This window comes from Phycobacter azelaicus, assembly GCF_014884385.1.
Taxonomy (GTDB): Bacteria; Pseudomonadota; Alphaproteobacteria; order Rhodobacterales; family Rhodobacteraceae; genus Phycobacter; species Phycobacter azelaicus.
The window spans coordinates 3,654,702-3,710,821 of the sequence record NZ_WKFH01000003.1 but is presented as its reverse complement, the minus strand read 5'-3'; the positions used below and the strand labels follow the sequence as shown (position 1 = coordinate 3,710,821).

Annotated in this window: 58 protein-coding genes (2 of these 58 cut by a window edge); 48 read left to right on the top strand and 10 right to left on the bottom strand. The window is 60.6% G+C overall.

Features of this window, described 5'->3' with window-relative positions; all coding sequences use genetic code 11:
- The 28 genes from INS80_RS18845 to INS80_RS18710 all read left to right on the top strand — a co-directional run.
- Positions 1–1,033, top strand: partial view of an AMP-binding protein gene (locus INS80_RS18845; RefSeq protein WP_192967349.1) — the 3' portion only. It extends 503 nt beyond the left edge of the window; 1,033 of the gene's 1,536 nt are visible here — the last part of the coding sequence; the start codon falls outside the window, past its left edge; the stop codon is at positions 1,031–1,033.
- Positions 1,030–2,634, top strand: coding sequence for a carboxyl transferase domain-containing protein (locus tag INS80_RS18840; protein WP_192967089.1), 1,605 nt, complete (start codon positions 1,030–1,032; stop codon positions 2,632–2,634). The genes INS80_RS18845 and INS80_RS18840 overlap by 4 nt, the downstream gene beginning before the upstream one ends.
- Before the next feature lie 9 nt (positions 2,635–2,643).
- Positions 2,644–4,584: an acetyl-CoA carboxylase biotin carboxylase subunit gene (locus INS80_RS18835; RefSeq protein ID WP_192967088.1), complete on the top strand. Its 1,941-nt coding sequence runs from the start codon at positions 2,644–2,646 to the stop codon at positions 4,582–4,584.
- Positions 4,585–4,668: 84 nt separating this feature from the next.
- Positions 4,669–5,529, top strand: coding sequence for a hydroxymethylglutaryl-CoA lyase (locus INS80_RS18830; protein WP_192967087.1), 861 nt, complete (start codon positions 4,669–4,671; stop codon positions 5,527–5,529).
- Between the two features lie 25 nt (positions 5,530–5,554).
- Positions 5,555–6,337 carry a crotonase/enoyl-CoA hydratase family protein gene (locus tag INS80_RS18825; RefSeq protein WP_192967086.1) on the top strand — a complete coding sequence of 261 codons (783 nt, stop codon included), beginning with the start codon at positions 5,555–5,557 and terminating at the stop codon, positions 6,335–6,337.
- A gap of 342 nt (positions 6,338–6,679) precedes the next feature.
- Positions 6,680–7,045, top strand: coding sequence for an NADH-quinone oxidoreductase subunit A (locus INS80_RS18820; RefSeq protein ID WP_192967085.1), 366 nt, complete (start codon positions 6,680–6,682; stop codon positions 7,043–7,045).
- Entirely contained in the window at positions 7,036–7,569 is a 534-nt protein-coding gene (locus INS80_RS18815; RefSeq protein WP_082996117.1) for a NuoB/complex I 20 kDa subunit family protein, read from the top strand. Before INS80_RS18820 ends, INS80_RS18815 begins: the two co-directional genes overlap by 10 nt.
- A 24-nt stretch (positions 7,570–7,593) precedes the next feature.
- Positions 7,594–8,199 carry an NADH-quinone oxidoreductase subunit C gene (locus tag INS80_RS18810; RefSeq protein ID WP_192967084.1) on the top strand — a complete coding sequence of 202 codons (606 nt, stop codon included), beginning with the start codon at positions 7,594–7,596 and terminating at the stop codon, positions 8,197–8,199.
- Positions 8,199–9,413, top strand: a complete 1,215-nt coding sequence (locus INS80_RS18805; protein WP_192967083.1) for an NADH-quinone oxidoreductase subunit D — start codon at positions 8,199–8,201, stop codon at positions 9,411–9,413. The genes INS80_RS18810 and INS80_RS18805 overlap by 1 nt, the downstream gene beginning before the upstream one ends.
- On the top strand, positions 9,413–10,588 hold the full coding sequence (locus INS80_RS18800; protein ID WP_192967082.1) for an NADH-quinone oxidoreductase subunit E: 1,176 nt from the start codon (positions 9,413–9,415) through the stop codon (positions 10,586–10,588). The genes INS80_RS18805 and INS80_RS18800 overlap by 1 nt, the downstream gene beginning before the upstream one ends.
- Before the next feature lie 52 nt (positions 10,589–10,640).
- Positions 10,641–10,868 carry a DUF5337 domain-containing protein gene (locus INS80_RS18795; RefSeq protein ID WP_192967081.1) on the top strand — a complete coding sequence of 76 codons (228 nt, stop codon included), beginning with the start codon at positions 10,641–10,643 and terminating at the stop codon, positions 10,866–10,868.
- A gap of 6 nt (positions 10,869–10,874) precedes the next feature.
- Complete coding sequence (nuoF, locus tag INS80_RS18790; RefSeq protein WP_192967080.1) at positions 10,875–12,173, top strand: NADH-quinone oxidoreductase subunit NuoF; 1,299 nt, start codon at positions 10,875–10,877, stop codon at positions 12,171–12,173.
- A 115-nt stretch (positions 12,174–12,288) separates the two neighbouring features.
- Positions 12,289–13,005, top strand: a complete 717-nt coding sequence (locus tag INS80_RS18785; RefSeq protein WP_192967079.1) for a class I SAM-dependent methyltransferase — start codon at positions 12,289–12,291, stop codon at positions 13,003–13,005.
- Positions 13,002–13,355: a hypothetical protein gene (locus INS80_RS18780; protein WP_192967078.1), complete on the top strand. Its 354-nt coding sequence runs from the start codon at positions 13,002–13,004 to the stop codon at positions 13,353–13,355. Before INS80_RS18785 ends, INS80_RS18780 begins: the two co-directional genes overlap by 4 nt.
- A 101-nt stretch (positions 13,356–13,456) precedes the next feature.
- Positions 13,457–13,867 (top strand): DUF5333 domain-containing protein, encoded by a 411-nt coding sequence (locus tag INS80_RS18775; protein ID WP_192967077.1) that lies wholly within the window; start codon positions 13,457–13,459, stop codon positions 13,865–13,867.
- A gap of 3 nt (positions 13,868–13,870) precedes the next feature.
- A complete protein-coding gene (gene nuoG / locus INS80_RS18770) occupies positions 13,871–15,886 on the top strand; it encodes an NADH-quinone oxidoreductase subunit NuoG (RefSeq protein WP_192967076.1) in 2,016 nt (671 codons plus the stop codon).
- Entirely contained in the window at positions 15,883–16,263 is a 381-nt protein-coding gene (locus tag INS80_RS18765) for a YNQ4 family lipoprotein (protein ID WP_192967075.1), read from the top strand. The genes nuoG and INS80_RS18765 overlap by 4 nt, the downstream gene beginning before the upstream one ends.
- A 6-nt stretch (positions 16,264–16,269) precedes the next feature.
- Complete coding sequence (gene nuoH / locus INS80_RS18760) at positions 16,270–17,307, top strand: NADH-quinone oxidoreductase subunit NuoH (RefSeq protein ID WP_192967074.1); 1,038 nt, start codon at positions 16,270–16,272, stop codon at positions 17,305–17,307.
- A gap of 2 nt (positions 17,308–17,309) precedes the next feature.
- Positions 17,310–17,804: an NADH-quinone oxidoreductase subunit NuoI gene (gene nuoI, locus INS80_RS18755; protein ID WP_192967073.1), complete on the top strand. Its 495-nt coding sequence runs from the start codon at positions 17,310–17,312 to the stop codon at positions 17,802–17,804.
- Positions 17,805–17,811: 7 nt separating this feature from the next.
- Positions 17,812–18,234: a carboxymuconolactone decarboxylase family protein gene (locus INS80_RS18750; RefSeq protein ID WP_192967072.1), complete on the top strand. Its 423-nt coding sequence runs from the start codon at positions 17,812–17,814 to the stop codon at positions 18,232–18,234.
- Positions 18,231–18,833, top strand: coding sequence for an NADH-quinone oxidoreductase subunit J (locus INS80_RS18745; protein ID WP_192967071.1), 603 nt, complete (start codon positions 18,231–18,233; stop codon positions 18,831–18,833). Before INS80_RS18750 ends, INS80_RS18745 begins: the two co-directional genes overlap by 4 nt.
- Positions 18,834–18,837: 4 nt before the next feature.
- Positions 18,838–19,143, top strand: a complete 306-nt coding sequence (gene nuoK, locus INS80_RS18740) for an NADH-quinone oxidoreductase subunit NuoK (protein ID WP_005624625.1) — start codon at positions 18,838–18,840, stop codon at positions 19,141–19,143.
- A 6-nt stretch (positions 19,144–19,149) separates the two neighbouring features.
- On the top strand, positions 19,150–21,222 hold the full coding sequence (gene nuoL / locus INS80_RS18735; RefSeq protein ID WP_192967070.1) for an NADH-quinone oxidoreductase subunit L: 2,073 nt from the start codon (positions 19,150–19,152) through the stop codon (positions 21,220–21,222).
- Positions 21,222–22,769: an NADH-quinone oxidoreductase subunit M gene (locus INS80_RS18730; RefSeq protein WP_192967069.1), complete on the top strand. Its 1,548-nt coding sequence runs from the start codon at positions 21,222–21,224 to the stop codon at positions 22,767–22,769. The genes nuoL and INS80_RS18730 overlap by 1 nt, the downstream gene beginning before the upstream one ends.
- A gap of 14 nt (positions 22,770–22,783) precedes the next feature.
- Positions 22,784–24,223: an NADH-quinone oxidoreductase subunit NuoN gene (gene nuoN / locus INS80_RS18725; protein ID WP_192967068.1), complete on the top strand. Its 1,440-nt coding sequence runs from the start codon at positions 22,784–22,786 to the stop codon at positions 24,221–24,223.
- A 76-nt stretch (positions 24,224–24,299) separates the two neighbouring features.
- Complete coding sequence (locus INS80_RS18720) at positions 24,300–25,046, top strand: biotin--[acetyl-CoA-carboxylase] ligase (protein ID WP_192967067.1); 747 nt, start codon at positions 24,300–24,302, stop codon at positions 25,044–25,046.
- 14 nt (positions 25,047–25,060) lie between these two features.
- A complete protein-coding gene (locus INS80_RS18715; RefSeq protein WP_192967066.1) occupies positions 25,061–25,849 on the top strand; it encodes a type III pantothenate kinase in 789 nt (262 codons plus the stop codon).
- Entirely contained in the window at positions 25,839–27,506 is a 1,668-nt protein-coding gene (locus INS80_RS18710; RefSeq protein ID WP_192967065.1) for a ribonuclease J, read from the top strand. The genes INS80_RS18715 and INS80_RS18710 overlap by 11 nt, the downstream gene beginning before the upstream one ends.
- 83 nt (positions 27,507–27,589) lie before the next feature.
- Here the strand turns inward: INS80_RS18710 and INS80_RS18705 are convergent, their stop codons facing one another.
- From INS80_RS18705 to INS80_RS18685, 5 genes are all read right to left on the bottom strand, one after another.
- Positions 27,590–27,763, bottom strand: a complete 174-nt coding sequence (locus tag INS80_RS18705; protein WP_192967064.1) for an RSP_7527 family protein — start codon at positions 27,761–27,763, stop codon at positions 27,590–27,592.
- Positions 27,764–27,966: 203 nt separating this feature from the next.
- Positions 27,967–29,436 (bottom strand): DEAD/DEAH box helicase, encoded by a 1,470-nt coding sequence (locus tag INS80_RS18700; protein ID WP_192967063.1) that lies wholly within the window; start codon positions 29,434–29,436, stop codon positions 27,967–27,969.
- Positions 29,437–29,639: 203 nt separating this feature from the next.
- The gene (locus INS80_RS18695; protein ID WP_192967062.1) at positions 29,640–30,599 is read right to left on the bottom strand and encodes a glycosyltransferase family 2 protein; all 960 of its coding nucleotides are present in this window, start codon (positions 30,597–30,599) and stop codon (positions 29,640–29,642) included.
- Positions 30,596–31,342, bottom strand: coding sequence for a hypothetical protein (locus INS80_RS18690; RefSeq protein ID WP_192967061.1), 747 nt, complete (start codon positions 31,340–31,342; stop codon positions 30,596–30,598). The genes INS80_RS18695 and INS80_RS18690 overlap by 4 nt, the downstream gene beginning before the upstream one ends.
- A 39-nt stretch (positions 31,343–31,381) precedes the next feature.
- Positions 31,382–32,989 carry a peptide chain release factor 3 gene (locus INS80_RS18685; protein WP_192967060.1) on the bottom strand — a complete coding sequence of 536 codons (1,608 nt, stop codon included), beginning with the start codon at positions 32,987–32,989 and terminating at the stop codon, positions 31,382–31,384.
- Positions 32,990–33,181: 192 nt separating this feature from the next.
- Between INS80_RS18685 and INS80_RS18680 the strand changes: the two genes are divergently transcribed.
- Both INS80_RS18680 and INS80_RS18675 read left to right on the top strand, forming a co-directional pair.
- Positions 33,182–33,532 carry a BrnA antitoxin family protein gene (locus INS80_RS18680; RefSeq protein WP_192967059.1) on the top strand — a complete coding sequence of 117 codons (351 nt, stop codon included), beginning with the start codon at positions 33,182–33,184 and terminating at the stop codon, positions 33,530–33,532.
- A 153-nt stretch (positions 33,533–33,685) separates the two neighbouring features.
- On the top strand, positions 33,686–34,993 hold the full coding sequence (locus INS80_RS18675; RefSeq protein WP_192967058.1) for a hypothetical protein: 1,308 nt from the start codon (positions 33,686–33,688) through the stop codon (positions 34,991–34,993).
- A 96-nt stretch (positions 34,994–35,089) separates the two neighbouring features.
- On the opposite strand, the gene INS80_RS18670 is transcribed toward INS80_RS18675, so the two are convergent.
- Entirely contained in the window at positions 35,090–36,100 is a 1,011-nt protein-coding gene (locus tag INS80_RS18670) for a Hint domain-containing protein (RefSeq protein ID WP_369411436.1), read from the bottom strand.
- A gap of 164 nt (positions 36,101–36,264) precedes the next feature.
- Between INS80_RS18670 and INS80_RS18665 the strand changes: the two genes are divergently transcribed.
- From INS80_RS18665 to INS80_RS18640, 6 genes are all read left to right on the top strand, one after another.
- The gene (locus tag INS80_RS18665; RefSeq protein WP_192967056.1) at positions 36,265–37,044 is read left to right on the top strand and encodes an SDR family oxidoreductase; all 780 of its coding nucleotides are present in this window, start codon (positions 36,265–36,267) and stop codon (positions 37,042–37,044) included.
- A gap of 4 nt (positions 37,045–37,048) precedes the next feature.
- A complete protein-coding gene (locus tag INS80_RS18660; protein WP_192967055.1) occupies positions 37,049–38,167 on the top strand; it encodes a DNA alkylation repair protein in 1,119 nt (372 codons plus the stop codon).
- Positions 38,168–38,264: 97 nt separating this feature from the next.
- Entirely contained in the window at positions 38,265–39,314 is a 1,050-nt protein-coding gene (locus INS80_RS18655; protein ID WP_192967054.1) for a methyltransferase domain-containing protein, read from the top strand.
- A gap of 89 nt (positions 39,315–39,403) precedes the next feature.
- Positions 39,404–40,507, top strand: a complete 1,104-nt coding sequence (locus INS80_RS18650; RefSeq protein ID WP_192967053.1) for an ABC transporter ATP-binding protein — start codon at positions 39,404–39,406, stop codon at positions 40,505–40,507.
- 109 nt (positions 40,508–40,616) lie between these two features.
- Positions 40,617–41,243 carry a VPLPA-CTERM sorting domain-containing protein gene (locus INS80_RS18645; RefSeq protein ID WP_192967052.1) on the top strand — a complete coding sequence of 209 codons (627 nt, stop codon included), beginning with the start codon at positions 40,617–40,619 and terminating at the stop codon, positions 41,241–41,243.
- Positions 41,244–41,525: 282 nt separating this feature from the next.
- Positions 41,526–42,068 (top strand): hypothetical protein, encoded by a 543-nt coding sequence (locus INS80_RS18640; RefSeq protein ID WP_192967051.1) that lies wholly within the window; start codon positions 41,526–41,528, stop codon positions 42,066–42,068.
- A gap of 46 nt (positions 42,069–42,114) precedes the next feature.
- Here the strand turns inward: INS80_RS18640 and INS80_RS18635 are convergent, their stop codons facing one another.
- Both INS80_RS18635 and INS80_RS18630 read right to left on the bottom strand, forming a co-directional pair.
- Positions 42,115–42,990 carry an aldo/keto reductase gene (locus INS80_RS18635; RefSeq protein ID WP_226892672.1) on the bottom strand — a complete coding sequence of 292 codons (876 nt, stop codon included), beginning with the start codon at positions 42,988–42,990 and terminating at the stop codon, positions 42,115–42,117.
- Positions 42,991–43,017: 27 nt separating this feature from the next.
- Positions 43,018–43,413 (bottom strand): (R)-mandelonitrile lyase, encoded by a 396-nt coding sequence (locus INS80_RS18630; protein WP_192967050.1) that lies wholly within the window; start codon positions 43,411–43,413, stop codon positions 43,018–43,020.
- Positions 43,414–43,526: 113 nt separating this feature from the next.
- On the opposite strand from INS80_RS18630, the gene INS80_RS18625 reads away from it, so the two are divergent.
- On the top strand, positions 43,527–44,423 hold the full coding sequence (locus INS80_RS18625) for a LysR family transcriptional regulator (protein WP_192967049.1): 897 nt from the start codon (positions 43,527–43,529) through the stop codon (positions 44,421–44,423).
- A 47-nt stretch (positions 44,424–44,470) separates the two neighbouring features.
- Here the strand turns inward: INS80_RS18625 and INS80_RS18620 are convergent, their stop codons facing one another.
- Positions 44,471–45,148 carry a helix-turn-helix transcriptional regulator gene (locus INS80_RS18620; RefSeq protein WP_192967048.1) on the bottom strand — a complete coding sequence of 226 codons (678 nt, stop codon included), beginning with the start codon at positions 45,146–45,148 and terminating at the stop codon, positions 44,471–44,473.
- Between the two features lie 33 nt (positions 45,149–45,181).
- Positions 45,182–45,517, bottom strand: a complete 336-nt coding sequence (locus INS80_RS18615) for a hypothetical protein (protein ID WP_192967047.1) — start codon at positions 45,515–45,517, stop codon at positions 45,182–45,184.
- Positions 45,518–45,740: 223 nt separating this feature from the next.
- Between INS80_RS18615 and tatA the strand changes: the two genes are divergently transcribed.
- From tatA to INS80_RS18560, 11 genes are all read left to right on the top strand, one after another.
- Positions 45,741–45,956, top strand: a complete 216-nt coding sequence (gene tatA / locus INS80_RS18610) for a twin-arginine translocase TatA/TatE family subunit (protein WP_192967046.1) — start codon at positions 45,741–45,743, stop codon at positions 45,954–45,956.
- Between the two features lie 6 nt (positions 45,957–45,962).
- A complete protein-coding gene (tatB, locus tag INS80_RS18605) occupies positions 45,963–46,448 on the top strand; it encodes a Sec-independent protein translocase protein TatB (protein ID WP_192967045.1) in 486 nt (161 codons plus the stop codon).
- Positions 46,445–47,368, top strand: a complete 924-nt coding sequence (gene tatC, locus INS80_RS18600) for a twin-arginine translocase subunit TatC (protein WP_192967044.1) — start codon at positions 46,445–46,447, stop codon at positions 47,366–47,368. Before tatB ends, tatC begins: the two co-directional genes overlap by 4 nt.
- Positions 47,369–47,544: 176 nt before the next feature.
- On the top strand, positions 47,545–48,693 hold the full coding sequence (locus INS80_RS18595) for an MHYT domain-containing protein (protein ID WP_192967043.1): 1,149 nt from the start codon (positions 47,545–47,547) through the stop codon (positions 48,691–48,693).
- A 301-nt stretch (positions 48,694–48,994) separates the two neighbouring features.
- Positions 48,995–49,849 (top strand): FAD binding domain-containing protein, encoded by an 855-nt coding sequence (locus tag INS80_RS18590; RefSeq protein WP_192967042.1) that lies wholly within the window; start codon positions 48,995–48,997, stop codon positions 49,847–49,849.
- A gap of 11 nt (positions 49,850–49,860) precedes the next feature.
- The gene (locus tag INS80_RS18585; protein WP_192967041.1) at positions 49,861–50,352 is read left to right on the top strand and encodes a (2Fe-2S)-binding protein; all 492 of its coding nucleotides are present in this window, start codon (positions 49,861–49,863) and stop codon (positions 50,350–50,352) included.
- Positions 50,349–52,763 carry an aerobic carbon-monoxide dehydrogenase large subunit gene (locus INS80_RS18580; protein ID WP_192967040.1) on the top strand — a complete coding sequence of 805 codons (2,415 nt, stop codon included), beginning with the start codon at positions 50,349–50,351 and terminating at the stop codon, positions 52,761–52,763. The genes INS80_RS18585 and INS80_RS18580 overlap by 4 nt, the downstream gene beginning before the upstream one ends.
- A gap of 109 nt (positions 52,764–52,872) precedes the next feature.
- Positions 52,873–53,739, top strand: coding sequence for an AAA family ATPase (locus INS80_RS18575; protein ID WP_192967039.1), 867 nt, complete (start codon positions 52,873–52,875; stop codon positions 53,737–53,739).
- On the top strand, positions 53,736–54,923 hold the full coding sequence (locus INS80_RS18570; RefSeq protein ID WP_192967038.1) for a vWA domain-containing protein: 1,188 nt from the start codon (positions 53,736–53,738) through the stop codon (positions 54,921–54,923). Before INS80_RS18575 ends, INS80_RS18570 begins: the two co-directional genes overlap by 4 nt.
- A gap of 8 nt (positions 54,924–54,931) precedes the next feature.
- Positions 54,932–55,786 (top strand): XdhC family protein, encoded by an 855-nt coding sequence (locus INS80_RS18565; protein WP_192967037.1) that lies wholly within the window; start codon positions 54,932–54,934, stop codon positions 55,784–55,786.
- 116 nt (positions 55,787–55,902) lie between these two features.
- Positions 55,903–56,120, top strand: the 5' end (the start) of a protein-coding gene (locus tag INS80_RS18560) for an SRPBCC family protein (protein WP_192967036.1). 235 nt of this gene lie beyond the right edge of the window; the window shows 218 of its 453 coding nt (coding positions 1–218); the start codon lies at positions 55,903–55,905; its stop codon lies off the right edge, out of view.

Here is a 56,120-nt window from a genome sequence, read left to right as displayed (position 1 = left end):
CTCCGGCACCACCGGCAGCCCAAAGGGGGCGCTCCACGCACACCGGGTGCTGACCGGGCACCTGCCGGGCGTGGCCATTAGCCACGATCATCTGGGCCAGCTGGGGGATTGCCTCTGGACCCCGGCGGACTGGGCCTGGATCGGTGGTTTGTTCGATGTCTTGATGCCCGGTCTTGCGCTGGGCGTTCCGGTCGTCGCGGCGCGGCTCGACAAATTCACGCCCGAGGCCTGCGCCGACCTGATCGCGCGCGGCGGTGTGCGCAATATCTTCTTCCCGCCCACCGCGCTCAGGATGCTCAAGGCCGCTGGCAAGGCGGTGCCGGGTCTGCGCTCGGTCGCTTCGGGCGGTGAACCCTTAGGGGCCGAGATGCTCGCCTGGGGGCAGGAGGCCTTTGGCCTCACGATCAACGAATTCTACGGGCAGACCGAATGCAACATGGTCGCCTCCTCCTGCGGGGTGGATTTTCCACCGCGTCCGGGCTGCATCGGCAAGGCGGTGCCGGGGCATGAGGTTGCCGTGATCGACGCGAAAGGCAATCCCACCGATCAGGAGGGCGATGTTGCGGTGCGCCGTGGCTCTGCCTCGATGATGCTGGAATACTGGAACCGCCCGAAGGAAACGGCGGAGAAGTTCCACGGCGACTGGCTGGTGACCGGCGATCGCGGCATCTGGGAGGGCGATTACTTGCGCTTTGTAGGCCGTGAGGATGATGTCATTACTTCCTCTGGCTATCGCATCGGCCCGGCCGAGATCGAGGACTGCCTGCTGACCCATCCAAGCGTTGCCACGGTCGGCGTCGTCGGCAAGCCCGACCCGATGCGCACCGAGATCGTCAAGGCCTATGTGGTGCTGAAAGAAGGCGCTGCGGCCACCGAGAAAGAGTTGCAGGACTACGTCAAGGACCGCCTTGCCCACTATTCCTACCCCCGCGAAATCGAATTTCTGGACGCCCTGCCGATGACCGTCACCGGCAAGGTGATCCGCAAAGAGTTGAAGGCCCGTGCGGCCGCTGAACAGGAGTCTTCCGTATGAAACTTCAATCCAAGGCAATGCCTTCTTCCGAAGGCTTCAAACAGAACCGAGCGGCGCATCTCGAAGCGCTGGCGCAGATCGATGCGGCGGCAGAGGCGGCGCGCATGGGTGGCGGCGAGCAATCTCGTGCCCGCCACGAAAGCCGGGGCAAGATGCTGCCACGCCGCCGGGTTGCGAACCTTCTGGATCCGGGCTCTCCATTTCTGGAAATCGGCGCGACGGCTGCCCACAATATGTATGACGGTGCAGCCCCCGCAGCAGGCGTGATTGCAGGCATTGGCCGGGTGCATGGGCAAGAGGTCATGGTGGTCTGCAACGACGCCACCGTGAAGGGCGGCACCTATTACCCGATGACGGTCAAGAAACACCTGCGCGCGCAGGAGATTGCCGAGGAAAACCGCCTGCCGTGTATCTACCTGGTGGACTCTGGCGGCGCCAACCTGCCCAACCAGGACGAGGTCTTCCCGGACCGCGACCACTTTGGCCGCATCTTCTACAATCAGGCGCGCATGTCGGCCAAAGGCATCCCGCAGATCGCCGTGGTGATGGGCTCCTGTACCGCAGGCGGCGCCTATGTGCCCGCGATGTCGGATGTGACCATCATCGTCAAGGAGCAGGGCACCATCTTCCTCGCGGGCCCGCCGCTGGTGAAGGCGGCAACCGGTGAGGTGGTCAGCGCCGAAGACCTGGGCGGCGGCGATGTGCACACGCGCCTTTCTGGCGTGGCCGATTATCTGGCCGAGGATGACGCCCATGCGCTGGCGCTGGCGCGCCGCGCGGTGCAGTCGCTCAACATCACCAAACCCCTCACCGTGAACTGGGCCTCCCCTGAGGAACCCGCCTATGACCCCGAGGAAATCCTGGGCGTAGTGCCGGGCGATCTGCGCACGCCCTATGACATCCGAGAGGTGATCGCGCGGCTGGTCGACGGCTCGCGCTTTGACGAATTCAAGCCGCGCTTTGGTGAGACTTTGGTCACGGGCTTTGCCCATGTGAAGGGCTGCCCGGTGGGGATCATCGCCAACAATGGTGTGCTGTTCTCAGAGGCAGCACAGAAAGGCGCACATTTCGTTGAACTGTGCTCCCAGCGCAAGATCCCGCTGGTCTTCCTGCAGAACATCACCGGCTTCATGGTGGGCCGCAAGTATGAGAACGAAGGCATCGCCCGCCATGGCGCCAAGATGGTGACGGCGGTGGCGACGACCAATGTGCCCAAGGTGACCATGCTTGTGGGCGGCTCTTTCGGGGCCGGAAACTACGGCATGTCGGGGCGCGCCTATCAGCCGCGTTTCCTCTGGACCTGGCCGAACAGCCGCATTTCCGTGATGGGCGGTGAGCAGGCAGCGGGGGTTCTCGCGACCGTGAAACGCGACGCCATCGAACGGCAGGGCGGCAGTTGGAGCGCCGAGGAAGAGGCCGAATTCAAGCGCCCCACCATCGAGATGTTCGAGGAGCAGAGTCACCCGCTCTATGCCTCGGCGCGGCTTTGGGACGATGGCATCATCGATCCTCGCAAATCCCGCGAGGTGCTGGCCCTGTCGCTGAGCGCCGCTTTGAATGCCCCGATTGAAGACACGCGCTTTGGCGTGTTCCGGATGTGAGGACGAACCATGTTTGACAAAATTCTGATCGCAAACCGGGGCGAGATCGCCTGCCGCGTTATGGAAACCGCCCGCGCCATGGGCGTGAAAACCGTCGCCATCTATTCGGATGCTGACCGCGCATCGAAACATGTGGCCATGGCGGATGAGGCCTGCCACATCGGCACCGGCTCTGCCCCCGCCGACAGCTACCTTCTGGGGGATGAGATCATAGCCATCGCCAAGGCGACTGGCGCTCAGGCGATCCACCCCGGCTATGGCTTTCTGTCGGAAAACCCCGAGTTCGTGGACGCGGTCGAGGCGGCTGGCCTTGTGTTTATCGGCCCTTCGGCGGATGCGATCCGCAAGATGGGACTAAAGGACGCGGCCAAGGCGCTGATGGAGGAGGCGGGCGTGCCCGTCGTCCCCGGCTATCACGGCAAGAACCAGGATCCCGAGCACCTGTCCGGTGCCGCTGACACCATCGGCTACCCTGTCCTGATCAAGGCGGTTGCAGGCGGTGGCGGCAAGGGCATGCGCCTTGTGGAGCAGCCCGAGGACTTCATGGAAGCGCTCAAAAGCGCCCAAGGTGAAGCCACCACGGCCTTTGGCAACCCGGATGTGCTGATCGAGAAATACATTCAGCAGCCCCGCCATATCGAAGTGCAGGTCTTTGGAGATGGCACCACAGCGGTGCATCTCTTTGAACGGGACTGTTCGCTCCAGCGTCGTCACCAGAAGGTCATAGAAGAGGCGCCCGCGCCCGGCATGACCGCCGAAATGCGCGAGGCCATGGGCCGTGCCGGTGTGCGCGCAGCCGAGGCGATTGGCTATAAAGGGGCCGGTACGGTGGAGTTCATCGTCGATGGCTCGAATGGTCTGCGCCCGGACGGGTTCTGGTTCATGGAGATGAACACCCGTCTGCAGGTGGAACATCCTGTGACGGAGCTGATCACCGGCGTCGATCTGGTGGAATGGCAGCTGCGCGTCGCATCGGGTGAAAGCCTGCCGAAACAGCAGGACGAGCTGACCATCACCGGCCATGCCTTTGAGGCGCGGCTGTATGCCGAAGACGTGCCAAAGGGGTTCTTGCCCGCAACCGGCACGCTGACGCATCTGCAATTCCCCGATAGCTGCCGCGCCGACAGCGGCGTGCGGGCAGGGGATACCATCAGCCCCTGGTATGATCCGATGATCTCCAAGGTGATTGTGCATGGCCCCACCCGCGCGGTCGCCCTGTCGCGCCTGTCGCAGGCCCTTGCGGAAACCGAGGTGGGCGGCACGGTCACGAACCTTGCCTTCCTTGGCGCCTTGGCCGCACATGAAGGCTTTGCCGCGGGGGATGTGGACACCGGCCTGATTGCGCGGGATTTGGATCGGCTGGTGCAGGCGCCCATGGTCAAGCCCGAGCACAAGGCCGCCGCCGGAATGCAGGCGCTGGGCCTGATCAACACCGCTTGGGACACCGGCTTTACCCTGTGGTCCGACCTGCACCGCTCGGTTCATCTCAGCCTTCAGGGCGAAGAGTTCGAGGCCATGGTCGAGGTGGACGGGCCGGATCGTCAGGTCTGGACCATTGGCGAGGAACAGGTGATTGCAAACCGGATTGGCGGTGCTTGGGTCCTTGGTGGCGACCGGCTGCCGCCGATGGCGCAGGCGGAAAATACGATCACCGTCTTTGATGGCTACGGGATCCAGTTCGAGGTGATCGATCCGCTGGATCGCGCATCGGCTGCCGGGGGCGACATGAATGTGATCGAGGCGCCGATGCCGGGTCTGGTCAAGGCTGTCTTTGCCGAGGCAGGCCAAGAGGTGAAGGAGGGCGATCGTCTTGCCATTCTGGAAGCCATGAAGATGGAGCATTCGCTCTTGGCGGCGCGCGATGGCACCGTGGCCGAGGTTCTGGCCGCCGCGGGCGATCAGGTCGAGGCGGGCGCCGCGCTGGTGCGTCTGGACGCAGCGGAAGACTGATCTTCAGTAGAAAAGCAGATGCGCTGGCGGCAGGCTGTCGCCAGGGCAAGCAACGAAGGCCGGATCGCCAAGGGAGGGCACGCCATGACGCAACGCGTTGAGATTTTCGAGATGGGTCCGCGCGACGGGCTGCAGAATGAAAAGCGGGCCATTCCGGTGGCGGAAAAGATCGCGCTGGTGGATTGCCTGTCGCGCGCTGGCTTCCGGCGGATCGAGGTGGCGAGCTTTGTCTCGCCCAAATGGGTGCCGCAGATGGCGGGCAGTGGTGAGGTTCTGGCCGGTATCAAACGTGCTCCCGGCGTTTCTTATGCCGCACTGACCCCAAATATGCGCGGCTACGAGGATGCGGTCGCGGCAAAGGCGGATGAAATCGCGGTTTTTGCGGCGGCCTCCGAAGGGTTCTCCAAGGCCAATATCAACGCGACAATTGCCGAAAGCATTGAGCGTTTCCTGCCCATCCTGGAGGCGGCGAAGAAGATCGACCTGCCCGTACGGGGTTATGTCTCTTGCGTGACCGATTGCCCCTACGATGGCGCTACCCCGCCGGAAAAGGTGGCAGAAGTGGCAGAGCGGCTGTTTGAACTTGGCTGCTATGAGATCTCTCTGGGGGATACCATCGGGCAGGGCACGCCGGAGACGATCACGAAAATGCTGGAAGCGGTGAAGGCCCGCGTACCGATCGAGAAACTGGCTGGGCATTATCATGACACCGCGGGGAGGGCGATCGCCAACATCGATGCTTCGCTCGCGCAGGGCGTGCGGGTCTTCGATGCCGCCGTAGGCGGGCTTGGCGGCTGCCCCTATGCGCCGGGCGCGGCTGGGAATGTGGCAACCGAGACGGTGCATGCGCATCTGACGGCGCTTGGATATGACACGGGGCTCGATGCACGGGTTCTGGATGAGGCTGCCGAACTTGCCCGCGCCATGCGTGGCGTTGCGGCGTGACGGGAAGAAGAAAGAGAGCAAGACCATGTTCAACACGATCAAGCTGGAAACGGACGAGCGCGGGGTTGCCACACTCACCCTCAACCGCCCGGACAAACACAACGCCATGTCCGGCGAAATGCTCTTGGAGCTGAAACAGGCGGCGCAGGATCTTGGCGAAGATGAAAGCGTGCGTGTGGTGGTTCTGACGGGATCGGGCAAGAGTTTCTGCGCGGGCGGGGACCTTGGCTGGATGCAGGCGCAAATGACGGCGGATGCCGCGACCCGTGCAAAAGAGGCGCGGGTTCTGGCCGACGTGCTGATGCTGCTCAATACGCTGCCAAAGCCCCTGATCGGGGCGATCCAGGGCAATGCCTTTGGCGGCGGCGTTGGTATGGCCTCGGTCTGCGATGTGGCGGTTGGTGTCGATAGCCTAAAGATGGGCCTGACCGAGACCAAACTGGGGCTGATCCCGGCCACAATCGGTCCCTATGTCATTGCCCGCATGGGCGAAGCACGCGCACGCCGGGTTTTCATGTCGGCGCGGCTTTTTGGTGCGGCCGAAGCGGTCGACCTCGGCCTTCTGGCGAGAATCGTTCCGTCGGATCAATTGGCCGAAGCGGTGGAAGCGGAAGTGCTTCCTTACATGGCCTGCGCGCCGGGGGCTGTTGCTGCCGCCAAGAAACTGACTCGGGATCTGGGGCCGCGCCTGGATGAGTCCACTATCGATCATACCATCAAAGCGCTGGTAGACCGCTGGGAGGGCGCCGAAGCCCCCGAGGGGATTGCGGCGTTCTTCGAAAAGCGCAAGCCCAGCTGGCAGCGGTAGTCGGCGCCCTGCCGACCGCCCCAGAGGCCATCAGATAGGGGCTTTCCAAGGGGTTTTGCGAAGGTTTGTCGATAGACCAAAAATTCTGACTGTTTCTATCAGGCGCGCCCCAAATCTGGGCGCGCTTGCCGTTTGATAAACATAGATAAATTCGCATGTGATGTTGGGTGGATGCGGGTGTTATTTGGGCTAAATGATGTCATCGGGTCGCGCTGTTAAAGTAAGGGTAATCCAAACCAAATGCCTGTGTTGACGGTGGGGGGGCAGGGGAGTAGACACGGCCCAAGTCAACACGCCAATTGACGGCGCGCGAGAACCCGCGCGCGCGGAAAGGAGCCACTCGTGGAAGAGATGTTGCGGGAATACCTCCCGATCCTGGTGTTTCTGGCCGTCGCCATCGGCCTTGGAATTGTCCTTATTCTGGCGGCCGTTGTGCTCGCCGTGCGCAATCCCGACCCGGAAAAAGTAAGTGCTTACGAATGTGGTTTCAACGCGTTCGACGACGCCCGTATGAAATTCGACGTGCGATTTTACCTGGTGTCGATTCTGTTCATCATTTTCGATCTGGAAATCGCCTTCCTGTTCCCGTGGGCCGTGGGCTTTGCGGATCTGAGCGATACGGCCTTCTGGTCAATGATGGTGTTCCTGGGCGTGCTGACCGCCGGCTTTGCCTATGAATGGAAGAAGGGGGCCCTGGAATGGGAGTGATGACCGGAGCCAACACCGCTGGTGTCGACAAGGAAGTCGTCACCCAGGCCCTGAATGCCGAGCTGCAGGACAAAGGTTTCCTGCTGACCTCGGCTGAGGATATCATCAATTGGGCGCGCACCGGCTCGCTGCACTGGATGACCTTTGGTCTGGCGTGCTGCGCGGTTGAGATGATGCACACCTCGATGCCCCGCTATGACGCCGAACGCTTTGGCATCGCGCCGCGCGCCTCTCCGCGCCAGTCGGACGTGATGATTGTGGCCGGAACGCTCACCAACAAGATGGCGCCCGCGTTGCGCAAGGTCTACGATCAGATGCCCGAGCCGCGTTACGTGATCTCAATGGGCTCCTGCGCCAATGGCGGTGGCTACTACCACTACAGCTATTCGGTTGTGCGCGGCTGTGACCGTATCGTTCCGGTGGATGTCTATGTGCCGGGCTGCCCGCCGACGGCAGAGGCGCTGCTTTACGGTCTGATGCAGCTGCAACGCAAGATCCGCCGCACCGGCACCCTGGTCCGCTGATCGGCTTTGGTTGGAGATTTGATGATGACTGAAGCACTGAACGAACTCGGATCCCAGATCGCGGCCAAGCGTCCGGATTGCGTCATCGCATGGGATGTGACCCATGATGAGTTGAACGTCGACGTGGCGCCCGCCAATATCGCGGGCCTGGTCGAGTTTCTGCGCACTGATGCGACCTGCAAGTTTTCCACCCTCGTGGACATCACGGCAGTCGACTACCCCGAGCGGGCCAAGCGGTTCGACGTGGTCTACCACTTCCTGTCGATGTACCAGAACCAGCGCATCCGCCTGCGGGTGTCTGTGCGCGAGGATGAAATGGTACCCTCGATTGTCGATGTGCACCCCTCGGCCAACTGGTTCGAGCGTGAGGTCTTCGACATGTTCGGGATCCTCTTCACCGGCCACCCGGACCTGCGCCGCATCCTGACCGACTATGGTTTCCGCGGCCACCCGCTGCGCAAGGACTTCCCGACCACCGGCTATACCGAGGTGCGTTATGACGAGGCGCAAAAGCGCGTGGTCTATGAACCGGTAAGCCTGGTGCAGGAATACCGCCAGTTTGACTTCATGTCCCCGTGGGAGGGTGCCGAATACATCCTGCCCGGCGATGAAAAAGAGGGGGCGAAATGATGGACGGCTCCAAAGGTTTCGATGACGCCCTGACGGGCGAGCAGAAGATCCGCAACTTCAACATCAACTTCGGCCCGCAGCACCCTGCGGCGCACGGCGTGCTGCGTCTGGTGCTCGAACTCGACGGTGAGATCGTCGAGCGCTGCGATCCGCACATCGGCCTCCTGCATCGCGGCACCGAAAAGCTGATGGAAAGCCGCACCTACCTGCAGAACCTGCCCTATTTCGACCGCCTCGACTATGTGGCGCCGATGAACCAGGAACATGCATGGTGTCTCGCGATTGAAAAGCTTTGCGGTGTTGAAGTGCCCCGCCGGGCCTCGCTGATCCGGGTTCTGTACTCGGAAATCGGCCGTATTCTGAACCACCTCTTGAACGTCACCACGCAGGCGATGGACGTTGGCGCGCTGACCCCGCCGCTGTGGGGCTTTGAAGAGCGCGAGAAGCTGATGATCTTCTACGAGCGCGCCTGTGGTGCCCGCCTTCACGCGGCCTACTTCCGCCCCGGCGGCGTGCATCAGGATCTGCCCGACGAGCTGATCGACGATATTGAGGAATGGGCAATCGAATTCCCCAAGGTCCTTGAGGATATCGACGGGTTGCTCACGGAAAACCGCATCTTCAAGCAGCGTAACTGCGACATTGGCGTGGTGAGCGAGCAGGAAATTCAGGACTACGGATTCTCCGGCGTGATGGTGCGCGGATCGGGCCTCGCCTGGGATCTGCGTCGCGCGCAGCCCTATGAGTGCTATGACGAATTCGACTTCCAGATCCCGGTCGGCAAGAACGGCGACTGCTATGACCGCTACCTCGTCCGCATGGAAGAGATGCGCCAGTCGCTGTCGATCATCCGTCAGGCTATCCACAAGCTGCGCGAAGCCACCGGCGACGTGCTGGCCCGTGGCAAGCTGACTCCGCCGAAACGGGGCGACATGAAAACCTCGATGGAAAGCCTGATCCACCACTTCAAGCTTTACACCGAGGGTTTCCACGTGCCCGAAGGCGAAGTCTATGCCGCCGTCGAGGCGCCCAAGGGCGAATTCGGCGTCTACCTTGTGGCGGACGGGAGCAACAAACCCTACCGCGCCAAGCTGCGCGCGCCGGGCTATCTGCACCTGCAAGCCATGGACCATGTGGCCAAGGGTCACCAACTTGCCGACGTGGCTGCCATTATCGGCACCATGGACGTCGTATTTGGAGAGATTGACCGCTAATGCTCCGTCGTCTGCATTCCGAACAACCCGAAAGCTTTGCCTTCACGCCCGACAACCAGAAATGGGCCGAAGCGCAAGTGACCAAATACCCCGAGGGGCGTCAGGCCTCTGCCGTGATCCCGCTTTTGTGGCGCGCACAGGAACAGGAAGGCTGGGTCAGCAAGCCCGCGATCGAATATATCGCGGACATGCTGGGCATGGCCTATATCCGCGTGCTCGAGGTTGCCTCCTTCTACTTTATGTTCCAGCTGCAGCCCACGGGCTCGGTCGCGCATGTGCAGATCTGTGGGACCACCTCCTGCATGATCTGCGGCGCCGAGGACCTGATCGCGGTCTGCAAGGAAAAGATCGCGCCCAAGCCCTTTACCCTGTCGGCGGATGGCAAGTTCACCTGGGAAGAGGTGGAATGCCTCGGCTCCTGCACGAACGCGCCTATGGCGCAGATCGGCAAGGACTATTTCGAAGACCTGACCACCGAAAGCTTCACCAAGATCCTGGATGATCTGGCGGCAGGCAAACCGGTTGTGCCGGGTCCGCAGAATGGTCGCTACGCGGCTGAGCCGAAATCGGGCCTGACCTCGCTCACCGAATACGACAGCGGCAAGACGCAGTATAACGCGTCGGTGCAGCTGGCGGTGGATCTGGGCGACAGCGTCAAGCGCATTCAGGGCGATGAGGTTCCGATCCTGACACCTTGGATTGGCAAGGACGGTGTGGTTGCAGGCCGCGCCGCCGAAGGCCAGCCGCCAAAGGCGCCCGAGGCTGCGAAACCAGCCGCCAAACAAGCGGCGGAGGCGAAACCTGCGCCGAAAAAGGCTCCGGTCAAAAAGGTCGCCGCGCCTGAACCTGCTTCGCCCGAAGGGGCAGCCGCCAAGGCAACGGAAGAGGCCGCACCCGAGACGCTGACAGAGGCGCGCGGTGGCAAGCCGGATGATCTGAAGCTCTTGAAAGGCGTTGGCCCCAAGCTCGAGCAGACCCTGAACGAGCTGGGCTTCTTCCACTTTGACCAGATCGCCAAATGGACCGAGGCCGAAGTCGCATGGGTCGACAGCCGCCTGAAGTTCAAGGGCCGCATCGAACGCGACGGCTGGATCGTCCAGGCGGCGCAGTTGGCCTCCGGGGAAGAGACCGAATTCGCCAAGAAGGCCAAAGACGACGGCCGCTACGAAGATTAACCCGTCTTCCGCCCCATGATCACCGGGGCGGGGGATCAGACATTGGGACCCAATGAGCACGGATAAGGACAAAGCGATTGCCGCCAAGGGACGCCATATCTCCCTTGTGATTGCCGGAACCATGCTGGCCTGGCTTGCTTTGACCCTGTTCATTGGTCCGGCGATCGGATTGCCGGGCCGCTATGCTCTTCTGTTCGATTTCCTCGCACTGGCGGGGATGATCTATGCAGGGGTCAACATCGTTCAACTCTGGCGCATGCGCCAGGACAACCAAAGGTAGGCAGACATGCTGAAGGACCAGGACCGGATCTTTACCAACCTGTACGGGATGCATGAGCGGACGCTCAAAGGCGCTCAGGCGCGCGGCCACTGGGATGGCACCGCCGGTCTGATCGAAAAGGGGCGGGACTGGATCATCCAGACCATGAAGGACTCCGGTCTGCGTGGCCGGGGCGGTGCGGGCTTTCCCACCGGTCTGAAATGGTCCTTCATGCCCAAGGAAAGCGACGGTCGCCCGGCCTATCTGGTGATCAATGCGGATGAATCCGAGCCCGGCACCTGTAAAGACCGCGAAATCATGCGTCACGATCCGCACACGCTGATCGAAGGCGCGCTGATCGCCTCCTTCGCGATGAATGCACACACCTGCTACATCTACCTGCGCGGCGAATACATCCGCGAGCGCGAGGCCCTGCAGGCGGCCATCGACGAGTGCTATGACAAGGGCCTTCTGGGCAAGAACGCAGCTGGTTCCGGTTGGGACTTTGACGTCTTCCTGCACCACGGTGCCGGCGCCTATATCTGTGGTGAAGAAACCGCGCTGATCGAGAGCCTTGAGGGCAAGAAGGGCATGCCCCGCATGAAGCCGCCGTTCCCGGCGGGTGCGGGTCTTTATGGCTGCCCGACCACGGTGAACAACGTTGAATCCATCGCCGTTGTGCCCACCATCCTGCGCCGCGGCGCAGAGTGGTTCGCAGGCTTTGGTCGTCCCAACAACGCGGGCACCAAGCTGTTCGCGATCTCCGGCCATGTGAACAACCCCTGCGTCGTCGAAGAGGCGATGTCGATCTCTTTCGAGGAACTGATCGAAAAGCACTGCGGTGGCATTCGCGGCGGCTGGGACAACCTCCTGGCGGTGATCCCCGGCGGATCTTCGGTGCCCTGTGTGCGCGGTGAAAACATGCGCGATGCGATCATGGATTTCGACTACCTGCGCGGCGAGCTGGGCTCGGGCCTTGGCACGGCGGCGGTGATCGTCATGGACAAGCAGACCGACATCATCAAGGCGATCTGGCGTCTGTCCAAGTTCTACAAACACGAAAGCTGCGGCCAGTGCACCCCCTGCCGCGAAGGCACCGGCTGGATGATGCGTGTCATGGATCGTTTGGTGAAAGGCGAGGCCGAGCTGGAAGAGATCGACATGCTGTGGGATGTGACCAAACAGGTCGAAGGCCACACCATCTGTGCCCTTGGTGATGCGGCGGCTTGGCCGATCCAAGGCCTGATCCGCAACTTCCGCGAAGAGATCGAAGACCGCATCAAGGCGCAGAAATCGGGCCGTATGGGCGCGATGGCGGCTGAGTAACAAAAACCGTCAGGCGAAGAACCATCTCAATGACCTATTCCCCTAATATCGCAGACAGACAAGGCCGAGCCTCTTGTGCCCGCTGCTTGGCTGCGTCCATGCGGGAGGGCACGTCATGAAACGGTTCCGGTTCGAAGACGGCGGGGACATCGTAGAGGATATCCGCCACAAGTACGGCTTCGATGGTGATCTCGTCGAAATCTATGCGACCAATCCGGGGCCGACGGTGCACAAATGGCATCACTATCTGCCGCTCTATGATCGTTACTTCAGCCGTTTTCGGGGCAGCGCGGTTCGGTTTCTGGAGGTTGGCGTCAACAAGGGTGGAAGTCTGCAGGTCTGGCGCAAATATCTGGGCGAGGATGCCGTCATCTTCGGCATCGACATCCGCGAGAGCTGTGCCGAACTGGACGGTCAGGCGGGACGAGTACGTATCGGAAGCCAGGATGATCCCGATTTTCTGGACAGTGTGGTGGCCGAAATGGGCGGTGTGGATGTGGTGCTTGATGATGGGAGCCATCAGATGCCCCATGTGCGAAAAACCTTTGAACACCTGTTTCCCAAGCTTGCGGAAGGTGGGATCTACATGGTCGAGGACCTGCATACAGCCTACCTGCGCCGGTTTGGCGGCGGCCTTACCCGAAACAGCAACTTCTTTGCCTTTGTTCGCGAGCTGACGGATGATCTGCACCACTGGTACCACCGTGGTGAACCCAAATATCCGGATCTGAGCGCCGAACTGGGCGGCATTCACGTGCATGATTCTATTGCCGTATTCGAGAAGCAAAAGGTGCATAAACCGGTTCATTCATGGGTGGGGGACGCGCGATGAGTATTTCGCTGAAAACCATTTCTGTCTTGGCGCTTTCCGGAGCACTTCTTGGCGGCTGCGGCAGCTCTTTTAAGGACCGTACCTTGTATGATGGGGTTGCCTTCAAAACCAAAGCCAAAGCGGTGGACAAGAAAGTATCACTCGCGGCCTTCCGGGTTGAGGTCGCCAAGGCGTCCCAGTCCTATGAAGGTGCTCGCCTGGCAGCTCATCACGCGGGCGTAACCTATTGCCTTACAGACGCCGGTTATGGAACCTCACAAATCGTTTGGGACGTGGACCCCTACGATCCCGAGGCAGAGCTGCGACTGGACGGGGATACCGCCATCTTCCACGGGACGTGTCAATCGTGAGCAATGCTGTGGCATATCCCGGCGCCGTGTGTGGCTTGACGTTATTGAATAGCGGGCAATCCCGCGCGTCTGATTGGCCTTTCCATCGGAAGGAAACTGCCATGAAACGTGTCGTAATGTGTCTGATGTCCGCCGCCGCGCTTGCGGTTGCCCCCGTGGCCGCCTTTGCAAAACCGCCTCTGCGTAGTGTTGCGGAAATCGAAGAGCCGTTGTTCGCTGTTGCGGTCGCCAAAGAGGTTAGTGATCACTGCGACAGCCTAACCGCTCGGTTCTGGAAGGGCGTCGGTGAGCTGCGCCGCCTGCGCACGCGCGCCAATGAGCTTGGCTATTCGGACAGCGAGATCCGCGCCTACATCGGCTCGGGCACGGAAAAGGCCCGGATGCGGGCAAAGGGAGAGGCGCTTTTTGCAAGCAGCGGCGTCTCATACGACAAACCGGAAACATTCTGTGCGTTCGGTCGCGCGGAAATCAAGAAAAACAGCGCGATCGGCGTTTTACTGAGGGCGAAATAGACCATGTCTGACCTCCGCAAGATCAACATTGACGGAACCGAGATCGAGGTGGATGGGGCCATGACCCTGATCCAGGCCTGTGAAGTGGCTGGCGTGGAAATCCCGCGTTTCTGCTATCACGAGCGCCTGTCCATCGCCGGCAACTGCCGCATGTGCCTGGTCGAAGTGGTTGGCGGCCCGCCGAAACCGGCGGCGTCCTGCGCGATGCAGGTGCGCGATCTGCGCCCTGGGCCTGAAGGTCAGGCACCGGTGGTCAAGACCAACTCGCCCATGGTGAAAAAGGCCCGCGAGGGCGTGATGGAGTTCCTCCTGATCAACCACCCGCTGGATTGCCCGATCTGTGACCAGGGCGGTGAGTGCGATCTGCAGGATCAGGCCATGGCCTATGGCGTTGATTTCAGCCGATTCCGCGAAGCCAAGCGTGCCGTGGACGATCTGGATCTTGGCCCGCTTGTTGGCACCGCAATGACCCGCTGTATCAGCTGTACCCGCTGCGTACGCTTCACCACCGAGGTGGCAGGGATCACCCAGATGGGTCAGACCGGCCGCGGTGAAGACGCAGAGATCACCAGCTACTTGAATGAGACGCTGGATTCGAACCTGCAGGGCAACATCATTGATCTTTGCCCGGTGGGGGCGCTGACCTCCAAGCCCTATGCCTTTACCGCGCGCCCGTGGGAGCTGACCAAGACTGAAACCATCGACGTGATGGACGCGCTTGGTTCCAACATCCGGGTGGACACCAAGGGCCGCGAAGTGATGCGCATCCTGCCGCGCAACCATGACGGCGTGAATGAAGAGTGGATCTCGGACAAGACCCGTTTCGTATGGGACGGTCTGCGCCGCCAGCGTCTGGACCGCCCCTATGTGCGAGTCGACGGTAAACTGAAGCCTGCCACCTGGCCTGAGGCCTTGGCGGCAGCCGCAGGCGCAATGAAGGGCAAGAAGGTTGCCGGGCTGGTCGGCGACCTGGTGCCGGTTGAAGCGGCCTTTGCTCTGAAACAGTTGATCGAGGGGCAGGGCGGCGCCGTGGAATGCCGCACGGACAATGCCCGCCTCGCCATTGCCAACCGCTCTGCCTATGTGGGCACCGCCGCAATCGAGGACATTGATGCGGCCGGGGCGATCCTGCTCGTGGGCACGAACCCGCGTGACGAGGCGCCGGTGCTGAATGCCCGCATTCGCAAAGCTTGGATCAATGGCGCCAACATTGGCCTGATCGGCGCGGCTGTCGACCTGACCTACGATTACGAGCACATCGGTACGGACCGCGCGGCTTTGGATGCGGCCGTGAAGAACGCTCATGACATTGCAGACAAAGCCCCTGTGATCATCGTTGGCCAGGGCGCACTGCGTGAGGCGGATGGTCTGGCTGTTATGGCCAAGGTTCAGGAGCTTGCGGCGAAATCGGGCGCCAAGGTTCTGGTCCTGCACACCGCAGCGGCCCGCGTGGGCGCCATGGACATCGGCGCAGTCACCGAAGGGGGCATGGCCGCAGCTATCGATGGGGCAGAGGTGATCTACAACCTCGGCGCCGACGAGGTGGAGATCGAGCCGGGTGCATTCGTTATCTATCAGGGCAGCCACGGTGATCGCGGGGCCCACCGCGCAGACGTGATCCTGCCGGGCGCCGCATATACCGAGGAAAATGGTCTTTTCGTAAACACCGAGGGACGCCCTCAGCTGGCCATGCGCGCCGGTTTCGCACCGGGTGAAGCCAAGGAAAACTGGGCCATCCTGCGCGCGCTGAGTGCCGAAGTGGACGCTAAGCTTCCTTATGATTCGCTGGCGCAGCTGCGCCAAGCGCTGGTTGCCGAGGCGCCGCACCTCGCCAAAGTTGACCAGGTTGCACAAAATGAGGTCGTGGCACTCGATAGCGAACCGCTGGGCAAGGCGGACTTCCTGCCTGCGGTAAAGGACTTCTACCTGACCAACCCGATCGCGCGCGCGTCGCAGCTGATGGCAGAGCTGTCTGCCAATGCGAAAGCCCGCAAAACCGACAAGATCGCGGCCGAGTGAGCCGCGCTGCACTCATATCGTCCCTGATGCTGGGGGCCTGTGCGCAGGCGCCCGGCACTGGTGAGACTTCGCCCCAGTATAAAGGGGTAAAGACCAGCCTGCTGGGTGGCGATCTGGTGCAGTTCAACGTTGCAATGTCCGGTGCCCGTTCACAGGCGGACCTGGATAACTACGCCGAATGTGCGGCCGCGCAATATGCGCTGATCCGGGGTTACGGGTTTGCGCGCCACGTGCGCACAAAAATGAAACAAGAGGGTGGCAATCAGACGGCAGATGCTGTCTACACCATCTCGCCTGCCCTCCCGCGCGGTCTGCGCACCATCGACGCCGAAGTCGTGGTGGCGGATTGCAAGGCAAACGGAATACCCACGGTGTGAGGACCTATGGCTGACTTCTTTAACACCCCAGGCGGCATCGCCGTTCTGATACTGGCGCAAGTGCTTGCAGTTGTTGCCTTTGTCATGATTTCGCTTCTGTTCCTCGTCTACGGGGACCGCAAGATCTGGGCAGCGGTGCAGATGCGCCGGGGCCCCAACGTGGTGGGGGTCTTTGGCCTGCTGCAAACCGTGGCCGACGCGCTCAAATACGTGGTCAAAGAGGTCGTAATCCCTGCAGGTTCTGACCGCACGGTGTTTATCCTGGCACCACTGACCTCGTTTGTTCTCGCAATGATCGCCTGGGCGGTGATCCCGTTCAACGATGGCTGGGTCCTGTCGGACATTAACGTTGCGATCCTCTATGTCTTTGCCGTGTCGAGCCTTGAGGTCTACGGCGTTATCATGGGTGGCTGGGCGTCGAACTCGAAGTATCCCTTCTTGGGCAGCCTGCGGTCTGCGGCGCAGATGATCTCCTACGAGGTGTCGATCGGCCTGATCATTATCGGTGTGATCCTCTCCACCGGCTCGATGAACTTCGGCGACATTGTGCGTGCGCAGGACGGTGATGCGGGCCTCTTCAACTGGTATTGGCTGCCGCACTTCCCGATGGTCTTCCTGTTCTTCATCTCGGCGCTTGCGGAAACCAACCGCCCGCCGTTTGACCTTCCCGAAGCGGAATCGGAACTGGTTGCCGGCTATCAGGTTGAATACTCGTCCACGCCGTTCCTTTTGTTCATGGCTGGGGAATACATCGCCATCTTCCTGATGTGCGCCCTGACCACGCTGCTCTTCTTCGGTGGTTGGCTGTCGCCCGTACCGTTCCTGCCGGACAGCCCGCTGTGGATGGTCGCCAAGATGGCCTTCTTCTTCTTCCTCTTCGCAATGGTGAAGGCGATCACCCCGCGTTATCGCTATGACCAGCTGATGCGCCTTGGCTGGAAGGTCTTCCTGCCCTTCAGCTTGGTCTGGGTGGTCTTCGTCGCCTTTGCTGCAAAATTCGACTGGTTCTGGGGGGCATTTGCCCGCTGGACAACTGGGGGCTGATCATGACGCAGATCGATTACACCCGTGCTGCAAAGTATTTCCTGCTGCAGGATTTTTGGGTCGGTTTCAAACTGGGGCTGAAATACTTCTTCGCCCCCAAGGCTACCGTGAATTACCCGCATGAAAAGGGTCCGCTGAGCCCGCGTTTCCGCGGTGAGCACGCCCTGCGCCGGTATCCCAACGGTGAAGAGCGCTGCATCGCCTGCAAACTCTGCGAGGCGGTGTGCCCTGCGCAGGCGATCACGATTGATGCCGAACCGCGCGAGGACGGCTCCCGCCGCACCACCCGCTATGACATCGACATGACCAAATGTATCTACTGCGGTTTCTGCCAGGAAGCCTGTCCGGTGGATGCCATCGTGGAGGGGCCGAACTTCGAATTCGCCACCGAAACCCGTGAAGAGCTGTTCTACGACAAGGAAAAGCTGCTTTCCAACGGGGAGCGCTGGGAGGCCGAGATCGCCCGCAATCTGGAAATCGACGCACCTTACCGGTGATAGGACCATGACAGAGACGCCAAAGAATCCCTTTGAGGCCATGATGGCCCAGGCCCATGAAATGGCCAAAGCGTTCAATCCAGCGCTTGAGCATTTCTCGCCTGCCGAGGCCATGAAGGGTTTCGAGGCGCTGTGGCCGACCATGCCCAAGGAGGCCATGGAACTGATGTTCGGCAAGACCGTCAACAAGGACGGTCTGGATGCCAAGACCCGCCTGCTGCTGACGCTGGCGGGGCTGACCATGCAAGGCGCACAGGCGGACACCGCCCTGCGCCAGACCGTGCGCCACGCCATCGAGGCGGGCGCGAAGAAACAAGAGATCGTTGAAACGATCGGACAGATGTCGGTCTTTGCCGGCATTCCGGCCATGACCCGCGCGCTGGAGCTGGCGCAGGAGGTCATGGACGACAAAAGGGACGATGAGACATGAGCGTTTTTGCCTTCTACCTCTTCGCCATAAGCGCCATCACCGGCGGGCTGTTCACTGTGATCAGCCGCCAGCCGGTGCATTCGGTGCTGTGGCTGATCCTGGCCTTTATTTCCTCGGCTGGGCTGTTCGTGCTTCTGGGGGCGGAATTCGTCGCCATGCTGCTGGTCATCGTCTACGTGGGGGCGGTCGCGGTTCTGTTCCTCTTTGTGGTGATGATGCTGGATGTGGACTTTGCCGAGCTGAAGGCCGAGATGGCCCGTTACATGCCGGTGGCGCTGCTCATCGGAGTTGTGATCCTGATGCAGTTCGTCATGGCCTACGGCGCCTGGGAAAGCGCACCTCTGGCCTCGGAACTGATCGCGCAGCCGGTCCCGGCCGACCGTCATAACACCGAGGCGCTTGGCCTCATCATCTATGATCAATATTTCCTTTTGTTCCAGCTGGCAGGTCTGATCCTTCTGGTGGCCATGATTGGCGCCATTGTACTGACCCTGCGCCACCGCAAGGATGTCAAACGTCAGGACGTTGTCGCCCAGATGATGCGCGACCCGGCCAAGGCGATGGAACTCAAGGACGTGAAACCGGGGCAGGGGCTGTAAGGCGATGATCGGACTTGAACACTATCTCACCGTTGCGGCGACGCTGTTCGTCATTGGCATTTTTGGCCTGTTCCTGAACCGCAAGAACGTGATCATCCTCTTGATGAGCATCGAGTTGATGCTCTTGGCGGTGAACATCAACCTTGTGGCCTTCTCCAGCTTCCTTGGCGATCTGGTGGGGCAGGTCTTTACCTTGTTCGTTCTGACCGTGGCCGCCGCCGAGGCCGCCATCGGCCTTGCGATCCTGGTTTGCTTCTTCCGCAACCGCGGCACCATCGCCGTCGAAGACATCAACGTGATGAAGGGCTAAAGCGTCATGGAAACCATCCTTCTCTTTGCCCCCTTGGTCGGGGCGGTGATCTGCGGCTTTGGCTGGAAGTTCATTGGCGAAAAGGCGGCGATGATCACGGCCACCGGCCTGCTCTTCCTCTCTGCCGCTCTGTCGTGGATCGTCTTCTTGACCTTTGACGGCACCACTCAGAACATCGAAATCCTGCGCTGGATCGAAAGCGGATCGCTCTCCACGTCCTGGGGGATCCGGCTCGACCGGCTGACCGCGATTATGTTGATCGTTGTGACCACGGTCTCCAGCCTGGTGCATCTCTATTCCTTTGGATACATGGCGCATGATCCGCAGTGGAAGGACGGCGAGAGCTACAAGCCGCGCTTCTTTGCTTACCTTTCTTTCTTTACCTTCGCGATGCTGATGCTGGTAACGGCGGACAACCTGGTTCAGATGTTCTTTGGCTGGGAGGGCGTGGGCGTCGCCTCTTACCTCCTGATCGGCTTTTACTACCGCAAGCCCTCGGCCAACGCGGCGGCGATGAAGGCCTTTATCGTCAACCGTGTAGGTGACTTCGGTTTTGCGCTGGGTATCTTTGGCCTGTTCCTGCTGACCGACAGTATCAACTTCAACGACATCTTCGCGGCGATGCCCGAGATCGCAGAGACCGAGGTTGCGTTCCTTTGGGGTGAGTGGAATGCGGCCAACCTGATTGCAGTGCTTCTGTTCATCGGCGCCATGGGCAAATCGGCGCAGCTGATCCTGCACACCTGGCTGCCTGACGCGATGGAAGGCCCGACGCCGGTGTCGGCCCTGATCCACGCCGCAACAATGGTGACCGCCGGTGTGTTCCTCGTGTGCCGGATGTCGCCGCTGATGGAATTCGCACCCGAGGCAACCACCTTCGTCACCGTGCTTGGTGCGACGACCGCCTTCTTCGCTGCGACCGTGGGCCTTGTACAGACGGACATCAAGCGCGTCATTGCTTATTCCACCTGTTCCCAGCTTGGCTACATGTTCGTGGCTGCTGGTGTCGGCATGTATTCGGCGGCGATGTTCCACCTGTTCACCCACGCCTTCTTCAAGGCGATGCTGTTCCTTGGTGCCGGCTCGGTGATCCATGCGATGCATCACGAGCAGGACATGATGAACTACGGTGGTCTGCGCAAAAAAATCCCCTATACCTTTGCGGCGATGATGATCGGCACGCTGGCCATCACCGGCGTTGGTATTCCGCTGACCTACATTGGCTTTGCAGGGTTCTTCTCCAAGGATGCGATTATCGAAAGTGCCTATGCCGCCGGCTCCATGTACGGCTTCTGGCTCCTGGTGATTGCCGCCGCGATGACTTCGTTTTACTCGTGGCGCCTGATCTTCCTGACCTTCTACGGCAAGCCGCGCGGCGACAAACATACGCATGACCACGCGCATGAAAGCCCGATGGTCATGCTGATCCCGCTGGGTGTTTTGGCGCTGGGGGCGGTCTTCGCGGGCGTGGTTTGGTACAAGAGCTTCTTTGGCCATGCAGACACCGTTGGCAAGTTCTATGGCATTCCCTATGCCGAAGCCGCTGCCGACGATCACGGCGAGGCCAAGGATGATCACGGCGAAGCCGCCAAGGGCGAACATCACTATGTGTTCACCGGCAAGCCCGGAGAAGGCGCGCTTTACTTCGCACCGGAAAACACCGTGCTTGACGATGCTCACAACGTTGACAAGTGGGTCAAGTTCTCTCCCTTCATCGCGATGCTGGGCGGCCTGATCATGGCGCTGTGGTTCTACATCTGGAACCCCTCGCTCCCGGCACGCCTGGCAGAGAACCAGCGCCCATTGTACCTGTTCCTCAAGAACAAGTGGTACTTTGACGAGCTTTATGACGCGATCTTCGTCAAACCAGCGATTGCGATCGGCCGCTTCTTCTGGAAGAAGGGCGATGGCAAGACGATTGATGGTTTCCTGAACGGTGTGGCAATGGGCATCGTGCCCTTCTTCACGCGTCTCGCTGGCCGGGCCCAGTCCGGCTTCATCTTTACCTATGCCTTCTGGATGGTGCTGGGCATTGCCGCCCTTGTTACCTGGATGTCGATCGGCGGAGGAGCGCACTGATGGACAACATCCTTTCTATTGTCACCTTTATCCCGGCGTTTGCTGCGGGCCTGATGGCCCTGCTGCTCCGGGGGGATGACGAAGCGGGACAACGCAACGCCAAATGGATCGCGCTCCTGGCGACCTCGATCACCTTTTTGGCGTCGCTGTCGATCTACGCGAACTTTGATCCAGCAAACACCGGCTTTCAGTTTGTCGAAGAGGCCGAGTGGATCTTTGGCCTGAAGTACAAGATGGGCGTCGACGGCATTTCGGTGCTGTTCGTGATGCTGACGACTTTTGTGATGCCGCTGACCATTCTGGCCAGCTGGAACGTCACCACCCGCGTCAAAGAGTATATGGTGGCCTTCCTGCTGCTTGAGACCCTGATGCTGGGCGTCTTCATGGCGCTGGATTTGGTGCTGTTCTACCTGTTCTTCGAGGCAGGCCTGATCCCGATGTTCCTGATCATCGGTATCTGGGGCGGCAAGGAGCGCATCTACGCGTCGTTCAAGTTCTTCCTCTACACCTTTTTCGGCTCGGTTCTGATGCTGGTCGCCATGGTCGCCATGTATGCGGACGCGGGCACCACGGACATCGAAACCCTCCTGACGCATAGCTTCTCGGCTGCAAGCTTTGATGTTCTTGGCATCCACATCGTTGGCGGCATGCAGACGCTGTTGTTCCTCGCCTTCTTTGCCTCCTTTGCGGTGAAGATGCCCATGTGGCCGGTGCATACCTGGCTGCCGGATGCGCACGTTCAGGCGCCGACCGCAGGCTCGGTCGTGCTGGCGGCGATCCTCTTGAAGATGGGCGGCTACGGCTTCCTGCGCTTTTCCTTGCCGATGTTCCCGGTGGGCGCGGATGTGATGACAGATCTGATCCTGTGGATGTCCGCCATTGCGGTTGTCTATACCTCGCTGGTGGCGATGGTGCAGGAGGACATGAAGAAGTTGATCGCATATTCGTCGGTCGCGCACATGGGTTTTGTGACCATGGGGATCTTTGCAGCCAACCAGCAGGGCATTGACGGCGCCATCTTCCAGATGCTGAGCCACGGCTTCATCTCGGCGGCGCTGTTCCTGTGCGTCGGCGTCATCTATGATCGTATGCATACCCGCGACATCGACGCCTATGGCGGCCTCGTGATCCGCATGCCCGCCTATGCTCTGGTCTTCATGTTCTTTACCATGGGCAACGTGGGCCTGCCGGGCACTTCGGGCTTTGTCGGTGAATTCCTGACCCTGATGGGCACCTTCCAAAAGAACACCTGGGTTGCGGCTGTGGCTGCAACCGGCGTGATCTTCTCGGCGGGCTATGCCCTCTGGCTCTATCGGCGGGTGGTTTTTGGCGATCTGATTAAGGAGAGCCTCAAGACCATCAAGGACATGGATGCGCGCGAGCGGTTCATCTTCGCGCCGCTGGTGGTGATGACCATCCTTCTGGGCGTCTACCCGTCGCTTGTCACCGATATCATAGGCCCGTCGACCGAGGCGCTGATTTCGAACTTCAACCAATCTCTGGCCGCCGCTGACACCTCGTCGGCGACCCAGATTGCTTCGCACTAAGGGAGCCAAGGCAGATGATCCAAGCTGATCTCTCCATCGTCCTGCCAGAGATTGTTCTGGCGCTCTACGCAATGGTGGCGCTCCTGGTGGCCGTTTACACCAGCAAGGACAAACTGGCCACGACGCTTGTCTGGGCCACTTCCGGCCTGATGGTTGCCCTGGCGGTCTGGATCGCCACAGCGGGCAGTGGCAGCAACGAAGCCTTTGGCGGCATGTTCGTCGATGATGGCTTTTCGCGTTTTGCCAAGGTGGTGATCTTGGTCGCCGCTGCTGCGGTGATGATTATGGGACAGGAATACATGTCCCGCCGCGGCATGCTGCCCTTCGAATACCCCATCCTGATCGCGCTGAGCGCAGTCGGTATGATGGTGATGGTATCCGCCGGCGATCTGATGGCGCTGTACATGGGGCTCGAACTGCAGTCGCTGGCGCTTTACGTGGTTGCCTCCCTGCGCCGCGATAGCATCAAATCGACTGAAGCGGGCCTCAAGTACTTCGTTCTTGGCGCGCTGTCCTCTGGTCTGCTGCTCTACGGTGCTTCGTTGGTCTATGGCTTCGCCGGAACCACCAAGTTCACCGGTATCATTCAGGTGGCCGAGCATGGTGAAATGTCGCTTGGCATGCTCTTTGGCCTCGTGTTCCTGATCTCTGGCATGGCCTTCAAGGTTTCTGCCGTGCCGTTCCACATGTGGACCCCTGATGTCTACGAAGGCTCCCCCACACCGGTGACGGCTTTCTTTGCGACCGCGCCTAAGGTTGCCGCGATGGGACTTTTCGCACGTGTGCTGCATGACGCCTTTGGCGGCGCGATTGTCGACTGGCAGCAGGTCATCGTGGTCCTGTCGGTGCTGTCCATGTTCCTGGGCGCCGTTGCGGCCATCGGTCAGCGTGACATCAAACGCCTGATGGCTTTCTCGTCCATTGCCCACATGGGCTATGCGATGATCGGCCTGGCGGCGGGCACCGAGGTAGGCGTTTCGGCGATGCTCGTGTATCTGGCGATCTATGTCACCATGAATGTCGGAACCTTCTCCTTCATCCTGATGCTGGAAAAGGACGGTAAGCCGGTCACGGACATCAACGCGCTGAACCAGTTTGCATCCCGCGAGCCGGGCAAGGCGCTGGCGGTTCTGATCCTGATGTTCTCGCTGGCCGGTGTTCCGCCGATGCTGGGCTTCTTTGCCAAGCTGGGCGTCTGGCAGGCTGGTGTCGAAGCAGGGCTCATGGGGCTGGTCATCGCGTCGGCCATCGCGTCTGTTATCGGTGCCTTCTACTACCTGCGGATCGTCTTCTACATGTACTTCGGTGGCTCCGAAGAAGAGGTAGAAGCCAAGGGATCGCCTGTGCTGACCGTCGGTCTGATGGCCTCTGCGGCGCTGATGCTGATCGGTGTGGTCTACCAGTTCGGAATTGACGGAGCGGCTGCGGCTGCGGCTGCAACCCTTGTCAATTGATCGATACCAAAGACAAGCTGAAAGGGCCCGGTCGCAGGACCGGGCCTTTTGCGCATTTTTATAAGCGAGAGTGGCGATGAGCTGGCCTGCTGGATATGGAAAACGCGTTCTTCCCGAAGTTGACAGCACTTTGGATGAGGCGGCTCGGATCGCTGGTGATCTGACGGGGCCGGAATGGATTCTGGCCTTGCGCCAGACAAAGGGGCGTGCAAGGCGAGGCCGAGACTGGAAAGATCCTCGCGGCAACTTTGCGGCAACCCTTGTGTTCCGCCCCGATGGGGCTGCAGATCAGGTTGCCTTGAGAAGCTTCGTGGCATCTTTGGCGCTGTATGATGCCTGCGTTGCAGTCACCGGGCGCCGGGATGGTCTTGCCTTGAAGTGGCCAAACGACGTGCTGCTGAACGGGGGGAAGCTGGCGGGTATCCTCCTCGAAAGTACCGGGCAGGGCAGCGGGGTCACCTATTTGTCGATCGGGATTGGGGTCAATCTGATGGAAACCCCGATGAAAGAGTGGCTGGAACCGGGCGCCGTTTGGCCGGTCTCGCTGCTCTCTGAAACCGGGATTCAGGTGTCTGCCGAGGAGTTCCTAGAGGCGCTGGCCCAGGCCTATGCCCGCTATGAGGCGCAGTTCGTTACATATGGGTTCGAGCCGATCCGCACCGCCTGGCTGTCTCGTGCGGCTAAGCTGGGGGAGGTCATCACCGCCCGGACCGCAACATCGGACACCGAAGGCACCTTTGAAACGGTGGACGCCCGGGGCAACCTTGTCCTAAACACCGCCAAAGGCCGCGTCACCATTCCCGCCGCGGATGTCTACTTCTAGGAAAGGCGCGCCCCATGCTTTTGGCTGTTGATTGTGGCAATACCAATACCGTCTTCTCGATCTGGGATGGGGAGCAGTTCATCGGCACCTGGCGCACGGCGACGGACTGGCGGCGCACGGCGGATCAGTACTTTGTATGGCTCAACACACTGATGCGCCTGCAGGGGATTGAGGCGGAGATCACCGACATGATCATCTCTTCTACTGTGCCGCGGGTGGTTTTTAACCTTCGGGTTCTTGGGGACCGATACTTCAATACCCGGCCCCTGGTGGTTGGCAAATCCGACTGCCTGTTGCCGGTCGAGGTGCGCGTGGACGAAGGCACCGCTGTCGGCCCGGACCGACTGGTCAACACGGTTGCGGGTTTTGATCACTATGGCGGCAACCTGATCATGGTGGATTTTGGCACGGCGACCACTTTCGATGTCGTGGCTGAGGATGGCGCCTATGTGGGCGGGGTGATTGCACCAGGGGTGAATCTGAGCCTTGAAGCCCTACATCAGGCAGCAGCGGCCTTGCCCCACGTGGACATCTCCAAGCCGCAAAAGGTCATCGGCACCAATACCGTGGCCTGTATGCAATCTGGCGTCTTCTGGGGTTATGTCGGCCTCGTGCGTGAAATCTGCACCCGCATCAAGGAAGAGCGCGGCGTGCCCATGAAAATCATATCGACAGGCGGGCTGGCGCCTTTGTTCCAGCAAACTGCTGATCTGTTCGACGCATATGAGGATGATCTCACCATGCATGGGCTGCAGGTCATCCATAAATATAACAAGGATAACGGTACTCCGAATGAGCACTGAGAGATTGATCTATCTGCCCCTTGGCGGGGCAGGTGAAATTGGCATGAACGCTTATGTCTATGGCTACGGCAAGCCCGGCAAGGAGCGGCTGATCCTGGTGGATCTGGGCGTGGCCTTCCCGGACATGGAGACCAGCCCGGGCGTGGATCTGATCATGCCGGACATCGCCTGGCTGAAAGAGCGGGTTGACCAGCTGGAGGCGGTCTTCATCACCCACGGTCACGAGGACCACATCGGTGCGGTGTCGCATCTGTACGGCGATCTGCGGGTGCCGGTCTATGCGCGTGCCTTTACCGCGAATTTGGCCCGCCGCAAGATGGAAGAGCGCGGCCATGATCCCAAGATGGTGCAAACCGTCTCGGCCTGGCCCGAAGTGACCAAGCTTGGTCCCTTCACGATCGGTGTCGCCCCCATGTCTCATTCGATTCCCGAAAGCGGCGCGCTGATCATCGATACGCCCGCCGGACGCGTGGTGCACACCGGTGATTTCAAGCTGGATCCGAACCCTCTGGTGGGCGAGCCCTTTGATCCCGAGATGTGGAAAGAGATCGCCAAGGATGGTGTGCAGGCCATGGTCTGCGATTCCACCAATGTCTTCTCGGCACATCCGGGGCGCTCTGAGGCAGAATTGGCGCCTGAGATCACGAGGCTGATCGGTGAGGCGAAGGGCATGGTCGCAGCGACCACCTTTGCTTCGAACGTTGCGCGGGTGAAAACTCTCGCCGAAGCGGGTGAACGGGCAGGGCGCTCAATCGTGCTTCTGGGACGAGCGATGCTGCGTATGGTCGAGGCGGCGGTCGAGACCGGAGTTTTGACCGACTTCCCAAAAGTCATCCAGCCCGAGGAAGCGCAGGATGTACCGCGGGAAAACCTGATGCTGATTACGACAGGCAGCCAGGGGGAGCGGCGCGCTGCCACTGCGCAGATGGCGCGCGGCAAGTATCGCGGTCTTGAGCTGAAGGCGGGAGATCTCTTCCTGTTCTCCTCCAAAACTATTCCTGGCAACGAGAAGGGCGTGATCCGTATCATGAACCAGTTCTCGGAGCGCGGCGTCGATGTGGTGGATGACAGCTCAGGCCTTTATCACGTCTCAGGACATGCCAACCGGCCGGATCTTGAGCAGCTCCATGCTCTGGTGAAGCCCAAAATCCTTGTGCCGATGCACGGCGAGCATCGCCACTTGCGCCAGCATGCGCGCATCGCCGAAGAAGCCGGTATCGCGAGCGCTGTGGCTGTGAACGGGACCATGCTGGATCTGTCGCGGGATGAGCCCAAGGTGGTCGACTACATCGAGACTGGCCGGGTCTATCTGGATGGCACGGTCAAGATCGGTGCGCTGGACGGAATTGTGCGTGATCGTATCCGCATGGCGCTGAATGGCCATCTGGTGATTACGGTGATCCTGGATGAAGAGGACGAACCGCTGGGCGAACCCTGGTGCGACATCAAAGGCCTTGCCGAAACCGGCACATCCGATGCGGCTCTGGCCGAGGTAATCGAAGAGGATCTCAACCAGTTTCTGATGCGCGCCGGGGCCAAGACCCTGCGCGATGACGACAAGCTGGAAGGTGAACTGCGCCGGGTCGCACGTCAAACCGCCAATACCGAAATCGGCAAAAAGCCTGAAGTAACAGTTGTGATCAGCCGTATGCGCTGAAGGGTTCGAAATGGTAGAAGCAAAAACGCCCCGGCCAAATGGACCGGGGCGTTTTCTTGTGAGTGATGGTGGGAAAGCTTGCCTCAGGCGTGGCGGGGGCGCTGGAAAAGGCCTGCAACCCTTCGCATACCCTTTACCAATGCTGCGCCTGCGCCGCGAAAGATTTGTGCGATGGCTTCGCTGCGCATGGCATAGGCGCGCTGTTCGATGGCTTGGATGTCTTGGGCGGTCAACATGGGGATATCAGAAGCGGGCATTGATCAATCTCGGTCGTTTCAGGAGTGTGTGATTGTTAGCCGTGATCTAGGTGCATTGGGCGATGATGACATCTGGTAAATTCGTCATTGCCGCCATGCTGCAGGTGCAAAGCAACCATCAGGGGAGAGTTGGCAGCGGAGCAAAAGAAAACGGCCGCACCCTAAGGGGCACGGCCGAAACAAAGATGACCTGCAAGGCTGGCTCAGCTGGCGCGGCGCTCGTCAAAGGACAAGGCGATAAAGCTGGGCATATGGTCTCCCATTCCAACGACCACCTTGCGATCGTCACGCCGGTCCTTGCCTGCGCCACGGCCGCCACGTGATCTTTTGCCGCTCGTCGGTTTCTCGGCCTGCGTGTCCTCCTTAGGGGCTGAGGACTGCACCTCCTGCTCCTGAGGCTGGTGTGGTGCTGAAGCCGCAGTTTTGTCCGACGATTTGCTGCGTGAGCGGGTTCGGCTTGGCTTGGGCTTGGCCTCATTTGCATCTTCGGCGTCTTTGGCTGCCGCCTTGCGCGCCGGAGCCTTCTTCACAGGGTTTTCCAGCCGTTCGATCTTTTTCTGAACGAGGCTCTCAACCGCATCCAGCGCCTTTTCGTCGCGCGGAACGCAGATTGTGATCGCCTTGCCTTCGCGCCCGGCACGGCCGGTGCGGCCAATGCGGTGAACATAGTCCTCCGCGTGACCGGGAACGTCATAGTTAAACACATGGCTGACGCTTGGCACGTCAAGTCCGCGTGCGGCCACATCCGAGGCAACGAGGATCCTCAACTGTCCGTCGCGGAACCCGTCGAGAGTTTTGGTGCGCTGGCTCTGGTCCAGATCCCCGTGTATGGGGGCTGCATCATAGCCGTATTTCTTCAGCGACTTGGCAACGATATCCACATCCGTCTTGCGGTTGCAGAAGATGATCGCATTGGTCAGATTGTCGCCTTCCTGATCGATCAGAGCGCGTAGCACTTTGCGCTTTTCGCTTCCTTCGCGATCCTTGCGGGAGGCTTTGAATTCCACGACGGCCTGTTCGATGGTTTCCGACGTGGTCGCCTGGCGGGCAATCTCGATACGCTCGGGGTTCGACAGGAATGTATTGGTGATCCGCTCAATCTCCGGCGCCATGGTTGCCGAGAAGAACAGGGTCTGGCGGGTAAAGGGCGTGAGGCCGAAGATGCGCTCGATATCGGGGATAAAGCCCATGTCAAGCATACGGTCGGCTTCATCCACGACCATTACCTTAACGTCCGAGAGGATTAGCTTGCCGCGTTCGAAATGGTCGAGCAGACGACCGGGCGTTGCGATAAGAACATCGACACCCTTGTCGATGAGTTGGTCCTGTTCCTTGAAGCTGACGCCGCCGATTAGCAGCGCTTTCGTCAGTTTCAGATGTTTGGTGTAGGTGTCGAAGTTCTCGGCCACCTGGGCGGCCAATTCACGCGTGGGGCAGAGCACCAGGCTGCGCGGCATCCGGGCGCGAGCGCGACCACGGGCCAGCGCTGTAATCATCGGCAGGGTGAAAGAAGCGGTTTTCCCGGTGCCGGTTTGTGCGATGCCCAGAACATCGCGTCCCTCCAAAGCGGGCGGAATGGCTCCGGCCTGGATGGGGGTGGGTGTTTCATACCCGGCTTCCTCAATTGCCTTGAGGACCTTGGGGTTCAAGTTCAGATCGGAGAATTTTGTCATTTGCGTCCGTTGTTGCGGACACTGACCAGGCCCGCGCGTGTATGTATCGGCCAGGCCTCGCAAGGTCATGCGGTTTGGCAGCTGCCGGCGTGTGGCGCGGTCTACCAAAATAAGGGGCGATCGTCAATTGAAGCCTTTTTTGATGACCGCTTGTCGGGACTTCGCCACGCAAGACAATCACGTATTTGCACAGCTTTGAGCGCTCAGGCTTCGTCCGGGAAGTGGGCGCTCCGCTTTTCGCCAAGCCGCAAATCGCGGAGGCGCAGCAGGTTTCGTTGTTTCAGCCGGGTGCGCAAAGCGGGCCTATCGGCGCAAACCTCTTCGAAGAAGGCTCTGAGGCCCTGTTCCCCGTCTTCTGCTTCGATCGCTGAGAGTAGCTCGTGCACCGAAAGTCCGCCTTTTGTGCGGGGCAAGGCGGGCTTCAACTCAGGTCTATAAGAGCCCTTTTCGAGCCGGTATCGATAATGGGTGATCCAACTGTCCCAGTCGCGAGCATGAAGATGGCAGAGATCAACACCGGGCAGGATCGCTTGAGCGGGGTTTTCCACATCCGGGAGAATCAGGTTGTGGATGCGCAGTTGCGCCTCCTCAAGGCCGGGACGCACAAAGAGCTTGCCCTGCACATGGCTGAGGAAGCCGCCGAGCAAATGGGCGCCGTAAGTGGGGTAAAGGGCCTCTGAGATCCTGCGTCGTTCTGGTCCGCTTTCAATGTGTCCCTTGAAAGCGGTGCCATCTCCTCCGGCCAAAACTTCAATGGGAAATACCCTGGCGCATTTGGTGGTTTGGGGCAGGTCGCCCAAGATCCGAGACAGCGGGGTTTCGGACCATAGGAACTCATCAACATCTATGTGGATGAGCCAATCCAGCCCTTTGCACTGGCGTCGATAGGCGCGCGTTGCATTCAGAGTTTGGCGGACCTGGTGCTTCTGCGGTTTCCCGGCCTTGCGCCTTTTTCGCCAGTGGCCTTCATCGCAATCGATCACTCTGATTTTGGGATGCCGTACCAGCACAGCGTGCGCATCGGGGCAGGGGGCATCGAGGTAGATGAATATCCGTTGCGCACCCGCGTCAAGATGATAGGCCGCCCACGCCAGCAGGTCCTCAGCAGGTGCCTTGATCGTCGCTACAATACCCCATGTATCGGCCTTTGGCGATTTGTTCATGGGGGCGTCGGCTTTCGCTTGTAGTGTCTGAGCCGCGCGAAAATGCTGCGATCATCAGTCATCACCATGCGCAACATGCGGGCCCCCAGGGGGCGGAAAACCGGATCTTCTTCGACACACTGCCAGAGTCGCGCAAGCATGTTCATGTCAAGATCGCCCGAGCGTAAGGAATAGGCGGTCATGTCGAATGCAAGCGGATGATCGGACTTGCGCCGCTTGAGGTTGGGAAAGGCAAAGTTGCCCGGGCGTCCTGAGAGTCTGCGCTCGCTGTCGTGCAGCTTGATCAGGTCAAAGAGCATCGACAGCCCCTGGCCGCCGCGCCGCTGCGCTTCGGTTTCGCCATGATCGCCAAAGGTGGATGCGGTCGAAATCAGCCAGCGTGTGTCGAGACAATTAACAAAGCTGGCACCGCGCTCTTGCCAGATGCGCAGAAACAGGTCCCGGGCAAGCTGGGGGGGATCGTCCCGGCGCAGAATTGCAATGCAGAGCGCATGTACGGCTGCCAGTTCGCTGAGGCCGGCAAAATCACGTCGGATTTTGAACCACTTGGTTTCGATATGCTGCTTTTCGCCGGGTGCGTTCTCTGGGGGGGGCGGCGCAATAGTGGCCGCTTCCAAAGCGGCGAGATCGCTCGGCAGAGATTGCAAAAGCGCGGCGCTGCCCTCGTAAGGGCGCCGCTTCTTTTCGAGGCGGCGCATGAGGGTATGAAAGCCCCCCGGATAAATCTCTTCGGCAATATCCATGCGCGCCCGTGCCCAACCTTGATGGTCTGAAATGTCGCCTCAGACCATCATTTCCTTGGTCGCGGTTAGTTTCAAGTCCGGATAGTCCCGCTCCACCCGGTCGATGTCCCATTGCAGGCGCGTCAAGTAGACGGTGTCGCCATCGTGGTCGGTTGCGATATGCTGCTTGTTGGCGTTGATGAACTTTTCTACCGCGGGCTTGTCACCGCTGACCCAGCGCGCGGAGGTGAACTGAGAGGGTTCGAAACGCACCGGCAGGCCGTATTCCATTTCGATCCGGCTGGCGAGCACCTCGAACTGAAGCGCGCCGACCACACCGACGATAAAGCCAGAGCCGAACGAGGGCTTGAAGACCTTGGCCGCACCTTCTTCGGCAAATTGCATCAGAGCCTTTTCCAGGTGCTTCGCCTTCATCGGATCGCCCGCGCGCACGGTCTGCAACAGCTCCGGCGCAAAGGAGGGGATGCCGGTGGCCCGCAGCGCCTCACCCTCGGTCAGCGTATCGCCGATGCGCAGCTGGCCGTGGTTCGGAATGCCTATGATATCGCCTGCCCAAGCCTCTTCTGCCAGCTCCCGGTCGGAGGCCAGGAACAGTACGGGGTTTGAGATTGCCATGGGTTTCTTGGACCGCACATGGGTCAACTTCATGCCACGTTTGAAATGCCCCGAGGCCAGGCGCACAAAGGCGACGCGGTCGCGGTGCTTTGGGTCCATGTTGGCCTGCACCTTGAAGACAAAACCTGCGACCTTCTTTTCCTCGGGGCAGATCTGCCGGGGGCTGGCCTGCTGAGGCTGAGGTTCTGGCCCGTAAGTGCCGATGCCGTCCATCAGTTCCTTCACCCCGAAGGAGTTGATCGCAGAGCCGAACCAGATCGGGGTCATATGTCCCTCAAGTACCGATTGCGGGTCGAGGGTTGGCAAAAGTTCCTTTGCCATTTCAACTTCTTCGAGAAACTTTTCAAGCAGCTGCGCGGGCACATGCTCGGCCAGTTTGGGATCGTCCAGCCCTTCGATCGAGATGCTCTCGGCCACCTTGTTGCGGTCGGCCCGGTCCATCAGCTCCAGCCGGTCGCGCAACAGGTCATAGCAGCCGATGAAATCCCGTCCCACCCCGATGGGCCAGCTGGCGGGCGTCACGTCAATCGCCAGCATCTCCTGGATTTCGTCAATGATCTCAAATGTATCGCGGCTCTCCCGGTCCATCTTGTTACAGAAGGTCAGGATTGGCAGATCGCGCAGACGGCAGACCTCGAACAGTTTCTGCGTCTGGCTTTCCACACCCTTGGCACCGTCGATCACCATCACCGCCGCATCCACCGCCGTCAGCGTCCGGTAGGTGTCCTCGGAAAAGTCCGAGTGGCCGGGCGTGTCCACCAGGTTGAACCGGAACTCCTTGAAATCGAACGACATGGCCGAGGCCGAGACCGAGATCCCCCGGTCCTTTTCCATCTGCATGAAGTCAGAGCGCGTGCGCCGCGCTTCGCCCTTGGCGCGCACCTGTCCGGCCATCTGGATGGCGCCCCCGTAAAGGAGGAATTTCTCGGTCAAAGTGGTCTTGCCCGCATCCGGGTGCGAGATGATCGCAAAGGTGCGGCGGCGCGCGATTTCGGGCGGCAATTCGGGGCGATTGGACTGGGTATCAAGCATGTGCGCGCGTATATCAGGAATGCGCCCCGAGGCAAGAAAAACAGGCGCCACCCCGCATGCACTCCCCGTGCACCCCCTGTACACCGGGCATGCACCACCCGTTGCCGCCCCTGCGCACGGGGGGACTACCCGTCCTTAAGGCAGATGCCCCATGCTGATCCCCGAAGTCCGAAACCAGACCGTCCCCATCCGATGCCCAGCCGCAAACACTTTGACGCCGAAATACAGCAGGAACTGGACGATCTGCAATTCGCCCTGCGCCGCGACTGGCTGGACAAGAGCCTGCCGCAGGACTGGCAGGGTATGGACAGCTGGCAGCGCCTCGACCGCCCCAAGACACGGGTGACGATCCGGCTGGATGCCGACATGGTCCGCTGGTTTCGCAAGCTCGGCCCAAACTACAGCCGCCGCATCAACGCGGTGCTGCGCATCTACTGGATGGCGCTTTTATCGGGCCACATCCAGGCCCACGAGAATGACAACACGACCCTGCGCATCGCGCTGAATGCGCGGCGGAGGCTGGAGGAGGAACGGGGGGAGTGAGGGGAAGCAGCCGAAGCAGCCATTGGTTGGCTACGCAGCGAACGTCTGTTCAGAGCCCACTTTACTAAATTGCTGCCACGCGGCTAAGGTCGGATGTAGGGAAATTGGTGCGAAAACCTAGCGCATCTCTTCGTTAAAGGGGCGTGACTCAAATTGTATGATTTTGTCTTAGAAACCATATCCAAATTCTTCCTTCCGCTTGTCAGTTTTCTAGGAGGACTTTTTGCCCGGCGACTAGTTGATTGGTGGAAGTTTGTCCGAGCACGGGCGCGATACGCATACTGGCGAAAGACATACCCGAAAGATACAGTTTTGTTGCTTGATAGCGCGATTCCCAAGTTCGAGTTGGATGGGCAATCGATTTCGCCAACGGAAGAGGTCTTCCTAATTAGGCCAATCCGCGGTGTTGGACTTGAGGAAATCAATGAAAGGCTGCGCAAGTATCACGACACTCCACCTTTCGTCTTTGAAGAAGATCAAGTATTCGGTAGTAAGTCTCTTTCTCGCCTCAAAGAAATTACCGGGATAGAGGACATCGCAGAACGTGTTAACGACGCAAGACGGGCAGTCTGCGAGGACTTTGTGGCCAAGGCGGAAGGACGAATTTTCAATGGTAGAAAGCTAGGTCTTCGGAACTTTAACTTTGATCGGGTCGGAGATGACGAGCGCTCGCGTCTTGACCTGCGGGTCTATGAGACAGACTACTTCACGCATTCTGTAATGCAGAAAGTTATTCGACAGTACATGCAAGAAAACCCGCAATTCATTGTAAATGTTGAAAAAAACTACAAGACACTCATCAATGAACGATACTTTCCGTTTTTAACTTCAATTGGCCTAAATGTATTCTTGTTCACCGATCTCAAACGAAAAATCGTGTTTTCGAGGCGTTCTGCCTCCACGGCAGGAGGCAATTCGGGAGCAGGAAAGCTCCACGTCTCGATGAATGAAGGTTTAACCTTTACTGATTTTCAATTTCAACAGCGTGGAGAGGGGCAGGTCACTCTTTTGAATTGCTTCAGGCGAGGCCTTCGGGAAGAGCTTGGCTTCAATGAATATGACAATAGGATTGGCGATCTAAGCGTGTACGACACCTTTATCGTTCGAGAAAGTTTTCAATTTGGCCTGTTTGGATGGTGTGCTTTCCAAGGCCACTTCCCCGAAATATCGGAATTTCGTGCTCAGGATAAGCAAATGGAATCGCGAGAGCTATTAGAAGAGGACTTCACCGGCTCAGCTTTGAAAGCAAAAATCCGTGAAGAGGCTTTCGTACCGTATACACGGATAGGTTTGGAAAATCTATGTCGAATTCATGGCATAGGGACATTTGATGTTGAGACACGAGGGTTCGATTACTTCACAATCTGGGCATCTGTTGCATTCAATTCTGTATTTGGTCGCCGTTTGGGAAAATCGGAGCATGACAAAAATAAAGTGAAAGACCACCAAAACGGACCCTAATCTGAGAGCAAAAAAAGGTCTGCAAAGTCCGCAGAGCTGACGGCCCGGGTGCCAGTGTGCAAATGCCACAACCTAAGCAAAGCCCGTTTGACAGCCCTACCTCAGTGACGCCCGCTTCAGAAGCTCCACCAGATCCGGGCGGTCCAGTAGGGGCCTTGGCACGTCCAGCCCGTGGCTGTCGCGGCGCTGATGGGGGCCTGCGATCCCTGCGATCCGCTCCAGCAGCTCGGGCGGCAGGGCGGGTTCGGTCACCGGGTCCAGGAACAGGCTTTCGGCGGCGATCCCCTCGGCATAGACGATGTGATGGCGGTCGAACAGCAGTTGGAAATAGTCCACTAAGCCGCCGTCCTGCACCACCACGCTGTCACCATTGACCAGATGGCGGGCGGGGATCAGCAGCTCGGGCGTGCCGGCCCCCAGCGCATCGCGGCGCTGATAGACCATCAGTCGGTGTTCGGGGCTGACCAGCAGGTCGCGCGCGTTGTTCAGCGTGCCCTTGCGGATCAGGATCGGCGCCATCTCACCGGTGGCGCGGCTGGTGGTCATACCGATCCAGCGCAGCTCCTGCACACCGTCGTCGCGGGTCAGAATTCGGTCGCCAGGACGCAGATCTTCGATCGGGCGTTGGGCTCCGGTGGACAGGGTGATATGCGTTCCGCGGGCGAAGGATACGGCGGTCATCTGGGCCAGCCGTGTCCTTGCGCCGTCGCGCTCGGCACTCAGAAGCGTATATCCGACTTCCGGGACAAGCGGTGCAAGGGGGACAAGGTAAACGCCCGCGATCATCCCGTCTGTATCCACTTCGACCAGAACCAGAGCATCGATGTTGGGACCAGTCTCGGTCATCAGCGTCAGGGCGGCGTCGAGATGCAGCGCGGCGCCAGCCTGACCCAGCTCACTGTCTGCACCGACGCTCAACTCACCGTCTGACTGGCTGCTGATGGATAGACGTCTGGCCGGTTTCTTCGCTGAAAGCACGTAGACGTCGTCCAGCACCAGATCTTCGAACACGCCCAGAGGATCGCCCATATTGGCACCGACGTCGACCCGAAAGGCATCGGCGGGATAGGCGGGAATGGATCTGGTTGCAGGGCGCGCGACTGTCACGAGGGCCCTCTTCTGCGCTTGGGATAAAGGTGGCATATCTTGGGATTATGGCATGAAACAGGCTGGAAGGCGCAGAAATTCGGACCACGTCCGACAGGCTGGTCATTCCGCTAAGGAACGTGCAATCTCTCGTCGGAAACGCAGAATCCTTATGGAGGACGAACATGGATCTTGGAATTGCAGGCAAGCGCGCATTGGTCTGTGCCAGCAGCAAGGGGCTGGGCCTTGGCTGCGCCGAGGCGCTGGCCGAAGCCGGTGTGAACCTGGTGATGAACGCCCGCGGTGAAGAGGCGCTGCTGGCCGCCGCGCAAGGCATCCGCGATACCTATGGTGTCGACGTGCAAACCGTGGCCGCCGATGTGACCACGCCCGAAGGGCAAAAGGCGGTTCTGGATGCTGCAGGCAATGTGGATATCCTCGTGACAAATGCAGGCGGCCCGCCGCCGGGCATGTGGTCCGACTGGGAGCGCGAGGATTTCATCAAGGCGCTGGATGCCAATATGCTGGCGCCGATCGCCCTGATGAAGGCGCTGCTGCCCGGCATGATGGACAAGGGTTGGGGCCGGGTGGTGAATATCACCTCGCAATCGGTGAAGGCGCCCATCGCGGTGCTGGGCCTGTCGAACTCGGCGCGTGCGGGTCTGACTGGCTATGTCGCGGGTACCTCGCGGCAGGTTGCGGGCAAGGGGGTCACCATCAACAACCTTCTGCCGGGCATCCATGCGACCGACCGTGCGGTGTCGCTGGACACCGGCGTTGCCAGCCAGCAGGGCATTTCGATCGAAGAAGCCAAGGCGCAGCGCGAAGCGACCATCCCGGCGCATCGCTATGGTACGCGGCAGGAATTTGGCGCGGCCTGCGCCTTCCTGTGTTCGCAGCACGCAGGTTTCATCGTCGGCCAGAACATCCTGCTGGATGGCGGCGCTGCGAATATGACGCTGTAAGGGGATGGCTAGCGGTTTTTCTCTGAAGGACCAGCTGTTCAACCTGGAAAAGACCCGCTATCTGGCGGGTCTTTTTGCTGCCGTGGATCCGGAGTTCGATGCGCCCAGGTTCGAGGCGCAGGTGATGGAGCGTCTGCCAGAACTGGAGCTAAAACAGCGCATCCAATGGATCGCTGAGGTTCTGCAAGGCCACTACAGCGCCCCGCTGCCGGATGTGGCGCCGGTGTTGCGCGCCGCCCTGCCGCCGCCGCTAAATCCTGGCAGGCGTGACGATGATTTCGGCGATTTCATTTTTGCGCCCTTGGGCGAATTCGTGGTGGCAAAGGGGCTGGAGGACCATCCCGACCTGTCGCTGGACCTACTGGAACAACTGACACAGCGGTTTTCCATGGAATATGCGATCCGTCCTTTCCTCAACCGCTGGCCTGATCTGACCCTCGCGCGGATGCAGGACTGGGCAGAGCATGAGCACTATCATGTGCGGCGGCTGGCCAGCGAGGGCACGCGGCCGCGTCTGCCTTGGGGGCTGGGCATTACGCTGGATCTGCGTGCGCCCTTGCCGCTGTTGGACCGGCTGCATCGGGACCCCACGCGGTTTGTCACCCGCTCGGTCGCCAATCACCTGAATGACATTGCCAAGAAAGACCCGGATCTCGTGGTCGAGACCCTACGCCGCTGGCGCGATGCAGGGCAGCAGGCACAAAAGGAAATGGACTGGATCACCGCCCATGCCTGCCGCGGGTTGGTCAAGGCAGGTCATGCAGGCGCGCTGGGCCTCTTGGGTTATGACCCGGAGGCACCGGTCACGGCTCAGATCACGCTCGATGCGGCATCGGTCCCCATAGGCGGAGCGTTGTCCTTCTCGGTCGATCTGTTTGGGGCAGAGGACCAGCCGGTGCTGGTGGACTATCGGCTGCACTTCCAGCGCCCTGGCGGCAAACTCTCGGCCAAGGTGTTCAAGCTGAAACAGGCACGGCTGAACAATGGGCGACTGACCCTTGTCAAACGTCACCGCATGAAAGGGGACGCCACCACCTTCACGCTTGTTCCCGGAGCGCACCGCTTCGAGGTGCTGGTCAATGGCACCGTGCGGGCCGAGGCTGTGTTTGATCTGACAGGGTAGGGGGCTTCACGCTTGCGTCACTGCGGCGCTCTGCCGCTTGTTCGAAGCCGGGGCGCAGGATACCCATGAGCCGGAAAAGACAGTGAAAGGCCCAGCGATGAAACATGAAAGCGTGCAGAATTATTATGGCGAGGTCCTGCAGGGCAGCGAAGATCTGCAAACCAATGCCTGCTGCACGCCGGACGACATGCCCGATCACGTCAAGGCGATCCTGTCGCAGATCCATGACGAGGTGCTGACCCGCTATTACGGCTGTGGTCTGATCGCGCCTGAGGCCTTGGAAGGGGCCTCGGTGCTGGATCTGGGCTGCGGTGCGGGGCGCGATGTCTATGCGCTGTCGGCCATGGTTGGGGAAAAGGGCCGCGTCGTGGGCGTAGACATGACCCCCGCCCAGCTTGAGGTGGCGACGCGCCACCGCGATTATCACGCGGCGGCCTTTGGCCATGTCGCCAGCAATGTCGAATTCCATCACGGCTATATCGAGAAACTGGATGAGCTGGACCTTGAGCCGGGATCTTTTGATGTCATCGTCTCCAACTGCGTGATCAATCTGGCGACCGACAAGGGCGCGGTGCTGCGCGGCGCGCATCGGCTCTTGAAGGAGGGCGGCGAGATGTATTTCTCGGATGTCTACGCCGACCGCCGCGTGCCCGAGGCGATGGCGAAAGACGAGGTTCTGTATGGCGAATGTCTGTCCGGCGCGCTTTACTGGAACGACTTCCTGCGCTTGGCGCGCGAGGCCGGGTTCAAAGATCCGCGCATGGTGACCGCCCGCCCCCTGACCATCGAGAACCCCAAGCTCGAGGCGCGGGTAGCACCGCTCAAGTTCCTCTCGGCCACCTACCGGCTGTTCAAATTGCCCCAGCTGGAGCCCGATTGCGAAGACTACGGCCAGGCGGTGATCTACAAGGGCACTATCCCGCACAACCCCCATGCGCTGAAACTGGACGACCACCATGTGATCGAGGCGGGCAAGGTCTTCCCAGTCTGCGGCAACACCTGGATGATGCTGCAGGACACGCGGCTTGCCCCGCATTTTGACTTCATCGGGGATTTCTCCAACCACTATGGGATCTTCGCGGGCTGTGGCGGGGCCTCGCCCTTCAATGCCTTCGACGAGGGGACGGCCGCCGCCTCCTGCTGCTAGGGAGGCAGACGGCGCCCTTGCGCGGCCTTTGCGGGGTTGCTATCTGCGGGCAATCCCGATTGTTTTGATCGGCATCAGTGAGAGGCCAAATGACCGCCGTATCCACCCCGCCAAACCTTCCGGTTCCCCGGCTTGAGATCCGCAACATCCGGCGGTTCTTTGATGGGCGCCCTGTGGTGGATGATGTCTCGCTGACCATTCAGGCGGGGCAGGTGACCTGCCTGTTGGGGCCATCTGGCTGCGGAAAATCCACCACCCTGCGCATGATCGCCGGCGTCGAGATGCAGGACGAGGGCGAAATCTATGTGGATGGCAAGCTGATTTGCGACACCGTCTTTCGTGTCCCGCCCGAGCGGCGCGAGATCGGGTTGATGTTCCAGGATTTTGCGCTGTTTCCGCATCTGAGCGTCGCCGACAACGTGGCCTTTGGCCTCAAAGGCGCCAAGGACCAGAAACGCGCCCGGGTGGAGGAACTGCTCGCCAAGGTGTCGCTGTCGAAATACATCGACGACTATCCGCACCAGCTGTCAGGCGGCGAACAACAGCGCGTGGCCTTGGCCCGCGCCCTGGCGCCGCGCCCGCGGATCATGCTGATGGACGAGCCGTTCTCGGGCCTTGATAACCGCCTGCGCGACGGCATTCGCGATGAAACCCTGACGCTTTTGCGCGAAGAGGACACGGCGGTTCTGCTGGTCACCCACGAACCCGAAGAAGCCATGCGCATGGCCGATGAAATCGCCCTGATGCGGGGCGGGCGGATCGTTCAGCAGGGCGCGCCCTATAACGTCTATACCCGCCCGGTAGACAAGGCGGCAGTGGCGTTTTTCAGTGACGTGAACGTGCTGAACGCGCAGGTGAACGGCGCGCTGGCTGAAACGCCTTTTGGGCAGTTCCTGGCCCCCGGTGTGCCCGATGGCACCGACGTAGAGATCGTCTTTCGCCCCCAGCATGTGCGCATCGATTTCGACCGCGCCGGCAAGGGGCCACTGCCCACGCCCAGCGATGGCGTCCCGGCCCGCGGCGTGGTGGAACGCGCGCGTTTCCTTGGCCATGAAAGCCTGGTGGAATTTCGCATGGATTTTGACGGATCGCTGCTGAAGGTGACGGTGCCCAACGTGTTCCTGCCCGAAGTGGGCCGCGTCCTGTGGCTTACCGTGCCGCGCAACCGGTGCTTTGTCTTTCCCAAAGGGTAGGGAGTGCAGGGCCGCAGTGGCGCGCGCCGTGTAGGTTGACTCTTGAGCAGTGCTTTGTTAACTATTGGTTAACCATTTTTTCGAAGCACTTTATGATTGGAGACGTTTTATGATTGTCAAGAAATTGGCTGGAACAGTGTTGGCGCTTGCTTTGTCTGCTTCCAGCGCCCTTGCCGCGACTGTTTTCGACAATGGAGTGGTTGGATCAGGCGTAAACCGGAATGTCGGTAACCAGTATGCCGTAGCTGACGATTTCACTCTGAGCGCGAACACGACGGTGACAGGCGTGCAATTTGCTTTCGGGTTCACGAACTCAGATCTGTCCCAGGCCCGCCTGGACATCGGGATCTATGACAGCGCTATGAACAATCTGCTGTTGATGACGAACCTGTCCGTTACTGGTTCCCAGATCGCAACCGCCGGCAGTTATCGGATCTTTGATGTGATCGTAAGTGGCCTGAGCCTCAATCTGGCGGCGGGATCCTACTGGTTTGGCTACAAGGGTGTGAACAGTGTCGCCGCCTATGCTGACTGGGGGGTGAGTGCTCCAGCAGGCAACCTGCGTCAGTCGCACGACTATATGGCCTTTAATTCGTTCAGTACATATCCGCGCGAGCAGCAGTTTTCGATCTCGGGAACATCGTCGATTGCTCCGGTTCCCCTTCCGGCCACCGGCATTCTTCTGATCGGCGCCTTCGGTGGTCTGGGCTTGCTGCGTCGCCGCAGAAAGGCCTGAACGCAACAGGAGACGCACCGATCAAGCGCCCGCCAGATGGCGGGCGCTTTTCGTTTGGTGGTAGGTTGAATTTGGACAGGGCAGGGCTCCCTTGAGGTGGCGACGATCCGCCCCCTTGCTCAATCTGCCTTACATTTCAAAGTCCAAGTGTGTTCTGCTGTCTTGCATTGGTCGCTCTTCAATGCCCTGTTAACCGGTGTGGCTTAGGTGTCTGTGCGGCTGCGCGCTGTTGAGCAATCCGCCTCTGCGCGCTTGGGGAAGCTATGCGTGGACTTCGGGAACATGGACCGACGAAGAGATAGGGCCGAAATTACACCTCAGATCGAGGATTCTGGCCTGTTCAAGCGCGAGCTGCGGGACGTTCCCGTCGAACTCATCCCCATCCTGAGTCGCAACAACCGTGGCGACCTGCTTATCAAGGGAATCGTCAAGCCCGATGCGGAGATCGAGGTGCTTTTTGCCGGTCGCCGCCTGAAGGACGTGGGCGGGCTGCTGGAACGGATCAAGGCCATGCGCACGCAAGGGCTGCGCACGGCCAAGAGTGGACACGAAGCCATGCTTCGCATCCGGCGATTGCGGCTGCCGGTGCGCGTGCGCGGAAACTGGCGGATGCGTTTTGAGACCGATGAGTCAGGCTGGGATCTGAAAAGCTACCAACTCTTGGCGGCGCAATGGGCCTTTACCGATCTGAAAGGCTTCAATGTGATCTGCGGATGCCCTCCGGAACTGCCGGACGATCGACTGGCGGACCGGGCGCGGGCCGCGAGGGCACGGCTTGCTGCCTCCCGGGCACGGGTGGCTGAACGCGCCCGCCAGGCAACGTAAACATGGTGGCGGCTTGCCTGGCCGCTTTCGCCGCCGGGGGGGGGCGTTAGATCTTGCCGCCGTAGACGGGGAAGACACTGTGTTCGCCGTAGTCCTGAATTTTCTCCACGTTTTTCAGGGTTTCCATATCCTCATCGGTGATCTGGAACGCCACCTCGGAATTCATCTTCATGTGATCGGGGTTCGCGGTCTTCGGCAGGGGAAGCAGGCCAAGTTGCAGCAGGTAGCGGATCGCAAGCTGCGGAACGCTGACGCCATATTTCTTGGACATGGATTGGATGTCGCGGCGCTTCAGGATCTCGCCGTGCCCGACGGGTGAATAGGCTTCTGCCACCATGTCGTTGGTGCGGATGAAGTCGATCAGGTCGAACGGGGTATTGGCGATATGGGCCAGGATCTGGTTGAGCATCGGCTTGACGCTGGCATTGTCGATCAGGTTCTGCAGGTCCTCCTTCTGGAAGTTCGACACCCCGATCGCTTTGAGCCTGCCCCGGTCGTAGGCCTCTTCCAATGCTTTCCACGCGGCAAGGTTGCCCTCGAAGAACCGATCCTCATCGCCAAAGTTCTGCCACGGCTGAGGGCTGTGGATGATCATCAGGTCGATGTAATTAAGCCCCATGGTTTCAAGCGAGGCATCGATTGCCGCTTTGGCCTCCCCGAAAGACTTGATCCCGGCGTCCAGTTTGCTGGTCACGAACAGCTCCTCGCGCGGGATTCCTGCGCTGCGCACGCCTTCCCCCACGCCGCGTTCGTTCTGATAGGCCTGCGCGGTGTCGATGTGGCGATAGCCCAGCTCCACTGCGGCCTTCACCGTATCGGCGACCTTGTCGTCTTCGATCATCCAGGTGCCAAGCCCGATCTTTGGAATTTCAACCCCGTTGGGCAGGGTGTAGGTTTCACTTAATATCATGGTAGTGCTCATCTATTCGGTCTGTTGTCGGGCCGTCGCTCAGGCGCCGTAGTCGTCGTCGGTCACATGTTCCATCCAGGTGACGCTTTCGCCGTCGATGGCTTCCTGGATGGCATAGTGGCTCATGGCGGTCTCGGCGCTGGCGCCGTGCCAGTGCTTTTCTCCTGCGGGGAACCACACCACATCGCCCGCGCTGACCTCTTCCACAGGGCCGCCTTCGCGCTGAACACGACCACGACCAAAGGTGATGATCAGGGTCTGGCCTGCGGGGTGCGTGTGCCATGCCGTGCGTGCGCCCGGTTCAAAGGTCACATGCGCCCCGGCAACGCGACCGGGCGCCTCGGCCTGGAAGACAGGATCGATGCGCACGGTGCCGGTGAACCAGTCTGCGGGTCCTTTCATCGAGGGATTGGCGGCAGATCGGATGATTTTCATGAGTTGTCTCCTGAATGGATGTGACCTGAACCCTTTATGAGGCCAGAAACATTTATTGATTAGGCGGCTCATTTTGCTAGAAGCTATCGATACCGACCATAAATGGAGTGTTTGTGTCTCAAACCGATTTCAATGACCTGATGTGGTTTCTCACCGTGGCGGAGGAAGGCAACTTCACCCGTGCGGCGGCGCGGCTGGGGGTGGTGCAGTCGACGCTCAGCCACCGGATCAAACGGCTGGAGACACGGATGGGGATGCGGCTGCTTGCGCGCACCACCCGGTCGGTGTCCACCACCGAAGCCGGTGAGCGGCTGCGGCGTACGCTTGCGCCGCGCATGGGGGAAATCGAGGCGGAGATCGCCGCGTTGACGGAATTGCGCGACACGCCGTCAGGATCTGTCCGGCTGACCTTGTCGCATCATGCCCTGACGCAGCTGATCTGGCCGAAACTGCGCCGCGTCTTGCGCGACTATCCCGACATCAAGCTGGAGCTCAATGTCGACAACGGCTTTCGCGATATCGTGGAGCAGCGGTTTGATGCGGGCATAAGGCTGGGCGAAAGCGTCGAACACGACATGATCGCCCTGCGTGTCGGGCCGGATTGGCGGCTCGTCGCGGTCGCCTCGCCAGCCTATGTGGCGGCTCATGGTGCGCCGGACACGCCGCAAGACCTATTGGAACATCGGTGTATCAATCGCCGACAGATGACGGCAGGTGGGCTTTACGCCTGGGAGTTCGAACGGGACGGAAAGGAAATCCGCGTGCGCGTGGACGGGCCTTTGATCCTGGATGATGACGCGACCATGGTCGAGGCGGCCTGCGATGGGTTCGGCATTGCCTATGTGCCGGAGGATATGGTTGCCGATCAGATCGACAGCGGGGCGCTGGTGCTGCTGCTGGATGAGTGGTCACAGCGCTTTCCCGGCTATCACATCTACTATCCAAGCCGTCACCAGAACTTGCCTGCGTTCCGGACGGTGGTGAATGCTCTACGTCATCGCGGTGAATGACCTGAGGATCGCCCACGACCTCGGACGCAGCTCATGCCTGACCACGGTCAGCCCGAGCGGTGCGGATCGTAATCCGCGAGCCTTTTGCCCGGTTCATCCACGAAGAGTTCGGGCAGGGCGGTGGCCTCTTCGATCAGATCTACGCGAAAGACGCGGAAATCATCGCGCGCCTCGCACCAGGCTGTGAGGGTCCAGACGCGGCCCCAGTATTCCATGTGCAAAGGGCGGATCTTGCGGCGGCTTATCTCTCCGTCAATGCGCCGGTAGGTGATCTGCAGTTTCTGGCGCGCCTTGATCGCGGCCCGCAGGGTGGGCATCTGGGCAAAGCCGCGCGCCGCATCGGCAAAGGGGTAGACGGCGAATTTCCAGGCATCTGCCTCGGCGATGGTTTCTGCGGGCAGTACCGCGTCCACCTTTGCAGCCAGCGATTGCGCGGCGGCCTTGAGGTCAGGATCGGCGGCTTCGGCGACGATGGCCATGCCAAGGTTCAGCGCCTCCAGCTCTTCGGGTGTCAGGGTCAGGGGCGGCAGGGTGATTGCTTCGCGCACCAGGTATCCGACGCCGCGCTCCCCCTCGACTGGGACGCCGGACGCCACCAGCGTGTCCATGTCGCGATAGATGGTGCGGGTCGAGACCTCCAGCCGCGCGGCAATGTCCTGCGCGCGGTGCAGCTTTCCGTCGCGCAGGATCTGGATGATTTCGAACAGGCGGTCGGTGCGGCGCATGATCCTAGCCTTGGCCCGCGCCGCACCATTTGGTCAAGCCGTCATCTGCCACAGGATGTCTTCGTGGCGCATGTCGATGCTGCCCGGCTCAATCGCCTGCATCAGCGCTGTGGCAAAGGGTTGCCTCGAAAACGCCTCTGCCGCAGCCTGCGCGCTGGCTTGATCGCGCCAGACCACGTGATCGCTCCACCGGCCATCGGCACCGCAGGACAGGCGGCGGAACATGAAGCCGGACTGGGCGCGTACGAAAGCCTCGCTGTCCTGGCTGAGCGCGACAAAAGCCTCAGGGGTGATTCCGCCCGCAAGGGTAAAGGTGACGATCTCGGCCACGGGGATCGTTTTGGCGGGCGTGCTTTTGGTCTGTGTCATCTCTTTGGTCTCCTATGCGATGTGACAGGCTGGACCTAGCAGGGGACAACTGACATAAACCTGTCAGTTGGTTTCGGTCGGGAGATGATTCAGGCTTTTTTCGCCACGGATTGACCGTCTGGAGGTCTTGCGCGTCTTTGCGCACCCCCCTCGCGCCCGTAGAAACGGTGCTGACAGAGTAAAACCGGTGCGGATGGGCACCGGGCAAGAAGGAGACACTCACATGCTCAACAATATCGGCCTTCCCGGCATTCTTCTGATCGCCGTCGTGGTCCTGGTCCTGTTTGGCCGAGGCAAGATTTCTTCGCTGATGGGCGAAGTTGGCAAGGGCATCACTGCCTTCAAGAAAGGCGTAAAGGACAGCACGGACGAAATCGAGCAGGACGCTGCCGTCGAGGCAAAGGACATCACGCCCGAGACCGAAAAAGACAAGGCCTAATCGCCCATGTTCGATCTTGGGTGGACCGAACTTCTGGTGGTCGGGATCGTTGCGCTGATCGTGGTCGGCCCAAAGGACCTGCCTGTGCTGTTCCGCAATGTCGGGCGTTTCGTGGGCAAGGCCAAGGGCATGGCCCGCGAGTTCAGTCGCGCGATGAACGATGCCGCCGACGAAGCGGGCGTAAAGGACATGGCACAGGGGCTGAAGGCCGCGTCAAATCCGGTCGGCACCGCGATGGACGGCGTCAAGGAGGCGGCGCAGGATATGGCCAAATCCATCGACCCGACCAAGTTCGACGCGAACAGCGAAACCGGCAAGCTGGCTGCCGAGCGCGCAGCGGACGCCAAAAAGATCCAGGCGGCTACGGCACGCGCTGCAGCAGAACGCAAGGCCAAGGAGGCGCAAGAGGCGCTGGCCTATGCCGAAGCGGCCGAAAAGGAGCTTGAGGCAGGCGCTGAACCTGCGGCTGAGGATAAAGAGACCAAATCATGAGCCAATCCGAAGAGATCGAGGATTCCTCCGCGCCGCTGATAGAGCATCTGGCGGAGCTGCGCACCCGCCTGATCCGGGCGGTGGGGGCCTTTATCGTCGGGATCGTTCTGGCCTTTACCGTGGCCGAGCCGATCCTGCAGTTCCTGCTGGGTCCGATCGAGGCGACCCTGCGTGAGCTGGGCGATCCCTCGCCCACCTTGCAGTACACCAGCCCGCAGGAATACCTGTTCACGCTGTTCCGCATCTCCATGGTGTTCGGTTTTGCGCTGTCCTTCCCGGTGATCGGTTTCCAGCTTTGGAGGTTTGTGGCACCGGGTCTCTACAAGAGCGAAAAGAACGCCTTTTTGCCCTTCCTGATCGCCTCGCCGGTGATGTTCATGCTCGGCGCATCCTTTGCGCATTTCGTCGTTACTCCGCTGGCGATGGCCTTCTTCCTCGGCTTTGCGGATGTTTCGTCGATCTTTGCCAATCTGCTGTCGGGCACCGTAAACGAGTTGCCGACCGAGGCAGCCGTGGTGCCGGAAACTGCCGAAGGTGTGCGCATCACGTTTTTCGGTAAGGTGAACGAGTCACTGGATATTACGCTCAAGTTCATCATGGCCTTTGGCCTGTGCTTTCAGTTGCCGGTACTTTTGACCCTGATGGGCAAGGCTGGTCTGGTCAGTGCCGAGGGGCTGGGCTCCGTGCGCAAATACGCAGTTGTGGCGATCCTTGTGCTGGCCGCGCTGGTAACGCCGCCGGATGTGATCACTCAGTTGATCCTCTTCACCGTGGTCTATGGTCTTTACGAGATTTCGATCTTCCTGGTGGGCCGGGTCGAGAAAAAGCGAGAAGAGAAACTGCGCGCCGAGGGCTACTATGACGATGAAGATGAAGAAGACCCTCTGATGGCTGAGTTCGACAAGGACGACGACAAATAAGACGTCCATAGAAAGAAGTGAGGCGCGTCCCCGGGGGCGCGCTTCTTTTTTACGCTGGTGCAATTGGGTGGTGACGGGGTTTCAACTATAGGTCTATGTTGTCGGCGGCGCGCCTTCTGATTGAGGTGCGTGCGCCGCGTGCAGCCATCAGAGCTGAATGGGGAAGGAGGCCCTTTTTGCTCGACTACAGCCACAACCACTTGTTTGTCCTTGCATCGCTCACGATCGCTCTGATCGCCGGGTTTTCTGGCCTGTCGCTGTTGCAGGGGGCCTCGCAGATGACGGTTCCGGTGCGCAAGATCGTTGTGTCCATCGCTGCGGTCATCCTGGGCAGTGGCATCTGGTCAATGCATTTCGTGGCCATGCTGGGTCTGGAGCTGCCCGTTGCCTATTACTTTGATCCGCTGATCACGCTGATTTCGGCGCTCACGGCAATTCTGTTCATGGGGCTGGCGCTGCTGATCGTACATTTTGGCACCCGTACCCGGGCCAAGATCATGCTGGCTGGCGTGATCATGGGCAGTGGGATCGCGGCCATGCATTACATCGGCATGTCGGGCATGGAGCTTTGCGTTCCAAGCTACACGGTTCCACAGGTGGTGATGGCCTTCGCGGCCTCCATTGCGCTGAGCATGGCGTCCTTTCAGGTTTCATATGGGCACCGCAGTGCCCGCAATATCGTGCTTGGGACGTTTGGATTTGGCATCGCGGTCTTTGCGGTGCACTTCATCGCCATGGCTGGGACCGGGTTCACTCAGTCGGCTGCCCACGCCACGTTCGTTCCCCCGATGAGCCGCGGCGTGCTGGCCTTCGGCGTGACGCTTTCGGCCTTTGTGCTGTCCGGCAGTTTTCTTTTGTCGGGGGTGACCTTTGCAACGCGACTGGGTGGCTCTCCAGAAGCGGGTGCTGTTTCCTCTGGCCCCGACCTAGAGCCTGCGGACGAAATCGTCCCAGTTGCCGTTGCCCATGGGGAAGAGGCAGTGCAGCTGTCAGAGTGCCGAATCCCCTATGAATCCGATTCGCGTACTCATTTCATCAATCCGTCCAGCGTTTCGGCAATCCGCGCCGAGGGGCATTACACGGTTCTTTATAGCGGAGAGAGCAAACTCTTTTGTCCATGGTCCATCTCCGAGGCAGAGACGCGCATTGGCGCAGGGCCCTTTGTTCGTACCCATCGCAGCTATCTTGTGAATTTGGACCACGTCACCAGTTTCGAGCGCAAAAAGGACAATGGGGTTTGCTATTTCGAGCAGACACCGGCCCTGCCCAAGGTGCCTGTCAGCCGCTCGCGCCTGGCTGACGTACGAAACAGACTTGGGATGTAGGCCCGGTCTGATGTCTACTCTCGGCAGCGGCGGTCACTGGCTGCCTTGTCATACCCGTTGCGTCGCCTCCCTGGTTTGTCTCATAGTCAGCCTTCCATGCGCAGTTCTGGTGGACAAGGCTGCCTATGAATATCGTAAAACGTGTATTTCATCTGCTCCGCTCCCCTTTTGAGGAGCCTTCGCACTTCGTGCAGCTCTTTCGCATTTCGTGAACGCGCATTCGGCGGTGGTTCCCGCAGCCTCGCACAGGGGGATTGGGGGACCTTTAATAGTGCCAATCCGGAATTCAGGGAGGAAACGGATGATACCCTCAGAGTTTGAATACCACCGACCCGGCAGTATTGCGGCGGCGCTGGCGGTTCTTGAGGAACATGGGGACGACGCGCGCGTGATGGCGGGCGGACACAGCCTCATTCCGATGATGAAGCTAAGAATGGCGGATGTGCCGCATCTGATCGACCTTCAGTCCATCGACGAACTGAAAGGCATCTCTGTCGAGGGCGGCACGGTCACTATCGGCGCGATGACCACACAGCACGAGTTGATCACCAATGACGCTTTGGCAGCCGGGGCTCCGATCATGCGTGAAGCCGCTTTGCTGATCGCGGACCCGCAGGTGCGCTACATGGGCACAATCGGCGGCAATGTGGCCAACGGCGATCCGGGCAACGATATGCCAGGCCTGATGCAGTGCCTTGATGCGACCTTTACCCTGCAGGGTCCGGATGGCACCCGCGAGGTTCAGGCGCGCGACTTTTACGAGGCGGCCTACATGACCGACCGCGAGGATGACGAGATCCTGACCAAGATCTCCTTTGCCGCGCCGAAAGGCGGGCAGGCCTACGAAAAGCAAAAGCGCAAGATCGGGGACTACGCAACAGCTGCGGCTGCGGTGATCATCGAAAAGGCGGACGGCAAGGTGGCCTCTGCGTCGATCGCGATGACCAACCTCAGCGACACGCCAGTCTTCTCGGCCGATGCGGCGGCAGCGCTGGTAGGCTCCGAGTGCGACGCCGATGCCATGGGCGATGCAGTCACTGCGATGCTTGGCGACATCGACCCGACCGAGGACAACCGTGGACCGGTTGAATTCAAGAAACACGTGGCTGGCGTCATCCTGCGCCGCGCGATCGAGCGCGCCTGGTCGCGGGCCTAAGGGAGGATACCATGGGAAAACAGATCATCACCCTGACGGTGAACGGCGAAAAACATGAGGTCGCCGCCGAGCCGCGCGAGCTATTGGTGCATACGCTGCGCGAGACCCTTAAACTGCGCGGACCGCATGTGGGCTGTGAAACCTCCCATTGCGGGGCCTGCACGGTGGATATCAACGGAAAGTCGGTGAAATCCTGCACCATGTTTGCCGTTCAGGCGGATGGGACCGAGGTTACCACCATCGAAGGTATCGCCACGCCTGACGGCATGCATGTGCTGCAGGAGATGTTCCGCGAGCATCACGGGCTCCAGTGCGGCTATTGCACCCCCGGCATGATCACGCGGGCCTATCGCCTGCTGCAGGAAAACCCGAACCCGACTGAGGAAGAGGTGCGCTTCGGCATTGCCGGCAACCTCTGCCGGTGCACGGGGTACCAGAACATCGTAAAGGCGATCCTCGCCGCCGCAGCCGAACTGAACGCAGCCAAGGAGGCAGCACAATGAAGGATCTGGAGGATCGTCAGGAACGGATCGACAATCTCAAGGGGATGGGCTGCTCGCGCAAGCGGGTCGAGGATGCCCGGTTTACCCAGGGCAAGGGCAACTATGTGGATGACGTCATTCTGCCAGGCATGCTGCACGGGGATTTTGTCCGCTCGCCTTATGCCCATGCGCGCATCAAGTCGATCAATATCGATGCCGCCATGGCGCTGGATGGTGTCGTCGCGGTTTTGACCGCCAAGGATCTTGAACCCTTGGCTCTGCACTGGATGCCCACCCTTGCCGGTGACAAGCAGATGGTGCTGGCCGATGGCAAGGTACTGTTCCAGGGCCAGGAGGTCGCATTCGTCGTCGCCAAGGACCGCTATATCGCTGCCGACGCGGTGGAACTGGTCGAAGTGGAATACGAGGAACTTCCGGTTCTGGTGGATCCGTTTGAGGCGCTGCAATCCGATGTGGTCCTGCGCGAAGACATCAAGGATGAAAAAGAGGGCGCACACGGCCCCCGCCGCCATCACAACCACATCTTCCTTTGGGAAGAGGGCGACAAGGAAGCCACCGAGCAGGTGCTGGACGAGGCCGAAGTGGTGGCCGAAGAGATGGTCTATTACCACCGCACCCACCCGTGCCCGCTGGAGCCCTGCGGCTCGGTTGCCAGCATGGACAAGATCAATGGCAAGCTGACGCTTTGGGGCACCTTCCAGGCGCCGCACGTGGTGCGCACCGTTGCCTCGCTGCTGTCGGGGATCGAAGAGCACAACATCCGCGTGATCTCGCCAGATATCGGTGGCGGTTTCGGCAACAAGGTGGGCGTCTATCCCGGCTATGTCTGCTCCATCGTGGCCTCGATCGTCACCGGCCAGCCGGTGAAGTGGATCGAGGACCGGATGGAAAACCTGATGGCCACCGCCTTTGCGCGTGACTACTGGATGAAGGGCAAGATCAGCGCCACCAAGGAGGGCAAGATCACCGGGCTGCACTGCCATGTGACCGCCGACCACGGCGCCTTCGACGCCTGCGCCGACCCGACCAAGTTCCCGGCCGGTTTCTTCCACATCTGCACCGGATCCTATGACATCCCGGTTGCCTATGTGGGCGTTGATGGCGTCTATACCAACAAGGCACCGGGCGGTGTGGCCTATCGCTGCTCCTTCCGGGTGACGGAGGCCGCCTATTTCATCGAACGCATGATCGAAGTCTTGGCGATGGAATTGAACATGGACGCAGCCGAGCTGCGCCGGATCAACTTCATCAAGGCCGATCAATTCCCCTATCAGTCTGCGCTGGGCTGGGAGTATGACTCAGGTGATTACCACACCGCCTGGGACAAGGCGCTGGCAGCGGTCAAATACGATGAGCTGCGCGCCGAGCAGGCGCAGCGGGTGGAGGACTTCAAGGCCGGAAAGACGCGCAAGCTTCTGGGCATTGGTCTGACGCATTTCACCGAGATTGTCGGCGCAGGTCCTGTGAAGAACTGCGATATCCTCGGTATGGGGATGTTCGACAGCTGCGAGATCCGCATCCACCCCACCGGATCGGCCATCGCACGCCTTGGCACCATCAGCCAGGGGCAGGGGCATGCGACCACTTTCGCGCAGATCCTTGCGTCTGAAATCGGCCTGTCCGCAGACAGCATCACCATCGAAGAAGGCGACACCGACACCGCGCCTTATGGTCTGGGCACCTATGGGTCGCGCTCGACCCCGGTTGCCGGTGCGGCGACCGCCATGGCAGGCCGCAAGATCCGCGCCAAGGCGCAAATGATCGCGGCTTACTTGCTGGAAGTGCACGACAACGATCTGGAATGGGACGTGGACCGGTTCGTGGTCAAAGGCGCGCCCGAGCGCTTCAAAACCATGAAGGACATCGCCTATGCGGCCTACAACCAGGCCATTCCGGGCGTTGAGCCGGGTCTGGAGGCGGTGAGCTACTATGATCCGCCCAACATGACCTATCCCTTTGGCGCCTATATCTGCGTCATGGAGATCGACGTCGACACCGGTGAGCATGAAATCCGCCAGTTCTACGCGCTGGACGATTGCGGCACCCGGATCAACCCGATGGTCATCGAAGGCCAGGTCCACGGTGGCCTCACAGAGGCGCTCGCCATCGCCATGGGCCAGGAGATCGCCTATGACGATATGGGCAACTGCAAGACCGGCACGCTGATGGATTTCTTCATCCCCACGGCCGTGGAGACGCCGCATTACACCACCGACCACACCGAAACCCCCAGCCCGCATCACCCGATCGGAGCCAAGGGTGTGGGCGAAAGCCCCAATGTGGGCGGTGTTCCGGCCTTCTCCAACGCAGTGCATGATGCCTTCCGTGCCTTTGGCCTGCGCCAAAGCCACATGCCCCACGATCACTGGCGGATCTGGAAGACCGCCAACGATCTGGGCCTGCACGGCTAAGGCTTAAGTCATACGAAAAAGAGGGAGGCCGCCGATGCGCGGCCTCTCATCCCCCCGCCGAACCCGACCCCGATAGGGGCCGTGCCCAGTGACCTGCCGGATCTGACCCATGACCTATCTCGACCTTCAGAAAGACTTGGCCGAACAGGGCTATGTCGCCTCGGATGATCTGGCGATGGCGCTGCATCTGGCGGTGAGCTTGGGCCGTCCACTGCTCCTGGAAGGGGCTGCCGGTGTCGGCAAGACCGAGATCGCTCGCGCCTTGGCCGCCGCGCGCGACACCCGGCTGATCCGGTTGCAATGCTATGAAGGGCTGGATGCCGCCCAGGCGATCTATGAATGGAACTATCAGCGCCAGCTCTTGGCGATCCAGGCCTCTGGCAAGACGGGCAAGGAGGCCGAGGCGCAGATATTTTCCGAAGACTACCTGTTGGAACGCCCGCTGCTCCAGGCGATCCGCCAGGAGGTGCCGCCGGTGCTGCTGATTGATGAGATCGACCGCGCCGATGAAGAATTCGAGGCCTACCTTCTGGAGGTGCTCGCCGATTTCCAGATCACCGTGCCTGAGCTTGGCACCATCACGGCCAAGAGCCGACCCTTGGTGATCCTCACTGCCAATGGCACCCGCGATTTGTCGGACGCGCTGCGGCGGCGCTGCCTTTACGCCCATGTGGATTATCCCGACCGCAAGACGGAACTCGCTATTCTGGACGCCCGCTGTCCGGGCCTCAGCGCCGCATTGGCGGGCCAGATCGTCAGTTTCGTGCAGGATCTGCGCAAGGAGGATCTGGTGAAGAAACCCGGCGTGGCCGAGATGCTGGATTTTGCCGCCGCACTCTCTGGCCTTGGCGTTGCGGATCTGACCGAAGATCCCGCCGCCCTGATGGCAGCCATGGCAACGCTCTTGAAAACCGAGGCCGACCGCGGCGCGGTTCCGGTAGAGGTCGCGCAGCGGCTGGCGGGGCGTGCCGCATGAGCCGGGTGACCAAATTCGCAGGCCGCGATCCCGGCCCCGGCGCCCGCGTTGCGGGCTTCATGGCACATCTGCGCGCCCATGGCTTTGCACTGGGCGTGGCCGAAACCGGCACCGCGCTCGCCGCTTTGGGTGCAGTGGAGGCCGCAAACCCCTCCGAGGCGCGCGCCGCCCTGCGCGCGGTCTGTGCAGGCCGGGCCGAGGATGTGGACCGCTTTGATACGCTGTTCGACAGTTTCTGGATGGATGCAGGACGGGTGCGGCAAAAGACCGTGCCCAGCGACAAGACAAACAAGAACGATGACATGCGCTCCTCCCGTAAGGACGCAGGCGAGACAGAGGCAGAGGGTGCAGGCACAATTCAGGCCCCCGGTGGCAGCGGCGGCGGGGAGGCGGAAAGCGACGGTACGGGGCGACTGGTGGCTTCGGACGTGAAGAACCTGATGAAGAAGGATCTGCGCGATCTGGTCGACCCCGAAGACATCCGCAAGGCCGAAGCGGTTGCGGTGCGGTTGGGGCAGGCCCTGCGCGACAAACGATCTCGCAGGCGCAAGGCCGCGCGGCGGGGCAGGGCGGTGGATTTCCGCCGCACCATCCGCAAGGCCGTGGCCACCGGCGGCGTGCCCCTGCGGCTGGCGCGGCGCACCCGTCCCGACCGCCCGGTGAAGATCGTCGCGCTGTGCGATGTGTCGGGATCCATGCTGGTCTATGCGCGCCCCTTTCTGGCCTTTCTGGCGGGGCTGATGCGGGCGGATGCCAATTCCGACGCCTATCTCTTTCACACCCGCCTCGTGCGTATTGCTGATGCCCTGCGCGAAGAGGACCCGATGCGCGCGCTCAACCGGGTGACGCTGATGGCCGAAGGCATTGGCGGCGGTAGCCGTATCGGTGGCGCGCTGGAACATTTCGCCGCGACCTATGCGCGGCGTTTCGTCGATGGGCGCTCGGTGGTGATCATCCTGTCGGACGGCTACGACAGCGATCCGCCGGAACATATGGCAACGGCGCTGGAGGCGCTGAAGCGGCGCGGCTGCCGGATCGTCTGGCTGAACCCGCTGAAGGGCTGGAAGGGCTACGAGCCGATTGCACGCGGCATGGCGGCGGCGCTGCCATACTTGGATCTGTTCGAGGCGGCCAACACGCTGGAGGCGCTGGCGGGCCTCGATCAAAAACTGGGGGCGATATGAGTTTCATCATGGCAGGACATTCAGCATTGGGACCACGCCTGGAACAGGATCTGGCCCGCGAAACCGAGGCACGGCGCAGCGCAGGCGAGCCCTTTGCCATGGCCACAGTGGTACGGACCGTTGCGGCGACCTCGGCCAAACCGGGCGCCAAGGCCCTGATCGATGCCAAGGGCGAGATCGTTGTCGGATTTCTGGGCGGTGGCTGCGTGCGCGGCGCCGTGGGCCGGGCCGCGCGTGAAGCCATCGAAACCGGCGCACCGCAGCTGTTGTCGATCGGCCCTGAAGAATTGCTCGCAGAGGCGGGCGTCAGCGCGGGAGAGGAACGCGACGGCATCAAATACGCCCGCAACGGCTGCCCCAGCAAGGGCGTACTGGATATCTTCGTGGAACCGGTCCTGCCGATGCCCGCGCTGGTGGTCTGCGGCTCCGGCCCCGTGGCGCAGGCGCTGGTGGAACTGTCGGCCCGGTTCGAATTCGACCGCACCCTGTGCCTGCCCGGTCCGCAGGAAAGCGACCTGCCCATGCCCGACCGGGTGGTGGAACATTTCGATGAACACCCGATCTGGGACAGTGCACCCTTCGTGGTGGTTGCCACGCAAGGACGCGGAGACGAGGCGGCCCTCAGCCGGGCGCTGTCGCAAAAGGCGCGCTATATCGGTTTTGTCGGCAGCCGTCGCAAGTTTGCGACCCTGTCGCAGCGTCTTCAGGACAAGGGAGTGTCGCCTGAGGCTCTTGCCACGATAAAGGCGCCTGCGGGCGTCGATATCCACGCCATCACCCCGGATGAGATCGCGCTGTCGATCCTCGCCGAACTGGTGCAGCGCCGCCGGGCGCTTCAGCGCGGGGAGGTTGCAGATGGCTGATCTGACCCTGCGCCTGACCCGCAGCCTGTGGCGGCGGTTTTTCCCCGAATTGAGTGACGAGCAGGCCAAGGTTCTGGCCACCGTCAAATTTCCCTGTTGCTAGAAGGAAACCCCACATGGAACTGAGCGACGAAATCTTCATTAACGCCCCGCGCGACGAGGTCTATGCGGCCCTCAACGATCCGGAGGTGCTGCAAAAGGCAATCCCCGGCTGCGAAGAGCTGATCAAACATTCGGACACCGAGCTGGAAGCCAAGGTCGTCCTGAAAATCGGCCCGGTAAAGGCAAAGTTCTCTGGGCAGGTGACCCTGTCGCCCGATGCCCCGCCCGAGCG

Coding starts and splice junctions, on each gene's coding strand:
- INS80_RS18580 (WP_192967040.1), top strand. CDS start 50,349: ATGAAGGATCTGGAGGATCGTCAGGAACGGATCGACAATCTCAAGGGG.
- INS80_RS18665 (WP_192967056.1), top strand. CDS start 36,265: ATGGATCTTGGAATTGCAGGCAAGCGCGCATTGGTCTGTGCCAGCAGC.
- INS80_RS18780 (WP_192967078.1), top strand. CDS start 13,002: ATGAGTATTTCGCTGAAAACCATTTCTGTCTTGGCGCTTTCCGGAGCA.
- nuoN (WP_192967068.1), top strand. CDS start 22,784: ATGATCCAAGCTGATCTCTCCATCGTCCTGCCAGAGATTGTTCTGGCG.
- INS80_RS18695 (WP_192967062.1), bottom strand. CDS start 30,599: ATGAACAAATCGCCAAAGGCCGATACATGGGGTATTGTAGCGACGATC.
- INS80_RS18800 (WP_192967082.1), top strand. CDS start 9,413: ATGCTCCGTCGTCTGCATTCCGAACAACCCGAAAGCTTTGCCTTCACG.
- nuoH (WP_192967074.1), top strand. CDS start 16,270: ATGGCTGACTTCTTTAACACCCCAGGCGGCATCGCCGTTCTGATACTG.
- INS80_RS18805 (WP_192967083.1), top strand. CDS start 8,199: ATGGACGGCTCCAAAGGTTTCGATGACGCCCTGACGGGCGAGCAGAAG.
- INS80_RS18840 (WP_192967089.1), top strand. CDS start 1,030: ATGAAACTTCAATCCAAGGCAATGCCTTCTTCCGAAGGCTTCAAACAG.
- nuoL (WP_192967070.1), top strand. CDS start 19,150: ATGGAAACCATCCTTCTCTTTGCCCCCTTGGTCGGGGCGGTGATCTGC.
- INS80_RS18750 (WP_192967072.1), top strand. CDS start 17,812: ATGACAGAGACGCCAAAGAATCCCTTTGAGGCCATGATGGCCCAGGCC.
- INS80_RS18650 (WP_192967053.1), top strand. CDS start 39,404: ATGACCGCCGTATCCACCCCGCCAAACCTTCCGGTTCCCCGGCTTGAG.
- INS80_RS18585 (WP_192967041.1), top strand. CDS start 49,861: ATGGGAAAACAGATCATCACCCTGACGGTGAACGGCGAAAAACATGAG.
- INS80_RS18660 (WP_192967055.1), top strand. CDS start 37,049: ATGGCTAGCGGTTTTTCTCTGAAGGACCAGCTGTTCAACCTGGAAAAG.
- INS80_RS18655 (WP_192967054.1), top strand. CDS start 38,265: ATGAAACATGAAAGCGTGCAGAATTATTATGGCGAGGTCCTGCAGGGC.
- INS80_RS18640 (WP_192967051.1), top strand. CDS start 41,526: ATGGACCGACGAAGAGATAGGGCCGAAATTACACCTCAGATCGAGGAT.
- INS80_RS18710 (WP_192967065.1), top strand. CDS start 25,839: ATGAGCACTGAGAGATTGATCTATCTGCCCCTTGGCGGGGCAGGTGAA.
- INS80_RS18635 (WP_226892672.1), bottom strand. CDS start 42,990: ATGAGCACTACCATGATATTAAGTGAAACCTACACCCTGCCCAACGGG.
- INS80_RS18630 (WP_192967050.1), bottom strand. CDS start 43,413: ATGAAAATCATCCGATCTGCCGCCAATCCCTCGATGAAAGGACCCGCA.
- INS80_RS18620 (WP_192967048.1), bottom strand. CDS start 45,148: ATGCGCCGCACCGACCGCCTGTTCGAAATCATCCAGATCCTGCGCGAC.
- nuoI (WP_192967073.1), top strand. CDS start 17,310: ATGACGCAGATCGATTACACCCGTGCTGCAAAGTATTTCCTGCTGCAG.
- INS80_RS18720 (WP_192967067.1), top strand. CDS start 24,300: ATGAGCTGGCCTGCTGGATATGGAAAACGCGTTCTTCCCGAAGTTGAC.
- INS80_RS18645 (WP_192967052.1), top strand. CDS start 40,617: ATGATTGTCAAGAAATTGGCTGGAACAGTGTTGGCGCTTGCTTTGTCT.
- INS80_RS18565 (WP_192967037.1), top strand. CDS start 54,932: ATGGCAGGACATTCAGCATTGGGACCACGCCTGGAACAGGATCTGGCC.
- INS80_RS18785 (WP_192967079.1), top strand. CDS start 12,289: ATGAAACGGTTCCGGTTCGAAGACGGCGGGGACATCGTAGAGGATATC.
- INS80_RS18680 (WP_192967059.1), top strand. CDS start 33,182: ATGCCCAGCCGCAAACACTTTGACGCCGAAATACAGCAGGAACTGGAC.
- INS80_RS18615 (WP_192967047.1), bottom strand. CDS start 45,517: ATGACACAGACCAAAAGCACGCCCGCCAAAACGATCCCCGTGGCCGAG.
- INS80_RS18745 (WP_192967071.1), top strand. CDS start 18,231: ATGAGCGTTTTTGCCTTCTACCTCTTCGCCATAAGCGCCATCACCGGC.
- INS80_RS18730 (WP_192967069.1), top strand. CDS start 21,222: ATGGACAACATCCTTTCTATTGTCACCTTTATCCCGGCGTTTGCTGCG.
- nuoK (WP_005624625.1), top strand. CDS start 18,838: ATGATCGGACTTGAACACTATCTCACCGTTGCGGCGACGCTGTTCGTC.
- nuoG (WP_192967076.1), top strand. CDS start 13,871: ATGTCTGACCTCCGCAAGATCAACATTGACGGAACCGAGATCGAGGTG.
- INS80_RS18815 (WP_082996117.1), top strand. CDS start 7,036: ATGGGAGTGATGACCGGAGCCAACACCGCTGGTGTCGACAAGGAAGTC.
- tatB (WP_192967045.1), top strand. CDS start 45,963: ATGTTCGATCTTGGGTGGACCGAACTTCTGGTGGTCGGGATCGTTGCG.
- INS80_RS18685 (WP_192967060.1), bottom strand. CDS start 32,989: ATGCTTGATACCCAGTCCAATCGCCCCGAATTGCCGCCCGAAATCGCG.
- INS80_RS18575 (WP_192967039.1), top strand. CDS start 52,873: ATGACCTATCTCGACCTTCAGAAAGACTTGGCCGAACAGGGCTATGTC.
- INS80_RS18830 (WP_192967087.1), top strand. CDS start 4,669: ATGACGCAACGCGTTGAGATTTTCGAGATGGGTCCGCGCGACGGGCTG.
- nuoF (WP_192967080.1), top strand. CDS start 10,875: ATGCTGAAGGACCAGGACCGGATCTTTACCAACCTGTACGGGATGCAT.
- INS80_RS18590 (WP_192967042.1), top strand. CDS start 48,995: ATGATACCCTCAGAGTTTGAATACCACCGACCCGGCAGTATTGCGGCG.
- INS80_RS18775 (WP_192967077.1), top strand. CDS start 13,457: ATGAAACGTGTCGTAATGTGTCTGATGTCCGCCGCCGCGCTTGCGGTT.
- INS80_RS18705 (WP_192967064.1), bottom strand. CDS start 27,763: ATGCCCGCTTCTGATATCCCCATGTTGACCGCCCAAGACATCCAAGCC.
- INS80_RS18825 (WP_192967086.1), top strand. CDS start 5,555: ATGTTCAACACGATCAAGCTGGAAACGGACGAGCGCGGGGTTGCCACA.
- tatC (WP_192967044.1), top strand. CDS start 46,445: ATGAGCCAATCCGAAGAGATCGAGGATTCCTCCGCGCCGCTGATAGAG.
- INS80_RS18810 (WP_192967084.1), top strand. CDS start 7,594: ATGACTGAAGCACTGAACGAACTCGGATCCCAGATCGCGGCCAAGCGT.
- INS80_RS18835 (WP_192967088.1), top strand. CDS start 2,644: ATGTTTGACAAAATTCTGATCGCAAACCGGGGCGAGATCGCCTGCCGC.
- INS80_RS18715 (WP_192967066.1), top strand. CDS start 25,061: ATGCTTTTGGCTGTTGATTGTGGCAATACCAATACCGTCTTCTCGATC.
- INS80_RS18570 (WP_192967038.1), top strand. CDS start 53,736: ATGAGCCGGGTGACCAAATTCGCAGGCCGCGATCCCGGCCCCGGCGCC.
- INS80_RS18690 (WP_192967061.1), bottom strand. CDS start 31,342: ATGGATATTGCCGAAGAGATTTATCCGGGGGGCTTTCATACCCTCATG.
- INS80_RS18795 (WP_192967081.1), top strand. CDS start 10,641: ATGAGCACGGATAAGGACAAAGCGATTGCCGCCAAGGGACGCCATATC.
- INS80_RS18700 (WP_192967063.1), bottom strand. CDS start 29,436: ATGACAAAATTCTCCGATCTGAACTTGAACCCCAAGGTCCTCAAGGCA.
- tatA (WP_192967046.1), top strand. CDS start 45,741: ATGCTCAACAATATCGGCCTTCCCGGCATTCTTCTGATCGCCGTCGTG.